Here is a 57,671-nt window from a genome sequence, read left to right as displayed (position 1 = left end):
TTGGTCGTAGATACACCAAAGATTGAGAAAACAGTATCAACCACAGCCATTGGCATTGATCTAGGGCTCAAAGACCTTGCAACATGCTCAGATGGTGTAAAACTCAAAGCCCCTAAAATATATCGTCAGTATGAGCAGAAGCTAGGCATTGCTCAAAGAGCCAAAAATAAAAAACGTGTTAAGGCAATCCACGCTAAGATTAAGAATATTAGACAAAATATGTTGCATCAATTCACATATAAACTTGTGAATAGTCATGCAATGATCATTGTTGGCAATGTAAATGCCAAAGCATTGGCACAGACAAAATTAGCTAAGTCTGTACTCGATGCAAGTTGGACAACCTTTCGAGCCATGCTCAAGTACAAATGCGAGAACGCAGGGGTATGGTTTGAGGAAGTCAATGAAATGTATACCACCCAAACGTGTTCATGCTGTAGCTCACGGCTCAGTAGTCCGAAAGGTAGAAGATGTCTTGGAATAAGAGAATGGCAGTGCATGGAGTGCGGTACGCTCCATGATCGAGACATAAACTCAGCACTGAATATTCTTGCGCTCGGACATGAGCGTCTCGTAGGAGGAATCTCCGTCTTGCGAAGCTAATCGCTTCTCAGGTCGGGGAGGATGTCAATTCCAAATCCTAATGTGGCTATTGGCTTACGTGCAGGATTATTACTCCAACGTATACAATGAGAAAATAAGGATGAAAACAATTGGGTTACTTGGGGGAATGAGCTGGGAATCTACAGCACTGTATTATCAGCAATTAAACAAAATCATACAGCAACGTCTTGGCGGGCTACACAGTGCTAAAATTATTTTAAATAGTGTGAACTTTGCCGAGATTGAATATTTACAACAACAAGGCGATTGGGCACAGGCAGCACAAATATTACAACACGAAGCACGAAAACTCCAAGATGCCAAAGTGGACGGTATTTTACTGTGTACGAATACCATGCATTTGGTTGCACCAGAGATACAACAGGCCATTTCGGTGCCTTTATTGCATATTGCAGATGCTACTGCAAAATATATTTTAAAGCAAAATATATATAAAGTTGCACTACTCGGTACAGCATTTACCATGGAACAAGATTTTTACAAAGATCGTTTAATGGCGCATGGTTTAGAGATACTTATACCTTCTGCACAAGCCCGAGCATATATACATCACACGATTTATAACGAATTATGTGTAGGAAAAATCAAAGAGTCCTCTAAGCAGGCATTTTTAAACATAATTGAAGACTTAAAACAACAAGGTGCTCAAGGCATTATTTTAGGTTGCACAGAAATTGTGATGTTACTTCCCGAGCAAAATGCCTGTAATCTTCCACTGTTTGATACAACCTTGATACATGTGAAAGAAGCAGCTGAATTTATGTTGAGTGAAGCTTCGTTTTGATATTGCACTTATATGAAATTTTGGTTTAAAAATAATTTGAAAAAATATCGTATGTTTTATGATTTAATCTCTGTGTACAGAGATTTTCTATGATTTGATTGCTAGGTGCTGTATAAGGCTTACATGGTTATAAAAAGATAAAAATAAGATTTTGATTTTATTTAATTTTTAAAATATAACTAGGTGTTTTAAATTTAAAAAATATAGAGAATTTATTTCAAATGCCATGATATTGCTCATAATTTTAAGCAAAAAACCAAAAACATGAAATTTGATCATGTTTTTGTGAAATAAAATCATTTTTATTCATGCAGTGATTCAGGTATAAATCATACTACGCTCTTAGCCATCGAAAATCTGATGGGTTATGTAGCAAGAGCAAAAGAATTTCAGGTTTTATCTTAAGAATTAGGGTGCCAAATCACATGAACACAGCGTTTACATTTACAGTTAAAAGCATTCGTTTCGATGAAAATTATTTGCCTTCAAGCAATACTCGCACAACAACAAATTTTGCGAATTTGGCACGAGGTGAAAGTCGTCAAGAAAACTTACGTAATACGCTTAAGATGATGAATAATCGCTTTAATGACTTGGCACATTGGGACAACCCACATGGAGATCGTTATGAGCTCGAACTTGAAATTGTTTCGGTAGATATTGATGTTGAAGGCAATGGAAAAACTTTCCCTACTATAGAAATACTCAAAACACATATTGTGGATCGCCAGAAAAACCAACGTATAGAAGGAATTGTAGGCAATAACTTTTCTTCTTACGTGAGAGACTATGATTTTAGCGTACTGCTACCTGAGCATAATAAAAACCAAACACAATTTAGTGTGCCAAAAAACTATGGTGTTTTACACGGAAAAATATTTCAATCGTTTGTAAATTCAAATGTGTATACAGAGAATTTTAATAAACAACCTGTTATTTGTTTGAGTGTTTCAACCACAAAAACATACCAACGTACAACCAATGAACATCCTATTTTGGGTGTTGAATATAAACAAGATGCATATTCGTTAACAGATGAATATTTTGCAAAAATGGGCTTAGAAGTACGTTATTTTATGCCAAAAAATAGTGTTGCACCTTTGGCATTTTATTTCCGCGGAGATTTGCTGAGTGATTACAGTAACCTTGAGTTAATCAGTACGATTAGTACCATGGAAACCTTCCAAAGAATCTACCGTCCTGAAATTTATAATGCAAATGCAGCTGCAGGGCAATATTACCAACCAAGTTTGAACTATCAAGATTATTCATTGACTCAAATTGTATATGACAGAGAAGAGCGTAGCCAATTGGCAGTGAAGCAAGGTAAGTTTACAGAAGCGCAATTTATTAAACCATACCAAGATATTCTTGAAACATGGGCAACAGGCTACGCTGTTGAATCGACAAATTAAAAATAGGTGTGATGAGTTTATGATGAAAAAATTATTACCAACCTCAACTGCAGGCAGTTTACCAAAACCATCTTGGCTTGCACAACCTGAAAAGCTCTGGTCACCATGGAAGTTAGATGGGCAAGAGCTGATTGAGGGTAAGCAAGATGCTTTGCGTGTATCACTGCAAGAACAACAACTTGCTGGTATTGATATTGTGAGTGATGGTGAGCAGTCACGCCAGCATTTTGTCACCACATTTATTGAGCATTTAAGTGGTGTAGATTTCGAAAAACGTGAAACAGTTAAAATTCGAGATCGGTATGATGCCAGTGTTCCAACAGTGGTGGGTGCAGTCGCACGCCAAAAACCAGTATTTGTTGAAGATGCAAAATTTCTGCGCCAGCAAACAGACCAACCGATTAAATGGGCACTTCCTGGCCCAATGACAATGATTGACACGTTATATGACAATCATTATAAAAGCCGTGAAAAATTGGCTTGGGAATTTGCTAAAATTTTGAACCAAGAAGCCAGAGAGTTAGAGGCTGCAGGCGTTGATATTATTCAATTTGATGAACCTGCCTTTAACGTGTTTTTTGATGAAGTTAATGACTGGGGTATTGCCACATTAGAACGAGCCATTGAAGGTTTAAAGTGTGAAACAGCAGTACATATTTGTTATGGTTATGGTATTCAAGCCAATACAGATTGGAAAAAAACATTAGGTTCAGAATGGCGTCAATATGAAGAGGCTTTTCCAAAATTGCAAACATCTAGTATTGATATTATTTCGCTAGAATGTCACAACTCGCATGTACCTATGGATTTACTTGAACTGATTCGTGGTAAAAAAGTCATGGTTGGTGCAATTGATGTCGCTAATCATCAAATTGAAACGCCAGAGGAAGTCGCAAATACACTACGTAAAGCACTACAGTTTGTAGATGCAGACAAACTTTATCCATGTACCAACTGTGGTATGGCTCCTTTACCTCGTTCTGTTGCTCGAGGTAAGTTAAATGCATTAACTGCAGGTGCTGATATTGTGCGTAAAGAGCTTCTTGGTCTTTAATGATTTAACTTAAATGGATTAAATTACTGTTTTAACGTCAATAAAGCAGTAATTTTTTCAGCTAAAAATAAATATGTAGTCTGCTTTTTTTATTGATTTTTATATTTTAAATCATCTTATCGTATGATTGAAATACAGTGTGAAGCAAGGAAGAACCTTATGGTTGAAGCTATCGACTTTAGAAATGCAATGTCTTTATTAACAAGTGCAGTCAACGTGATTACAACCACAGGGATCTCTGGCCATCATGGTTTTACAGCATCTGCTGTGTGTAGTGTGACAGATACACCGGGTACACTATTGGTCTGTATGAATACATCGTCGCGCTCATACGAACACTTTGTAGACAGTAAAATTTTGACGGTTAATGTATTGGCTGCACATCAACAACAGATTTCTCAAGTATTTGCTTCAAAACTCAGCTCAAAAGAACGGTTTGAGCACGGTGATTGGTCTACATTAGTGACAGGTGCTCCAGTTTTAGCGGAAACACTAGTGAGCTTTGATTGTAAAATTGATCAGATTCAAGAAATTGGTACACACGCTGTATTTATGTGTACGGTTGTTGCTATTCAACAAAATAGTGCGAAAGCTGGCTTGGTATATTTTAATCGGGCATATCATCAAGTTGGACATCAAGATACGGTTTAAGAAAATGTTGCCCGATGTATGGCATTGTCAAAGACGAGGTGAAATTTTGCAGTTGCACTAGCGTGTAGACGTTTTTGCATTGCGATACTTGTCGGTGCAAGTGCAATGTCGAAAGGTGCAAACATTGGTTTGTACAGGTCGCAAAGATTCCCCCACTATACCGTTAGGTTAGTAGTGGGAGTATGTCAAGATGAACCTACACGATAATATGCATACGTTGCTTCAGGGTCATGATATACGTCATATGAAGGTTGTTTATAGTCAGAGACCCATTGAGTACCTGTGTAGCCTGCTATGTGACCATAGGTATGACGCCGTGTGCGTTGAATAATGTAAATGTCACCCTCAACAGGTTGGTCAAAAGCAGGATCAATTTTTTTATAACCAATTTTTTCTAAGGTTTGCCCCCAATCAGATGCAGCTACAGGGTGTTCACCAATTTGTGCCCCTGCATTTTCAAGAGCAGTACGAATACTACGAGCACAGCGTGCTGAGCTGACTCGTGCCGAAATATGTTTTAATCGGTCAGTAAATTTTGTTAAATCAAAAAGCTGATTCATCTGATCTGTTTGTTTAATAATGACATCATTTAAATGCTTGTAAATATTGCTATATGTATCTGATAAGCTATTTTTTGCTTTCTTTTTCGCCAGTTGTTTTTGTATATAGTCATCTATAGAAAAAGCATTTTTTGTCATGGGAGTTGTGGCATTGGAATAATGTGCAACGCGTGTTGTTGTATAGTCTAAATCTTGTATGCTGTAGTCACTGTAAATCATAGTTACTCTCTAAGTACGTTTGTTACATTTTGCCAACAGGAATTGATCTTAGAGTACAAAACTTAAAATAGCTTAAAAATAAAAGCGAATTGAATACAAGTATGCTACAAACCATTGCTTATATAGGGACATTATTTTGCCATTTACTATTTCTCATGCTGTACTTGCACCGCCATTGGCTCGATTAAGTAAACATAAGCTACCTATTGCTGCATTAGCTGTAGGTTGTATGGCACCCGATTTAATCCGATTTTTTGTCCAAAATAACAATAATGCCAGTCATCAATGGTCGGCTATTATTCAGCCAAATTTATGGGTAGGGTTATTTTTTACAGTATTATGGTATGTGTTTTATCGACCTATGCTTTATCGTGTTTTTGCATTGAATGATCCGATTAGATTACCGACATGGCGTAAAAAAGTATTTTTTATGTTGATGATGGTGCTTGCAATTATGTTGGGTACGGTAACGCATTTATTGTGGGATGGTTTTACCCATGCAGATGCACGAACACTGCTTTTTTATGATGAGCTTTCAAAAAAAATAAATATATTGGGACACTTTATTTCTGTACATATGCTTTTACAGTTATTAAGTTCAGCGATTCCATTACCAATTCTTGCTTATATGGTATGGAGTTATGCAAAACAACACCGCGTACATAGAATGTCGATTCATATAGTGGCAATCGCTCTTATTGTTGTGTTGATGTGTGCATTGGGTTTCATAGAAGTGTGGTTGCAAGGTGCAAATACATTAAATTGGCCACGTTTGAAAATTGACCCTTACCATACTATTGGTGATGCCTTGGTGAGTTTTTTTAAAGGTGCATTGCTCGGTTTGACGATGAGCAGTGTGTTATATATGTTACATAAAAAAACAAAGCAACTGATGGGTAGAAAATAGTCGCAAAATTAAATCTATTTGAATATCAAAGTTTTATACTAAATGATATATTGTAATTTTTTAGTCTGTTTTATACTTATGTTGGTATTTAAACCCTCGATTTTTATAAAAAATAAAGAAATTACATCTGAGTGCTTGGAATATGGGAAAATTAGATTATTATAAGTCAAATAACATATATTACAGTGTCTAGACTCAAGTGATAAAAGTGAATTACTCTAAAATACTTCTGGTTGGTTTTTTAAGCATAAATGTCACGAGCTGTGCATTGGTGTCTGGGTTACAAACATACAATTTACCTGCGCAAGGCGAATATAAAACTGATTTAGGTTCAACGGTTAACGTTGTACCATTAAATCAAAGTACTATTGCAAATATGCCCGCAATAAAAAGTGAAAATGTAACTAACTACGCCGCTTTATTTAATACACAACAACAAATTTATAAATTAGCCTCTGGCGATGTTCTTTCTATACAGCTTTGGAATTACCCAGAAATTTCGCCACCTATAGTATCGACCACTAATGAGCAAAGTGTACAGGCATATGGTTACCCTATAGACCAAGAGGGTTATATTCAGCTTCCTCTTGTGGGGCGTTACTTGGCCCAAGGTAAAACACTCCCGCAAATTAATAAAGAAGTACGCCAACTTTTTGCACGTTACTTAAAAAGTCCAGACGTGGTGGTGCGTGTTATTGCATATCAAGGAAAACGCTATTCTGTACAAGGCAATGTGCAAAAAGGTGGGCAATTTTATTTAACAGATCAACCTGTTAATGTGTATGCGGCCTTAGGGCTTGCAGGTGGTGTAACTACAACGGGCGACACCACATCAGTTGTATTGGTTCGCCAAGGCCAAAGCTATAACTTAAATACTGTAGCATTAGAAAAATTGGGTTATTCACTCAATAAATTACTTATACAGCCAAATGACACCATTTATGTTAACTCTAAAACAGACAACAAAATTTACCTGATGGGTGAGGCAGGTAAAAACCAAGCTTTGGCTATGCGTGACCAAGGAATGACCTTATCTGATGTACTTGGTGAAGGTCTTGGTGTAGACGCTACATCTGCAAGTGCAAGAAAAATTTATGTGGTTCGTAGTGATGTGAAAGATAAACAAACTACGATTTATCAAATGAATTTATCTAATATTGGGGACTTCGGGCTCGCGAATCAGTTTGTTATGCAACGCAATGACGTGGTTTATGTTGATGCAACTGGTCTAACACGTTGGCAACGTATCGTGAACCAAATTATTCCATTCTCTAGCACACTTTACACGATTGATCAGTTAGGGAAGTAACATGCAAATCAAAAACGTATTGGTGGTGTGTATTGGTAATATTTGCCGTAGCCCAATAGGGGAATATTTACTGAAAAAACAATGTCCTCATTTAAATGTGTCGTCTGCAGGGATTTCAGCGTTAGTCGACTACCCTGCAGATGAAAAAGCACAACACACCGCAAAACGATTAGAACTTGATTTATCTGCGCATCGTGCAAGACAACTCAATACACAGCTTGTTTTGGGTGCAGACTTAATTTTAGTCATGAGCCAACGTCAGCAAAAACATGTTGAACAAACGTGGCCCATGGCAAAAGGAAAAACTTTCCGTTTAGGGCATTGGCAAGATAAAAATATTGCTGACCCATTTAAAAAAGAGCAATATGTTTTTGATGAGGCATGTGACCTTATTACAGCATGTGTTGCAGATTGGAATAAAAATTTAACAAATTGATGCGGACGCTATGAGCTATACATATACACCACAAAAGCCAGAAGAAACCATAGATTTAAAAGAGCTATTTTTCTCTTTAATTGCACAGTGGAAAGCAATTATTGTTTGTATTTTCATTGCATTAGTATGTGCAGTGTTGTACTTACGTGTGACACCAAAAGTTTATTCTGTAGATGCAATGGTACAGGTTGAAGATAAAAGCGGTGCATCTTCTGCATTACTTGGTAAAGAGCTGTCTGGAATTATGAGTGCAGGTGGCCTTGGTGGTTCACAAATAGCTGATGGCGAAGTAGAAATTTTAAAGTCACGTTTAGTACTAGGCAGTACCATACAACAACTCAATTTAGATATTGTGGTAGTGCCTAAAAATAATTCTCTTTTAACTAAAATTTTTAATCCACTTAAATTTAATACTCAATATTCTGCCCAAGGGGTAGGGGTTTACCAAGACCAAGCTCGTTTTGACATTAAAAAGTTGAATGTACCACAGGCTTTTTTAGACCAACCGTTACTGTTAAGCTTTAGTACAGATACATACACTTTAACAGATCAAAAAACAGAACAAGTGGTATTTAAAGGACAACTGAATAAAGCGGTACAGCAAAAAAGTGATGGTGATGATGCTTGGTCTATTGAAATTGATGCACCAAGCCGTGTGAATGACGAATATATTATTACTAAAAATGCAGTCACCACTGCAACCAATAACTTTTTAGCCAACTACTCTGCGCAAGAAAAAGGCAAACAAACCAATATTATTGGTTTGACGTATCAAGGCACAGATAAACAACTGATTACTCATGCTTTGAATCGAGTATTAATTAATTATAAACAACAAAATATTGAAAGTAGTTCTGCACAAAAAGCACAAACATTGGCATTTTTAAATAAACAACTGCCTGTGTTAAAAGAAGACCTAGATACAGCAGAGAAAGTATTTAACCGTTTTCGTGAAAAAAATAATACAGTTGATGTAAACCAAGAAGCACAACTGTATTTAAAGCAAAGTGTAGATTTAGAAACCCAAAAAATAGTATTAAAGGAAAAGCAAGCAGAACTTCAGGCCAAATACACATCTGAACACCCAATGCTTTTGCAAATTAATGCACAAATTACAGCCATAGATCAAAAAATTGCTGAATTGAATGGAAGTTTGAAAAAACTACCAGAAACACAACGCCAATACTTACAGCTCTACCGTGAAGTGGAAGTAAAAAATGAATTGTATACCAGCTTACTAAACACGTATCAAACCATGAGTGTTGCTAAAGCAGGTGAAATTGGTAATGTACGTATTATCGACACTGCGATTGAACCTATTAAATCGATTAAACCACGCAGTATGATTATTTTGGCTTTATCTGTGATTGTTGGTTTGTTTTTTGGAGTGATGATTGCACTAGTACGTAATTTACTACGCACAGGTATTAAAGACAGTACAGAAATAGAAACTGAATTTGATTTGCCAGTATATGCCACAGTACCCCGTTCACCACAGCAAATTATTAAAGATAAACTATTAAAAAAGAAAAAGAATATTCCTTTACTAGCTATTAAAGATAGCGATGATATTGCCATAGAAAGCTTAAGAAGTTTACGTACAGCAATTCACTTTGCCTTGGCCAAAACAGAAAATAAAGTCATTATGATCTCTGGTGCATCGCCAGCGGTTGGGAAGTCTTTTATTTCTGCCAATTTGGCTGCAATTTTGGCACAAAGTGGGAGCCGTATTTTACTCATAGACGCCGACATGCGCCGTGGTTACCTTCATAAATATTTTAGTGATGAAAATGAAAGTGGACTTGCAGAGGTGCTGCTAGAAAAATCACACATGAATACGGCGATTCAATCTACAGATTTAGAAAAGCTTGACTTCTTAGGGCGTGGTAAAAATCCATCACATCCTTCAGAGTTGCTCAATACAGGGCTGTTTGAAAAAATGTTAGAACAGCTCAAAGAACAGTATGACCATATTATTATAGATACACCCCCTGTGCTTGCGGTAACAGATGCAACCATTGTTTCGCAGTTTAGTGATGTGAATTTATTGGTGGTACGTTTTGCCAAAACCAGTAAAAAAGAACTCGAGCTAACCATTAACCGCTTTACGAACTCAAATAGCCCAATACACGGTGTGGTGCTTAACGACATTCAAAGCGGTGGCAGCTATGGCTACAGTTATGGTTATAATTATAACTATGACTATAAAGCTAAAAAATAACCCAAAATAAAATAAAGTCGAGGAAAGTATGTTGTTTAAAAAAATATTGTTGCTGTCTGCATTGGGGCTAAGTACTACATTTGCATCTGCACAAGCGTTATTGTTAAATGACAGTAATTTACGCTCAGACTTAAATTGGTTAAACCAACAAGGTGTAATACAGTTAAGTACCTCGACTTGGCCGATTAGTGCAGATGCAGTCACGAGTGCCTTAACACAAGCAACAGTGAAAAATAATGCACAGCAAAAAGTATTAGATGCTGTTGCACAAAAATTAAAACCAGCCTCACTTGCAACTGCGCAGATTAAAGTGGCGAGCGACCAAAACCGCTTACCTTCTGCATTTGCAGACACTGCAAATACGCAAGCTCAGTACGAAGCAGGACTAACATTGCAGCACAGTACAGCAGATTGGGACATACATTTACAAACGAATATTGAAGATAAACAACGTATTAAGACTAATAGCAAACTTAACCTAAATGGCTCATATGCAGCAGCAAAACTATGGAACCAATGGCTAAGTTTTGGTGATGTACCAGTGTGGTGGGGCCCTGGGCAAGATGGCAGTTTAATTCGTGGTGATGCAACACGGCCAGTGGTGGGTTTTTCAGCCCAACGTGCAGAGCAACAAGCATTTGAAACCAAATGGCTGTCTTGGCTAGGCCCGTGGCAATATCAACTGTTTGCAGGTCAATTACAGCACTATACAGCAGTGCCACAGGCCAAACTTTTAGGTATGCGCTTAACCATACAGCCGTTTAGTTTTTTAGAACTTGGAGCATCTCGTACTATACAAATTGGTGGTAAAGGGCAACCTAGTGATTCGAGTGCATATTGGAATGCCATTATTGGTAACGACAATGACTGTAACAGTGCAGGCTGTGTAAATAATGAAAATGCTTCGAACCAACTTGCAGGATTTGATGCTCGTTTAAATTTACAGCCTTTATTAAATATGCCTTTGGCTGTATATGGGCAAATGATTGGGGAAGATGAGTCTGGCAAATTGCCATCGCGTAATTTGTATTTGGCGGGTATAGACTTTTCTTCAAGTTACAATGGCCTACCTTACCAGCTATATGCAGAATGGGCCGATACCCGTACGAGTGGTAAAGTTGAGGGTTATACATATAGTCATCATCAATATACAGATGGTTATTACCAATATGGTTACCCTATTGGGCATGCCATGGGGGGGGACGGTCAAATGTATAGTATGGGTGGCAACATACAGCTTGATCCAATGAATCGTCTTAAAGCCAGAGTACTATATGCAAAGGTCAATCAATCTGACCTTGCGATTAACTATGCATTTAATCAAAAAGATACTTTGAAAGCACTAGAGTTAGGTTGGACTAACACATTTAAACCAGGCTATGAAATACAGCTTAATGGTTGGGCAGGACGCTCAGAGTACCGCAGTTTTGATAATGGTGTTTCTTTGGGTGTGAAGTTTCCACTCGTTTTTTAATAAAGTTAAATCAATATAATGGTGTGTTATACATGAATATTTTAGTTACAGGTGGTGCAGGGTTTATTGGGTCAGCAGTTGTGCGCCATATTATTCAAAACACAGCACACCATGTTTTAAATGTAGATAAACTCACTTATGCAGGTAATTTAGAGTCACTTGAGAGCGTAGCGACCAATGAGCGTTACCAATTTTCACACACAGATATTTGTGACCGTGCAGGATTAGACCAACTGTTTAAAACATTTCAGCCAGATTTAGTGATGCACTTGGCCGCAGAGTCACATGTAGACCGCTCAATTACAGGTTCACAAGATTTTATTGAAACCAATATTATCGGTACTTATCAACTCTTAGAAGCCACACGTTTTTATTGGAACAATTTAGAGCCAAGTCAAAAAAAAGCTTTTCGTTTTCATCATATTTCTACAGATGAAGTTTATGGTGACTTAGAAGGTACAGATGACCTATTTACCGAAACAACACCGTATGCACCAAGTTCGCCATATTCTGCAAGTAAGGCCAGTTCAGATCATTTAGTGCGTGCGTGGCATAGAACATATGGGTTACCTGTTGTTTTAACCAATTGTTCAAACAACTATGGTCCGTATCACTTTCCTGAAAAATTAATTCCTTTAATTATTTTAAATGCTTTAGCTGGTAAACCATTGCCTGTATATGGCAATGGTGAGCAAATACGAGACTGGTTATATGTAGAAGACCATGCACGTGCATTGTACAACGTCGTAACAGAAGCCAAAATCGGGGAAACCTACAATATTGGTGGTCATAATGAACAAAAAAATATAGATGTTGTACAATCTATTTGTACGTTATTAGAAGAGTTAGCACCAAATAAACCAGCAGGAATCAAACAATACCAAGACTTAATTACGTATGTTAAAGATCGTCCGGGTCATGACTTACGTTATGCAATCGATGCCAGTAAAATTGAAAAAGATCTTGGTTGGACACCTGTAGAAAGCTTTGAAACAGGTTTAAGAAAAACAGTGCAGTGGTATTTAGAGAATACACAGTGGATTGAAAATGTACAAAGTGGTGACTACAAAAATTGGTTAACACAACAGTACACCACCTAACGTTGAGATAATTGGCAATGAAAATACTACTGTTAGGTAAAAATGGACAAGTTGGCTGGGAGCTACAACGTGCTTTACAGCCTTTAGGCGATGTATTGGCTTTAGATCGTCAAATACATCCTACACTGGGGCTGAGTGGAGATATTGCGAATTTTAACGATATAGCAGATGTTTTTACACAGTATCAGCCAAATATTGTCGTCAATGCTTCTGCTTATACAGCAGTAGATCGCGCTGAAACAGAGCAACAGCAAGCAGACCTCATTAACCATTTGGCCGTAAAGCATTTGGCAGTACAAGCAAAAAAATACAATGCACTTTTGATACATTATTCGACAGATTATGTGTTTTCTGGCCAAGGCACAACAGCATGGTCTGAAACAGATGCAACTGCTCCAAATAATGTGTATGGACATAGCAAACGTGCCGGTGAAATTGCGCTTGAACAAACAGATGTGGCATTTTTAAATTTTCGCACCAGTTGGGTTTATGGTACACATGGGCATAATTTTATTAAAACGATGCTTAAATTGGCGGCAATGAAAGAAGAGCTTGGTATTATTGCAGATCAAATTGGAGCACCCACCAGCGCAGCACTGATTGCAGATGTTACTGCTCAAGCTATACGCTATTATGTATTAAACCCAAGTCTACAAACATCTTTACTTGGGCATTATCACTTAGCACCACAGGGTGAAACCTCTTGGTTTGATTATGCTCAATTTATTTTTGCAACCGCAGAAAGATTGGGTGAACAACACATGTTAAAAAAAGTGAATGCTATAAACACTGAAAGTTACCCAACACCTGCAATACGTCCGTTAAACTCTCGCTTAAATACAGAAAAATTAACGCACAATTTTAAAATACACTTGCCAACATGGCAGCAAGGCGTAGCACATACGCTCGGAGAAATATTATCATGAGTCAAACAACAAAACAGCGTAAAGGCATTATTTTAGCAGGTGGATCTGGTACACGTTTGTATCCAATTACGATGGGCACATCAAAACAGCTTTTACCGATTTATGATAAACCAATGATTTATTATCCATTATCGGTATTGATGCTTGCAGGTATTCGTGAAATTTTAATTATTTCTACGCCAGAAGACCTTCCAAACTTTGAAAAACTGCTAGGTACAGGCGAAGAGCTTGGTATTAAGCTGTCGTATAAAGTACAGCCATCTCCAGATGGTCTTGCTCAAGCCTTTATTTTAGGTGAAGAGTTTATTGCTCAAGATAACGTATGTCTGATATTAGGCGATAACATCTTTTATGGCCAACACTTTAGTGATCAACTAAAACGGGCTGCGCAACAAGAGCAAGGTGCAACAGTATTTGGCTATTATGTGAATGATCCTGAACGTTTTGGTGTGGTAGATTTTGACCAACACGGTCAAGCTTTAAGTATTGAAGAAAAGCCAGCCCAACCAAAATCTAATTATGCCGTGACGGGTCTTTATTTTTATGACAATAGCGTGGTTGAAATTGCTAAAAATATTAAACCATCACACCGTGGTGAATTAGAAATTACAGATGTAAATAACGTATATTTAGAGCAAGAAAAACTTAATGTTGAAGTGTTAGGTCGTGGTTTTGCATGGTTAGACACAGGTACACACGATTCTTTGCTTGAAGCTAGTCAGTTTGTGCAAACAATTGAGCATCGCCAAGGTTTAAAAGTGGCAACTTTAGAGGAAATTTCATTTAACAATGGTTGGATTAGTCCTGAACAACTTTTAGCACGTGGTGAATTTTTCAAAAAAACAGGTTATGGCCAGTATTTGATTAAGCTTTACCAAGAACACCAAGCGAAAGCATAATGGAATATATACAATGAACATTATTGAAACAAAAATTGAAGGCTTACTTATTTTAGAGCCTAGAGTATTTGGTGATGACCGTGGTTGGTTTATGGAAAGTTTTAACCAACAAAATTTTGAACAGGCACTTCGTGAGCGTCATTTAGATGTTCCTCATTTTGTACAAGACAACCACTCATACTCACAAAAAGGTGTGTTACGTGGGTTACATTACCAATTAAATCCACATGCCCAAGGTAAATTAGTGCGTGTAGTGCAAGGACGAGCTTGGGATGTAGCCGTAGACATACGTAAAGACTCAGAAACTTTTGGGCAATGGGTCGGGTTAGAATTAAGTGGTGAAAACCATAAGCAGTTTTGGATACCTGCTGGCTTTGCACACGGTTTTGTTGCATTAGAAGATAATACTCAGTTTTTATACAAGACAACCAATTACTATTCTAAAGCATGTGAACGATCTATTGTGTGGAATGATGCAAACATTGCTATAGATTGGCCTATTGATGACTCTTTCGATTTAAAGCTTACTGAAAAGGATAAGCAAGCTAATAGTTTCAAAAATAATGAATAGTCATTTAAAAAATTTATCTTATATGTTGGTAGTTCAAATTGCTAACTATCTTTTACCATTAATAAATATTCCAATTCTTGCTCGGGCATTTGGTCCTGAGAACCTTGGATTAATAACTTATATAACAGCTATTACAGCGTATTTTGTATTATTAGTAGATTATTCTTTTAATTTTACAGGAGTAAGACGGATATCTAAGGAAAAACTGAATCCTATAAAAGTTTTTAATGTAATATTAACTGCAAGAATATTTTTATTGTTAATTAGTATTGTTCTTTTTAGTTTTAGCTTGTATTTTATACAGAATCTAAGACAGAATTTTTTATTGCTAATTATATTTTTTATTTCATGTTTAGTACCTGTATTTACAAATATGTGGTTCTTACAAGCTCATAATAATTTTAAAGAAATAGCGATTTTTAATTTTATTACTAAACTAGTAGTAACTGTAGGTATAGTATTTTTAATAAAGTCTAAAGATGATATTTTAGAGTATGCATTATTACTAAATTTTTCAAATTTAGTAATTGCTATTTTTAGTTTTATATATATATGTATAAAATATGATATAAAATTCAGAATAGAAAAGCCTATAGATGTATTTATTTATTTAAAAGAAGATAAGTTTCTATTCTTATCTAGCATAGTAACAAATCTTTATACTACAACTGGTATAGTGATCCTTGGAGCATTAACAACAAAAGCTGAAGTCGGCTATTATGGCTCAGCACAAAAAATTATAGAACTTGCAAAAAATATTATTGCTATGCCAATTTATCAAGTAATTTTTCCTGTTTTAGCAAAAAAATTCGGAGAAAATGAGTTGAAGGGCTTAGAAGCAGTAAAAAAAATTATTCCAATATTTAATTTAATAGTATTAATTATGGCTACAGGTTTAATAACTCTAGGGTACTTTATAATATATATACTTTTTGGTATAGAGTTTTTACAGTCATATTTGATTTTAATTATTTTATCTTTTGGACTTGTAGCTGTTTTTTATGGGATTTTAATTGGTGGCCAAATTATGTTGAATTTGGGTATGGACAGATATTTTGTTAAAATACAAGTAATAGTTTCTATATTTAGTATTTTCTTAAGCTATATAGTATTGCCATATGGAGGTGCAATTACTATAGCTATAATTTGGACTATTAGTGAAATAGCTATAACACTATATCAAATACATTTTTTACGTAGAAGAGGAATTCACGTATTATCCTGGACACAACTTAGTTTTTCTTCAATTTTACACTCTGTTAAGTATGTGTTAGGACGTTAGGATGATTAATAAATTATTTAATTTTATTTTAGCAATTTATAAAGTATTTTTTCTTTTAAAAAAAGAAGAAATTCTTATAAAGTATATTGAAATCAATAATGAGCATAAATATCAAAATAATAAAAAAACAATTCCAAGAGTAATTTGGATGTTTTGGGATGGGGAGGATATTCCAGAAATAGTTAGATTATGTTTTGCTAGTGTTCAAAAATACTGTGATAACTATGAAATTAATATCTTAAACTTTAATACAGTAACTCAATATATAGATTTACCTACATTTAATAATGATATATTAATGGCACAAAGAGCCGATCTCGTTAGGTTAGAGCTATTGGCTAAATACGGAGGGATTTGGATTGATGCTTCAATATTTCTAACAAGAGATTTAGAGTGGATTTTTGAGAAGTTTAATGATCAAGATGCATTTGTATTTTTCTCTGATGAATGTACAACAAACTTTAATAAGCCTATAACAGAGAATTGGTTTATTGCAGCTCCAGTAAAAAGTGAATTTATTGTTGCTTGGAGAGATGAGTTTAAAGCTTGTATTTTGAGTCAAGAACCAAAGAAGTATTATGAAGAAGTTATAAAGGATAAATCGATTATTCAAAATTTAACTCATACAGAATACCTTTTATGTTATATTTCAGCGATTCTGTGTTTAGAAAGAAAAAAGTATAATATTTTATATGCATCTTCGGCTCAAGTAGGGCATTATTATAACTACAAATTTAATTGGAATGGATATGCTTTAGCATTGTGTCTTTTAGTGAGAAATCAAAATAAAATTTCTAAACCATTTTTATTGAAAATAACTTCCGAAATGAGAAGGCCTATAGGAGTTTTTTTAAAATATAATTTTAAAAATCGAAAAAGCTTAATTTTGAGTGTAGACTAAACCCAAAATTTACTATTTAGTTATTAAATTTAATATATAGGTTGAATCAGTTAGAATGATCAGTTTTTCTAGAATATCGGCATATAAGTATATATTGTATTCTATATTGTATTTTATTGTATTATTATTTTGTGTTTATTTTAGATTGGAGCTAGATTCTGATAATCTTAACTATTTTAACATTTATGATAATATTAAAAGTGATACATTACCGTTTGGTGCAGAAATAGGTGTTTCCTCGTTAATGTATTTTTTTAATATATTAGGGGCAGATTTTTATTTATATACTTTCTTTAAACTTCTATTATTTTTGCCTGTTTTTATTAAGATTGATTATGTGTTTTTTAAAAATAGATTATACTTATCTTCTACTTTTTTAATATCTACATTATATCCCCCTTTTTTAGATATGATGATATTTCTATCAAGACAATCTTTAAGTATTACTTTTATACTTTTATGTCTTTTAACAGAATCTAGAAAAAAATCTATATTTTGGTTTGTAATAGCTGTATGTTCTCATTTGTCTGCTTTTATATTTCTTCCAGTTGTTATTTTTTATAAAGAAATATATAGATTTTTAATAAATAAGTATTTTCAGTCTCTTATTCTAATATATATGTTATGTGGTTTAAAGTATCAAACATTATCATCATTTATTTTAGAAAATATAAATAATAATATTAATGTTTTCCCTGAAATTATTAAAAGAAATATTTTGATGAAAACGGGTTTTTATGATTGGAATTCAAACTCTGATTTTGATGGTTTTTCATATCTAAGGTTGACTGTAATGATAATAATATCCTTGATGGTAATTTTATTATTCAACCATAGAGCTATTTATACTGAAATTGAAAAAAAATTATTATGTATTTATTTATATTCAGCACTTCTCTTTACACTGACTGTCGATAATTATATGATGGCAACTAGATCTGGTTTTTTCTCATATTTCTTTTGCTTACCCTGGTTTTTTATAGTTTTATGTTTTATAAAAAAACTACGCTAAATTTATAGGTATTTTATGTATGTTTTATCTTTGAAATCTGATCACAAAAGAAGAGATAAAATTTCTTCACAGTTAAAATTAATTAATAAAGAATTTGAGTTTTTTGATGCTTATACACCTAAAAATATACCAGAAAATATTTTAAATAAAGCTAATATGTCTTTAACTAATGGTGAAAAAGCTTGTGCTTATAGTCATTTAATGATTTATAAAGATGTAATTGAAAAAAATAAAAGTTATGGTATTATTTTAGAGGATGATGCAGTTCTAAACAATGATTTTATGAGCTACTTTAAAGTTGTTCAAAATCTTCATGAAAAATATGATGTTGTTATTTTTGGATACTCTAAAGTTGATATCAAATTATCAAAGATAATGAAATTTGTGCGTCCATCTATAAAAATTAAAATATATGATGGCTATGTGCGTTTGCCGTACAAACAATGGAACTGCGGAACAGTCGGTTACTCTATATCAAAATCAGGAGCAAAGAAAATTTTAGGGATTAATTCTCAACTAAAGGTTCCTGCTGATTATTGGAGTTATTTTGAAAAAAATGGTGTATCTATTGTACATTTTTCAGATATCCTTGTAACTGAGGATTTTATTAATTTTGAAAGCCATTTAGAGGCTGACAGAGGTACTTTTGTATCTCCAAATATTCTCTTGAGATTAATTGCTGGCTTCATAAGGCATTTCAGTCTACCTTTTAGATATATATCTTGGAAAAAGAATTTTCCAAATACACAATAAAATTATGACTAAAATATATCTATTATTCAACTTTGTAAGATAATATTTGGCGGATTCAAGCAACAAGTGCAACGGTATAAAAACCAGCCATGACTTCACTAGGGGTTAACTAGCCCAAACTCTTTCGAGGACGACTGTTTAAAGCATCCTCAATGACTTGAATCCCTGCCTGTGTCACGTGCTCGAATGACGATGATTTTGGCAGATACTGACGAATTAAACCATTGGTATTTTCATTTCTTGCTCGCTGATTTGATCGATATGGATCTGCAAAATAAGTATCAATACCTTGTTCTCGAATACGTTGATGTTCAGAAAACTCTTTCCCATTATCGAAGGTCACGCTACATGCATGGCTCATTTTCAATCGATCAATACAGTGATTGATCGTACACATTGTTGCTCTTGTTCCACCAAGATGAACAATGTGTACGTATAAACTCTTGTGCTCTACAAGTGTTAAAACAGCCCCTTTATGATGTTGCCCAATCACTGTATCACCCTCAAAATCACCGAGTCGTTGACGTTGATCAATGATCATTTCAAGCTCATGGATACTGCATCTATTTGATATTTGACCACGTCGATCATGGTTCTTAAAACCAAGTTTTCTATAGGTTTTTTGGTGTCTTAATGATTGATGTAAATCCCCACCATTTTCTTTATCTTTATAGACATATTGATAAATCCATTCATGCGAAGGCACATCTTTCCAACCAAGTTCTGTTAAAGCACCATGAATCTGTTCAGGTGACCAGTTCTATAAAATGAGATAAGAAATGTACGCATAAGCAAAGTCACAAAGTGTTGATAATTTACGGTAGCAACGTTGTTGTGAAAATGCTTGAGCTTGTTTTGCACGATAACCTCGGTTTCCCTGATTACGTTTAATCTCTCGTGAAATGGTCGATGTATAGTCAAACAATCAAAAATATAAGACAATATAAAAATGAGTTATTCAGAACATTTTAGACGAAAAGTGATAGCGAAGCTTGAGGAAGGATATTCCATACGAGCAGTCTCTGCACAATTTGAAATTGATAAAAATACAATTTTAAGTTGGAAAAAACGAATTGAGGTTAAAAGAACTCGCCCACGGAAACCTTTTAAAATTGAGGATGATGCACTACGTGCGGATGTTGAGAAATATCCAGACGATTATCAATATGAGCGTGCTGTACGCTTTTCCTGCTCAGCTGCATCTATTGGTTATGCATTAAAACGTTTAGGAATCACAGTGAAAAAAAGACCTTACGCCACCCTCAAGCCAAAGAATCCCTCAGATCAGAATTTATCGAAGCTTTAGATCAACTTCAACAAAAGCACCCCATTGTTTATCTTGATGAAAGCGGGTTTAAATCGCACGATTATAGACCTTACGGTTATTCTCCGAAAGGAACACCATGTTATGGCTCATTTAACTGGCAATTAAAGAACCAAACCAATGCGATTGGTGCATTGTATGAGAATCAGTTATTTAGCGTTGGCTTATTTGACTGCAAAATTAATTCAGATGTATTTCATTTTTGGGTAGAGCATTTTCTTATTCCCGAACTACCCCAAAATAGTGTCATCGTGATGGATAATGCGGCCTTTCATAAGTGATCGGATATACAGGAGTTATTGGAACACTATGGGCATCAGATTCAGATAAGGAAGTTTTGCTTTTCAAAGCTGCATAAATTTCGTATCTTTCTTCTTGGGAAAGTTGGGTGTATTGATTCATTGTGTACGTTCCAATTGCAAGTTGAAAACTTCAGAATGAGGTTAATACACTCTAACTTTTTCAACTACGATTAAAAACGTTGCACTTCGCTATTGAATCCACGTTTTAAAAAAAATTATGATTAAATTTTTACTATTAGTTATATATCTTTTTAATATTATTTAAACCTTATTGAAAAGACATGAGCAAGGGTTAAGAAAAAGAGAAAATAGTAGTAACAAGGTTGTATTGATCGATTATTCCAGATGTTCTTTCATGTGTGTATGAGTAATTAGGTGGTTTCACTATACTTGTAGATGGAATAAAGTGATTTTTATTTATAATTATTTCTATTGTTCAGCATCACTTATAGGCGATGCTGAACAATAGAAAAGTACAGCAAGTTCATATTGATAATTGTCAGGCTATTTTGTAGACTACTTAAAGTAGAAAGTCATTATTACTTTTAAAAGATCTTTATGATCATAGTCTTTGAGTCTCTATTGATTTTTTCTAACTTGAAATGAAATTTTCATAAATATCAAATCATCTTGATATAGCTCGTTTAAATATGCTGTTTCAATTTTAAATATAAATTTCCATCTAAAATATTATGAATAACTCCGTTTTTATATTTCCTAAGTTTCTAGCTATTGAAATGTAAATAACAATGTTTTTTTATACATTTTAGCTTGAAAATTATACTTAAGGGTTAGGGGTGTTTTTGAAAATCATATTAATAAGATGATTTATATCATAATTATTAACTTCACGATTTTCTTTCATATTTGAATTCAAGAATTCAAGAATTTTACTGGAGTCTTTATAAATATTTTCGAGCTTTATAAAGTTTTCAATAGCAAATGAAATATTTATACTTTCTCTATTTGAAAGGAGTTTCTTATTGAAGAATAATGCCTCTAACTCACGAAGAGTTGCACCATATTGTCCATTTTGTACTATATCTAAGATACATTTAGTATTATTTATAAGAGATAATACATCTTTATAATTAATACTACTTGTACTCATTAATTTTAAATCATTTGTTGTGTAAGTTTTATTTTTATCTGGGATAATAAAAAAAAAGTATTTTAAATTGTATGATTCTAAAATATTCATTATTTTTTTTAATTCATCTAATCTTCCTTTATCTTGCCCAACGAAAATTAAATCATATAGGTTAGGTTTAGCTTCCTCTCGGTATTCTGTTACAAGTTTATTTGAGTATATTTGTTCATGAAAATTAAAGTTATATGTTTCTGAATCACTTTTATCAAATGTCCAAATTAGTAGGCCTGTTTGTTTAAGTAGTGTTATATACAACAGCATTTCATATTTATTTCTTAAGATTTTGTTGCAAGGGTTCCATAACCATAAATGGATATTTTTTGCTTTTCTATATTTCCAAAGTAGTTTTGGTAACAATTCAATTTCATCAATACTAAATAAAAGAACCTCTTCTTCTTTCTTCTTGTTATTAAATAAATAACTAAATTTTTTATAAAAAATGATTATTATGAGATTTATAAATCCGAAAATATGTTTGTAAATCTTGCTTTTATATTCGTATTTATTATCTACTTCAAAAACTAGATATTCCTTTTTATCTAGTGAGTCTAGTAATATCTTAGCTAAAAAATATCCATTATGAATTATCATCTTCATTTTATATTTCTCGCTTTTAAATTGGACATTAAATTTTTTCTAGATATTTTCCAATCAAACTTACCAATGTTTTGTTTTGGCCTATAAGTATCAGGAGATTTAAAAAACATTTCTAGTTTCTGAGAAATTTCTTCAGTATTATTAGGATCAATTAATATAATATTAAGACCTTTAGAAATTTCCTTTAAAGATGTAGAGTTTGATGTAATTACTGGGGTTCCGCATGCAACAGCTTCAATGACGGGTAAACCAAATCCTTCATATAAAGAAGGAAATAGTAAACAAAGCGCACCTTTATAAGCTGAAGCTAAATCTTCTTCATTTAATTTTCCGAGAAATTTTACTTTACTTTCAATATCAAGCTCTTGTGCAGTAGCTATAAGCTGATCAGATGCTGAACCTGAAAAAAGTATATGGATATTTTGATTTATATTTGCTGTTGCAAAAGCTCTTAGAGCTTTATCTTCATTTTTGTGTAATTTTCTATTACCAACTACAAAGATATACGGAAAATCATACTTGTAAGGCTTTACATTTTTATTAAAAGCCTTCGATACACCGTTATAAACAACTTTTACTTTACTTGGATTGACACCAGACCATTCGACAATTCTTTGTTTTGAAAACTCAGAAACGGTAAATATTAGAGCTGCTTTTTTACATGCACGTTTAAGTACAATATTGTAATAAATTTTCTTTAAGAAAGATGTATTTGCATCAACATCTATATGATTTAAATCGTGAATTGTAATTGCGCTACGATGAAGAAAAAAAAATGGAGCATTAAAGCCAGGAGAATAATAAAAACCTTTATGCCACATCAAGTACCATGTTAGTTTTAATACGTCAAAAACACTAGCAGGATTACCTTTCAAGTCAATAGATGTGAAAAATTCTTCTGTATACATTTCTTGTGCAAAGCGGCCTATACCAGTTTGTCCAAACCAACGAGTATCAAAGATTATTTTAGTGCATGTGTTGATATTTTTCATATTTAAAAGATAGTGCAATGTTTGGTATAGTATAGAAAAAATATACCTACATATAAAGTTATAGTTGTTAGTATATAACAATAATTTTATTGTTTTTCAGAGTGTAACTATGAAACAAGATTTTAATATAGCAGTTGTTTGTGACTGGCTAGTAACTTATGCAGGGGCAGAGCGGGTCATTAGTGACATGCTTAAAGTGTTTCCAAAGTCTGAACTATTTTCGGTCATTGACTTTCTAAGTGATGAATCTAGAGTTCATTTTTTGAATAAGAAAGCACATACGACATTTATTCAAAATTTGCCTCAAGCCGAAAAAAGATATCGAAATTATTTGCCACTGATGCCTCTTGCAGTGGAACAATTAGATGTGTCTGCTTATGACGTGATCTTATCGAGTAGCCATGCTGTTGCTAAAGGTGTGCTAACAGGCCCAGATCAATTACATATTAGTTATATTCATTCCCCAATTCGATATGCATGGGATTTACAACACCAATATTTAAAAGAATCTGGTTTAGACAAGGGAGTAAAAGCATTTATCATTCGTTGGTTATTACATAAAATACGTTTATGGGATTATAGAACAGCGCATGGCGTTGATCATTTTGTTGCAAACTCTAAATTTATTGCTCGTAGAATACATAAAGTATATGGTAGAGAAGCAGATGTGATTTATCCACCTGTAGAAACGGAGCGTTTCCAACTCAATGAAAATAAAGAAGACTTTTATTTTACAGCGTCTAGATTGGTACCTTATAAAAAAATAGATTTGATTGTAGAAGCATTTAGCCAAATGCCAGATAAAAAATTGGTTGTGATTGGCGATGGGCCAGATATGGCAAAAATAAAATCTAAAGCCAAAGGGAATATTGAAATATTAGGTTATCAATCTAATGAAGTTATGCTGGATTGTATGCAAAAAGCAAAATGTTTTGTATTTGCAGCAGAAGAAGATTTTGGTATTACACCTGTAGAAGCGCAAGCATGTGGAACACCAGTTATTGCTTTTGGTAAGGGGGGCACATTGGAAACGGTACGACCTTTACATAAAGAAAACCCAACAGGTCTTTTCTTTAAACAGCAAACTGTTGCTGAAATTATAGAAGCAGTGACAGCATTTGAAAATCAGAGTGAGTTATTTTTACCCGCATCTTGTAGAGCTAATGCAATGACATTTTCGACAGAACGATTTAAGTCAGAAATCGAAAGTTATGTTAGTGATAAGTGGGCGATTAAAGCAAGATCTTTAGAGATTTAAGTATAATAGGAGCATCTGATTATTTTTGATGCTCCTATTTTTATTATTTATGTTGTACTAACAACGCCCATAAATATCTTCAAAGCGCACAATATCATCTTCACCTAAATATGAACCAGATTGTACTTCAATGAGTTCAAGTGGTAACTTGCCTGGATTTTCTAAAGCGTGTATTTCTCCAAGAGGAATATACGTAGATTGGTTTTCGGTGAGTAAGAAGCTCTCTTTGCCTTTATGAATTTTAGCGGTGCCTGTCACAACGATCCAGTGTTCTGAGCGATGGTGATGCATTTGAATAGATAGTTTTTCGCCAGGCTTAACGGTAATGCGTTTGACTTGGTAACGTGAAGCATGATCAATGCTGTCATATTTACCCCAAGGTCTATAGACCTCTCTATGGTTGTAATGTTCTGTGCGATTGCTTTGTTTGAGTTTTTCTACGACTTTTTTAATGTCTTGTACTTTATTTTTATGTGCAACTAAAACTGCATCTTTTGTTTCTACGACCACTAAATCTTCTACACCTAAAAGTGTAACCAATTTGTTGCTACTGTGGCTGTAACAGTTTTGGCTATCTATATTAATGATATCGCCAAAATTTACATTGCCATGCTCATCTTTAGTTTGAATATCCCATAAAGCAGACCATGAGCCAATATCGCTCCAAGCAGCATCTAATGGTACGACCACCGCATGTTGCGTTTTTTCCATTACTGCATAATCGATGGATTCTGATCGACATGTTGTAAAAATATCTTTATCTATGCGTATAAAGTCTAAGTCGAGAGTTGTTTCCTTAATACTGTTTTGGCAACATTCAAAAATATCTGTCGCATGTTTTTGAAGTTGTGTGAGAAATGTGCTTGTTTTAAATAAAAACATACCACTATTCCACAAAAACAGGCCACTATCTAAATAGTTTTGAGCGGTATCTAAGCTTGGTTTTTCTACAAATTGCTTCACTTTAAAACCAGTTAATTGAGTTTCACCTTTTTCAATATAACCATAGCCTGTTTCTGCATGTGTAGGCACAATACCAAATGTAACTAACTGATCAGTTTCTGCCAAAGTAATGGCATCCGTAACGGTTTTTTCAAAAGCATGTTGGTTTTGAATAACATGGTCGGCAGCCAAAACTAAAAGCAGGCTATCTTGTTTAGTCGATTGTTGGTAAAACGCAGCTAAAGCAATTGCTGGTGCGGTATTTTTGCCCTCTGGTTCTAAAATAATTTTAGCAGATACACCGATTTCACGCATTTGTTCGGCAGCTAAAAAACGATGCTCTTCATTGCAAATAATAATTGCTTCATTGCAAGGTAAGTTTTTTAGTCTAAGTAAAGTGGATTGTAATAATGTATGGCCATCTGGCGAAAGTTTTAAAAATTGTTTAGGGTATTGTGTTCTAGACAGTGGCCAAAGTCGAGTACCGCTACCGCCAGCCATAATTACAGGAGTGACCATCTTTGACATAAAAATATTCCTAATAGGGTTTTGATTGATGTTGTATATTATCTTTTACTTAATAAGCCGTTTTTTGAGTAAAACCACGTAAAATGGTTAAAAAAATCAATTTAATATCGAGCCATAAACTCCAGTGTGCAATGTATTCTAAATCGCATTTGACTCGGTTTTCCATTTTATCTAGGGTATCTGTTTCGCCTCGCCATCCACTCACTTGAGCAAGTCCTGTAATGCCAGGCTTTACCATATGTCTGAGCATATAGTCATTGATGTGTTGGGCATAATATTCATTGTGGCTTAAAGCATGTGGTCTTGGACCAACAATAGACATACTACCAAACAGCACATTAAAAAATTGTGGCAGTTCATCAAGCGAAGTTTTTCTTAAAAATGCACCAACTTTGGTGACTCTATGATCATTTTTAGTTGCCTGTTTAACACTCTGGCCTTCTTCCATGACAGACATACTACGAAATTTCCAAACTTTAATTACTGTACCATTTAACCCATGTCGACTTTGCTTAAACAAAATCGGCCCATGAGATGTGGTCTTGACTAAAATAGAAATAATGAGTAGGAGCGGAGAAATAAGCAACAAAATAATAAAAGAAACAATGATATCTTCTAATCGTTTTATCAATTTGTTAAAGCCTACAAATGGTGTAGATAAGGTTGTATTTTGACTTTGCATGGAATTAACATATGGTGCTGAGTGTTTAGGTTCTATCATAATGATTCTAAAATTGTGCTATAGTTTACATAAATGTAAGTTTGAGTAAACTGTTTCTGTGTTTTTTATCATATAAAATACTGTATTTTTAATCACGATACGTATTACGTCTGAAATTGATCTTATATGATATCTTACTCATGTTGCAATACGTATTTTACATGCTTTTTAGTGTTGCAAAATGGCAAGGATGTCTAAATTTTAGATGTATGCGCATGATTACATTTTTATATTTTGATAATGAATAAAATCTGACGATAAGAGTGAGTGATGTATAGATGACACATCACTCACCTGAAAATTAGCGGGTGTGATTAAGTGGTGTAATCTTCCAAATAAGTCCCACACCAACAGCACTATAAAGCAACATAATCAATGTCATGTTATGTATCAGATCTAATGGTAAAATGGCTAAAATTGCACCAGAAATTAAACCAAAGAAAAATTGTAAAGCACCTAAAAGTGCACTGGCTTGCCCTGCTTGTTGTCCTTGACTGGCTAAAGCCAACACAGTGGCATTAGGTGCAACTAAACCGACACATGCCACGATGAAAAATAAACCAACCATGAGTGTTGTAATGGACACTTGATTTGAAAATGCAATGAACAATAAAAAAAGTGTTGCTAAAAACTGTAGACCACCGCCACATTTAAGTAGTAATAAAGGAGGATATGTTTTACTGAGTATCCGATTAATATTGGCAACAATAACTAAGCCAAAAGCATTAATTGAAAAAAGTACAGAGAAAAAACCTGTCGAGGCGTGTAGCTTATCTATAAATAATTCAGATGCACTGTTAATGTAAGTAAACATGAGTCCCATTAATAGCCCACTGGCCACAGAGGGAATAATAAAGCCAGCATCTCGAATAAGCGCAACGTAACCATGTAGTGCCGAATACACAGTATGCTTTTTACGCCGTGCTTTGGGCAGTGTTTCAGGAAAATGAAACCAAGAAAAAATGAGTGCGATTGTACCTAAGCTAAAAAGGCAAATAAAAATAGCCCGCCATTCAAAATAGGCCAACACTACGCTACCAAAAAGCGGTGCAAGTACAGGCGCAAGACCTTGTACCGCCATGAGTGATGAAAAAGCTTGTGCAGCTTCAGCCCCCTCTAAACGATCACGAATGGCAGAGCGAGCAACAACAACACCTACACATCCACCTAAGGCTTGAGCAATTCGTGCCAAAATGAGTGTTTCAAGCTGTGTGGCAAAAACGCAAACGAGGCTAGATAAAACATAGAGCATTAAACCAAAAAACAATGGTTTTCTACGGCCAAAATGGTCTGTTAATGGCCCATAAATGAGTTGACCAAAGGCCAAACCCATAAAGTATGCAGGGAGTGTACTTGCAATGTTGGAGGTTGTGACATGTAAGTCTTTGGCCATGCTCGGTAAAGCCGACAAATACATGTCTATGGAAAAAGGGCCAAGCGCTGTTAGGGTGGCTAACACGCAAAGCCATGTGGCCGTGTAAGGTTTTTGTGGCATATGATGCACTCAAGTCAATTAAATCGAAGAATTTTTTTGCCAATAGCCTGCAGCTTTGATACGAGAAGAATCAATTTGATATTGTTCGGTGAGGGTGTGTTTAATTTGGCGAGATAGCTGTGCTTCACATGCAATCCAAAAAAAACTGTCCGATTGATGCCAATTTATTTTTGACCACAGATGAGATGTTAAATCATCTTGATGCTGAGGGTCTAACCAAACAATTTGAGCCTGTGCTAAATGTGTGAGTTCAATTCGAGCGGTAGTATTATGAATAAAAATAAATGCCGAAACGTTGCTGTGCTTGGGGAGTTCTTCCAAACGGCGAGCAATGGCAGGTAAAGCCGTTTCATCGCCAATTAAAACATGTTGAGCGTAATTTTGTGGAATAACCATAGAGCCACGAGGGCCACCAATCACTAGACGATCTCCCAATTGTGATTGCTTTGCCCATTGTGTTGCAGGACCTGCATCGTGTAACACAAAATCTATGCTGAGTGTTTTTTGCTGTGGTTGAAAAAGACGAGGGGTATAGTCTCGAGCAATTTTTTTTATCTCTGGTGCTAAAGGAGCCCCTGTTTTGTCTGATTCGGTTTGAGAAAAGTTGGGCACATGAATCTGACCTGTGATGGGGTCGGGAAAAAAAAGTTTAACGTGGTCGTCAAATCCTGCACTATTAAAATCAGCGAGATTTTCTCCATAAAATACGATACGTAATAAATGCGGAGATAAAACGATTTTTTGCTGTACTTCAACCCAACGAACTTTGAGTTGATGTTTAATTCGATAAGGTTGTTTTTCAGGGCGATTGATTGGGGGTGTTGGCATAGATTTACTCTGAAGAATATGTTGGATGGTTTTTATGGTGTGCTCTAAACTATTGGCTAATAGTTCAGCATCTGCATGATTGAGTTCGTGTTGGCTCAATAATTGACGCATGTCTTGTTTGACTTGATCTAGTTTTTCAAGCAGTACAGCAGGTTGTTGTGAACGCCGTTGTATTTTTTTTAATAACTCATCTACTTCAGGTTGATAGGCATCTGCAATTTGTTGTCCTAAAGGCGTAATACTGTAGCTGCGTTTGCGTCCATCTTGTGCATGGGGCGCACTATAGATGAGTTTTTTTTCAACCAAATCATTGAGTAATGGATATAAGACACCTGCACTAGGGGCATAAGTGCCTTGAGTCATTTGTTGAATGGTTTTTATGAGGTCATAACCATGTTGTGGTTGCTTTTGAATGAGTGAAAGAACAATCCAGCGTAAGCCACCACGCCCAAATCCATGATGTGAAGTTTTATTTTTCATAAGCATTGTTTTAAAAAAGATATATCTATTATATTTTTTAAAATGATTTTTATGTAAGTTATTTTTTGTAATTTATTATAAATAAAGAAATTTAAAGGTGTTTATGAATTTTATTAAAAATAAAAGATATATTTTTTAATAAGATTAATTGTTTCTTTTAGTGTGAAATCGTCTGATATTTTTAAGAATACTATGCTCATGGACATGATGTTGGTTGTGTGTGTGATCAATTACCTTTGATACACGACATCTTTATAGTGTGTGTTGAAAACAGATATCGTTTGATTGAATAGAATAATCATGAAAATACTGAGGGTGAAAAATATATTGTTTTTTATGCTTGCGAAGCACTGCCGTTGTATGTTTGTGCCGATATTTAAGCGATAGCATGTATCGATGAAAAAATATTAAAAACCATTATTCGTTTGACCGATGTGGTCTAATTTTTGCTTTTGTTTGAAGTGAATATAAGCAATGGTCAGGATTATTTATATCTATTTAACTCATTATTTTTGATGGGGTAATGATATTGAACGCCACGTTTGTATTTAGGGGTTGAATGTGTATTTTTTAGAAGAAATAAGGGGAGATGATATGGTCTTACCATTAAAACAAGAAGCTACAATTTTTGCTGTGGCATCTCAATTATATGTACATTTAAGAAGAGCAACAGGTCGAGTGATTGATGTCATTTATTTAGAACAAGATCAACACTATGCCAATGAAATTATTAAATTTGCCAATCAATCATCAGATGAAAAAGTACAGCAATTTGCAAAAATGTTGCAACAGCACATTATGGGCTGTCAAAGCCAGCTGAAAATTGAAGATGTAACTTTAATGTCTACGCCATCTGCAACGATAAATGATGAATGTTTTCAAGCGGAAGTTTCACATCACTACATTGGTGCATTGCGTTAATGTTACGATTTCATTGAATGGTTTAACGAAAATCAGATGAGGTATTTTGACCATAAAAAATTAAATAGATATCATTTTTTTCATGAGAGGGCATTCGGTGTATTGTATAACTCCATGTTTACCATTGGATGGGTCATTTGAATTATAAAGGTCTTGAAACACTCTATTGGGTTGTACGGTTAAGTAGTTTTAATAAAGCAGCCATACAACTCAATACGACACAATCTTCTGTATCTCAGCGCATTGCGACATTGGAGCATGAGTTTGGTGTTAAATTGTTGGAACGCACATCACGCAGTATTCATTTAACAGATCAAGGCAAGGTTGCGTTTAAGTATGCAGAAAAAAGCATCGTTCTTCATGAGCAACTGCTCACGGATATTTCTCATCATAGCTTAAAAGAAAGTACAATTCGTTTAGGTGTAGCAGAAACCATTGTTCATTCGTGGCTGGTCGATTTTATAGAGATGGTCTACCGTGATTATCCTTATATTACGATAGATATTATTGTCAATATTACGCCTGTACTCAAAGACGCACTTAAAAATGGTGAGTTGGATATGGTGTTTATGTTAGATCACACCTGTGATTTTGACTGTATTCAACGTCCACTTTGTTATTTTGAACAAAGTTTTTTAATTTCTGCCAAACTCGGACAAAAATTTTTACATCGGAGTGCTTTATGTTTTAAAGACATTATCCGCTCCACAATCATTAGCTATCCTAAAAATACGTATCCATATATCGATCTTAAACAACAGTTGAATCAATTGCGATTGCCTGAACCAAAAACCATTACCAGTTATTCACTGGCTACACTCATAAAAATGACTGAAGAAGGCATGGGCATTGGCGTATTGCCACACCTTTCTGTGCTCAAAGAATTAAGAGAAAAGCGACTTTATATTTTGCCCACAAACATCGTGTTGAATCCGTATCATTTTTCATGTGTGTATACGCTTGGGCGAGATGATCTTGTAAAAAATAATTTAGCAGATCTTGCAGTGAATGTTGCTAATCAGGCAACCAAAAAACTCAATCAACAGTTTAGCCATGAGAATTTTTCTTTGTATTAATTGCGATGTGATATAGCAGAGCGCACTAGATTAAAACCAAAACAGCACCAAAACAAAACATGCATAAAAATTAAACATTAGTTTGCTTAATGGGTTTCAATTAGGTGTGCTAATCATTTTTTTAATACTATGTTTATCAGTAACTTATAAATAATTTAAATATGCAATAATGCTTGAGCCATGAATATTTTGTGTGATTTATTACATGAAGTATTTTTATTTTATATAGGATCAGGCATGGGGAATAACACTAAAAAGTTTTTTAATGAAAGACAGTGGGCAATTATTGCTTCTATTTTCTTAATGGCAACGTCAGCCATGGGGCCGGGATTTTTAACTCAAACTGCTGTGTTTACCGCCAAAATGGGTGCCGCATTTGGTTTTGGGATTTTACTGTCGATTATTATTGATTATGTGGTACAGCAAAATATTTGGCGTGTGGTCACATTAACGCAAATGCGTGCTCCCGATGTGGCAAATGCAGCTTTACCGGGAAGTGGTTATGTATTGGCGGCATTGGTTATTTTTGGTGGCTTCTTTTTTAATGTGGGCAATATTGCAGGTGCAGCGTTGGGGTTAAATGCGCTATTTGGTTTAGATACCAAATGGGGCGGTGTGATTAGTGGTGCAATTGCTATTTTGATTTTTGCATCAAAAAAAGCAACGCTTGTTGTTGATAAAAGCATGATTGTGTTGGGTGTGGTCAAAATTCTGATTGTTGTTGTGGTTGCTATTATTGTTGCACCACCACTAGGAGATGCATTTCATCAGACGATTTTACCAAGCCATATTGACTTTGCCAGTATTACGACCATTGTTGGTGGTACGGTGGGTGGATATATCTGTTATTCAGGTGCACACCGTTTATTAGATAAAGGGGCTGTCGGGCCAGAACATATTGATGAAGTCTCTAAAGCGGCCACCAAAGGTATTGTGGTGGTGGGTATTGTACGTTATGTACTTTTCTTGGCGGTACTTGGCGTGGTGGCAAGTGGTGCTGTCATTGATTTATCTGCCAAAAATGCCAACCCAGCAGCTCAAGCATTTCAGTATGCTGCAGGTATGTTTGGTTTTAAACTTTTTGGTCTTGTGTTTTTTGCAGCAGGGATTAGCAGTGCCATTGGTGCAGCCTATACGTCGGTGTCTTTTTTCACAGCCTTTAAAAAAGATATTACTTTAAAACAGCGTAACGTGTGTACAGTCATTTTTATTTCATCTGCACTTTTACTTTTTGTGATTTTAGGCGCAACCCCTGCAAATTTATTAATTTTTGTGGGTGGTTTAAATGGTCTTGTGTTACCGATTGGCTTAACGCTATTTGTATATGTTGCCGCATGCCGAAAAGATTTGTTGGGTGGGTATAACTATCCGATGTGGCTCACTGTACTGGGTGTGCTGACGTGTTTATTGACATGGTATATGGGTTACATTTCATTTAATACCATTTTTAATTATCTAAAATCATTGTAAGAGAGTGCCATGATGAATATTGATTTAAACAGTGATCTTGGTGAAAGTTATGGCTCATGGCGTATGGGTAATGACCTAGAGATTTTAAAACTGGTCAGTAGTGCCAACATTGCCTGTGGTTTTCACGCAGGTGACCCGCGAGGAATTTTATCTACAGTGCGTCAGGCACATGCTTCTGGTGTTGCAATTGGTGCACATGTGGCTTATCCAGATTTAGTGGGTTTTGGGCGCCGTAACATGGACTTGTCTTATGATGAATTATATGCCGATGTACTGTATCAATTGTCAGCCTTAGATGGGTTGGCACGAAGCGTTGGTGCCAAAGTGAGTTATGTAAAACCTCACGGGGCATTATATAACACGATTGCACACAATTTAACGCAAGCACAGGCGGTCATTGATGCCATAAAGTCATTTAACGCAAGCTTAACGTTAGTGGCTTTGGCAGGTTCTCGTTTGGTCGATTTTGCACAAACACATGGTCTACATGTGGTTGCAGAGGCATTTGCAGATCGTGCGTATCATGAAGATGGTTCTTTGGTCTCTAGACGTTTAGATGGTGCTGTATTACACGATGCAGATCAAATTGCTGAACGTGTGGTTAGTATGGTGAAACATGGCGGAGTCATGTCGGTTGAGGGGACTTTTACTCGTATTCAAGCAAAGAGCGTTTGTGTGCATGGCGATACGCAAGGAGCGCTTGAGATTACCCAAAAAATTATTGATGCGTTGCAAGATCATCACATCAGTATTACCCCATTTTGTGCACAAAAGCAGGTGTAAACATGTCTAATATTCCATTTTTGGCAACAGCAGAGCAATTAAAACAAGCACAGCAGGCACGATTACGCATTCGGCAAGGGTACGATCAGCCTACCGCAGGGTTAGCCTCAGGTATGACTCAGGTGAACATGATTTGTGTGCCTGAGGACTGGGCATGGGACTTTTTACTGTATGCACAGCGTAATCCACAAAGCTGTCCGATATTAGATGTCATTGAAGCTGGACAATATCGTACACAGCTTGGGGCAGATATAGATATTCGAACTGATTTTCCAAAATATCATATTTGGGAGCATGGTCGTCAAGTGAGTGAAGTCACAGATATTTCAAACATTTGGCAAGAAAATCCTAAAATGGTGACGTTTTTAATCGGCTGTAGTTTTTCATTTGAAGCCGATTTAATGGCTGCAGGTATAGACGTGCGTCATATTACCGATCAAACCAATGTGCCTATGTATTTAACCAATGTTGCATGTCGTTCAGCAGGAAAAATGTCGGGTCAATTGGTGGTGTCTATGCGACCAATGAAAGCACATCAAGTCCCTCAAGCGGTACAAATTACAGCAAAAGTACCTCAAATTCATGGTGCCCCTGTTCATATCGGTTCACCACATCTATTGGGAATTAAAGATATTTATTGCCCTGATTTTGGTGATGCACCTCGTATTTTAGACGATGAAATTACTGTATTTTGGGCATGTGGTGTAACACCACAAGCCGCCGTTATGCAATCTAAAGTCCCTTTTGCCATTAGTCATGCACCCGGCCACATGCTAATTACAGACATTCCTGACCGTACATGGTCTGTTTAGTCTAGGGGGCATTATGCGATTTTTATCGGTGAGTTTAGACAGTTTCTTAATTGAATGTCATGATTTATTAGAAACCACACGTTTTTTTCAGCACTTACAACGTGCACAACATCCTGCAATTTTAGATATGATCCCTGCTGAAAAAACCATTTTAATTCAGTTTTCAGTATTTAAAACCTCTCAACAACAGCTCATTGCATGGTTATCTAAACAGCATGTTCAAGATGATGTTGCCGTGCGTGGGCATACGGTAGTTATTTCGGTTGAATACGGTGGTGGAGATTTAAATGAAGTGGCCGAACGACTAGGGATAACCACTCAAGCGCTGATCCAACGCCATACACAACATGAGTGGAAAGTGGCTTTTATTGGTTTTGCCCCAGGTTTTGGTTATTTAAATTGTGAAAGTCGTCCATTTGGCAGTGTTCCTCGTTTAGATGTACCTCGTAAACGCATAGAGGCAGGTTCGGTTGCATTGGCTGGAGAGTATTCTGGGGTGTATCCCAAAGACAGTCCGGGGGGATGGCAATTGATTGGTCGCACACATACAAAGATGTGGGATATTGAGCGAGATCCTCCTGCGCTTTTTGTACCGGGCCATACCGTCATTTTTAAAGAGGCAAAACAAGGCACATTGGTGAGTGTGCCCGATGTTGTAAAGCCATCTCATGAGCAGAGCATTGCGTTAGATAAAACGACAAATGCCACATTAAAAATTTTAAATGTAGGTATGCAAACGCTGATACAAGATGGGGGGCGGATGGGACAATTTTCCTTGGGCGTTGGTGTGGGAGGAGCATTAGATCAAGGTGCAATGCGTTTGGCGAATGAGTGTGTCGGAAATATAGCCAATACGGCTGTGCTTGAGATTTTGAACGGTGGTTTTAAAGCGCAAGTGCTTGCACCTACCGTTGTGGCAGTGACCGGTGCGATTGGTGAATGCATGATTGAATATGCAGACACGAAGGTTGCTGTTGTGGCTTCTGGTCAGGCAATTGCATTAGATGAAGGCGATAAAATTCAGATTAAAACCCCGAAAATGGGGCTGAGAAATTATTTGGCTATACGTGGAGGGGTGTTGGTTCCTTCGGTTTTGGCCAGTCGTAGTTTTGATACGTTGGCACAACTTGGACCGAAACCGCTGTGTATGGGTGATGAAATTGTAGTGGGTCAAATGCCGAAACAAGCAGTATCTATTTCGACAGAAGTGACAAAGTGGTTGCCTAAAAGTGAAGAGACCGTGGTGTTAGATCTTATTCTTGGGCCAAGAACAGATTGGTTTGAAGCAAAAAGTGTAACAGTATTATTTGATCAGTTGTGGCAAGTGACCAATGAAATGAATCGAGTGGGGTTGAGGTTACATGGTGCAGTTGCTTTGGAAAGATCAAAGCATATGGAACTGCCCAGTGAAGGTACTGTTACAGGTGCACTACAAATTCCGCCCAATGGCCAACCTGTATTGTTTATGAATGATCATCCACTCACGGGGGGATACCCTGTAATTGCGACAGTTGCAAGTTATCACTTAGATTTGGTGGCTCAAATTCCAGCAGGTTGTTGGATTAAATTTAATCAAATTTCAGAATTTATGGATATGAATGTATGAACACACATAAATTACTTATTGCCAACCGTGGTGAAATCGCTGTACGTATTATTCAGGCGTGTAAAGATTTAACAATCTCATCGATTGCAGTGTATGCCAATGAAGATGTCGACAGTTTACACACGCAATATGCAGATGAAGCATGGGCATTAAAAGGTGTGACTGCTCAAGAAACCTATTTAAACATTGATGCGATTTTAATAGTAGCTCGTCAGTCGGGTGCGACAATGGTACATCCGGGGTATGGTTTCTTGTCGGAACGTGCAGAGTTTGCACAAGCCGTTTTAGATGCTGGGTTAATTTGGGTGGGGCCTTCACCTAAAAGTATTACGTTGTTAGGCGACAAAATAGAAGCCCGAAAAATTGCACAAGCTGTAGGTGCACCTTTGGTGAAAGGTACTTCTGAGCCATTAAAAAATGCCCAACAAGCCTATGATTTTGCGGTGCAATATGGGTTGCCGATTGCAATTAAAGCAGCATTTGGTGGCGGTGGTCGTGGTCTAAAAGTGGTACATCATTTAGAGGAAGTACAGCCACTTTATGAATCTGCGGTTCGAGAAGCCGTGAGTGCATTTGGCCGAGGTGAGTGTTTTGTTGAGCAGTATTTAGACCGCCCACGACATATCGAAGCTCAAGTAGTTGCAGACCAACAGGGTCAAGTGGTGGTGGTCGGTACACGAGATTGCTCATTGCAACGCCGTAATCAAAAACTGGTTGAGGAGTCTCCTGCACCATTTATTTCTGAGCATATCTTACAGCAGATTATTGATTCGGCGACTGCCATTTGTAAAAAAGCAGGTTATGTAGGTGCAGGAACAGTAGAGTATTTACTGAGTCAAAATGGCACATTATCATTTTTAGAAGTCAACACGCGTTTACAAGTGGAACATCCGATTACGGAACAGACATCAGGCGTAGACTTGGTTGCCGAACAAATTTCTATTGCATTGGGGCATGGGTTATCTATTGAACGTATGCCTATACCACAGGGTCATGCCATTGAGTTTCGAATCAATGCTGAAGACCCTGCAAGAGGTTTTATTCCTGCCTTTGGTGGGCTGACGAAATTTATACCACCAAGTGGGTTAGGAGTTCGTTTAGATACGGGAGTAATGCAGGGCAGTGTAGTTTCTCGGCATTTTGACTCTTTACTCGCAAAATTAATTATTACCGCGCCTACGCGAGCATTGGCGATACAACGTGCAAAGCGAGCACTCAGTCAATTTCAGATTACAGGGGTGGCAACGGTATTATCTTTTCATCAGGCTGTTTTAAATGAACCTGATTTTATTGATGAATTTAAAGTACATACTCGTTGGATTGAACAAGATTTTAATGCCAATGACGATGTATTTCAGCGTAGCCAACATACAAATACAGCATCAATGCAGTATCTTAAGCTTGAAATTGATGGAAAACTACATGATGTTGGTTTACCTATTGCACTGTTAAGTCTACTTGGCCAAGCAAATCAGTCACCACTTTTAGTGGAAGAAACAGCACATGATGCCAATGCTGTACTGGCTCCGATGAGTGGGGTGATTACACAGTGGAAAGTGGATTCTGAAAGTATGGTCGAAAAAGATCAAATCATTGGGGTTATGGAAGCCATGAAAATGGAAGTTCCGATTATTGCTCATCAGGCAGGTCGATTAATTATCACTATTGCATGTCAAACCAATTTGCAAGCAGATGATGTTATTGCGTGTATTGAGCAATAAATGAACCTCCTGCCTGTGCATGAATTGCACTTGCAGGAGGTAAAAAATAAATTAATTCACAGCTTTAATGCCGTATTTATCAAGTAGTTTTTGATACTCTTGATTGCCTTTAATGGTATCTAAGGCTTTGGTGAGACTTGCTAATGTTGCTGGGTCATCTTTACGTACAGCAATACCTAAAATTTGTGGGTATAAAGGTTCTGTAGAGGAGATCACCACCTTGCCATTGACTTTAGCCACAAAGCTTTTTGCAACATCTGTATCATCAAACTGAACATCAGATGACTTGGCAAGTAATGATTGTAATGCTTCAGGAGATGTTTCGAACTCTCGAACAGTAATCCCTTTTTTGTGGTTTTCAACACAATAGCCTTTGGATAACTCATCTAATTTAGGAACAGCTGCTGAACCTTTAATAATAGATAATGTTTTACCACATAGCTCTTTTACATCTTTGGGTGCAAACGATTCTCCAGTACGAACAATGAGTGCGTTGCCGACTTTGGCATAAGGAATAAAATTGACTTGTTTTTCACGCTCAGGCGTAATAAACATTGAAGATGCAACGGCATCAAATTTTTTACTATTTAAACTTGGAATTAAGTTTGCAAAGCGAGTGTCAATAAATTCAACTTTTTGTTGATTGGCATTGGCCAATAACTGAAGTAATTCAACGTCAAAGCCTTGTGGTGTATTGTCTTTGAAAAAGCCATATGGAGGGTAGGTTAAATCTGCGCCAATATTTAATGTGGCTGCTGCTGGTGTTGCATCAGCAACAGCAGTTTCTTTTTTTTCTTCAGGCTTACTGCATGCTGAAAGGGCAAGAACTAAAGTTGTGAAACAGGTGGTAATACTGATTTTTTTAAGCATGTGTAATCTCCGAAAATGGGGTAATTAATTAATCTTTTAAAGTAAGGCCATGTTGGCCTGCATATGGTGAGCATTCAGGTGATGTCCAACCTTTGAGCAACTGTGGGTCTAGGTCAAAAACCTCTACCCCAAGCGGTTTACAAACAGATAGAGGGTCTTGTGCCTCTGGCCCCCACATGGGCAAAGACAGATCGCCACCAGGGCATGTAGATAGAGCACATAACACATCAATCTCTGCAAAAAATTCTAAATAGTCCCCTTGTTGAGCAGGACAGGCTTTCATGAAATATTTGCTGTCATGATTTAAGCCAGTAACCTGAAAAATATTTAAAACATCATGCACGTCAAATTCAGTCAGGCCGTGCGGTAAAACAGCTCTAGTTAAGTTGGAATGACAATGATGGTTGAAATCTTGTCCTGTTAAAATGCGGTTAATATATGGGTCACAACGTGTACCTAATAGGTCATGTATACGACCACCGTGTTCATCGATGCCATAATCTTTGAGGCTATCGTCAGTAATAGTGACCAATGGTCGCATGAAGGGGAGTGTTGACCATAAACGATCATAGATACTCACGTGCGAACCTTGTAGCTGTCTAGTGCGTGAAGCCCATAAGCGTTCTCTTGGGTCATGAGCATTCCAAATATTAAAATCACCCACTTGAGGCCCATGAGGTGCAGTAACTCTAAACACTTGTCCTGCATTTACTTTCCATGCATAACCTGAGCGAATAGGTACTTCGACTTGGCTTACACGTGTACGAGCATTGGTTGTTGTACGAATGAGATCATAAAAATCTTTATTCACATCAAACAATGAACCTTCAGATGGTTGGTAGGCTGAAGGATAATCTTTGTACATAGAGATTCCTCTTGCTACATCATGTAGCTGTCGTTGAAATGAAGTCTTGGCGCAAATCAGTGATTTGCAACATTGGCTTGCGCTGTGTGTTTCTTGCCCATGAAGTATTTTCTATGATGCGTTTGACTCTATGCCCATAAATTGCTGCAAGCGTTGATTGTCCGATGCTTTAATTTGCGCTGGAGATGCATCTACAACAATATGTCCACCTTCCATAAAAATAACTCGATCAGATACTTGCAGTGCAAAGTCCATTTCATGGGTCACAATCATCATGGTCATGCCTTCTTTGGCAAGATCTTCAATGACTTTCAATACTTCACCAACGAGCTCTGGATCTAACGCAGAAGTTGGTTCATCGAATAAAATGACCGATGGTTGCATCGCTAAAGCACGTGCGATAGCAACCCGTTGTTGTTGACCGCCTGAAAGTTGGTGTGGGTATTTATTGGCATGTTGCTTCATGCCCACTTTTTCAAGAACTTTTAACGCCGTTAATTTATGGATTAACGCATTTGATTTATTGTGATAAGACGGCGCTAAGGTGACATTTTCCAAAATTGTTTTATGAGGGAATAAGTTAAAGTTTTGAAATACCATACCCACATGAATAATATTGTTTTGATAGTTTTTACTGTCAGCTGGTGATGTGTCCGATGATAAAAAAGGTTGACCTAAAAGAGATACATGCCCTTTTGTTAAGGTTTCTAATCCATTGAGTGTACGTATAAATGTTGTTTTTCCTGATCCAGATGGGCCAATAATCGAAACCACTTGCCCCCATTTTACTTGTAAATCGATACCTTTAAGCACGTGGTGCTCACCGTATGATTTAACCACCTGATGTGCTTCTAAAGCGTATTCTCCTACATAGTCGACCGATGGTTTTTTTTGGGCTGTTGGCACTTGTGATGTGTATTGCACATGATTTAAAGGGTCATCTGCAGTAAGAAGCCCTGGTTGACGTCGTGAAAAGTCGAGCTTTTTTTCAAACCAACTTACAGCCCAACCAAATACAGTAACGATTAATACATAATAAAATGCAACAGCAACCATGGTTTCAATAACAAGGAAATTTTGCGTATATAAGCGTTGTCCGACCAGTAAAATTTCTGTTAAAGAAATAATGGAAACCAATGAGGTTAATTTTACGATCGTGACAAATTCATTGCCTAAGTTTGGCATGGCAACACGTAATGCTTGAGGAATAACAATATATTTTTGTATTCCTACATATCGTATGCCTAAAGCTTTTCCTGCTTCGATTTGACCTTTTGGAATAGAAGATAAGCCTGATCGATGTATTTCTGAAATATAGGCAGATTCACTAATGAGCATTGCAATCATGCCAGCAATAAAAGGGGAAGACAGCAGTGAACTGGTTGATGGAAACATTTGTGGTAAGTTAAATACAAATACCAATAAAACAAGCAGTGGTAAGCTTCTAAAAAACCAAATATATAAAGAAATTCCTTTGGCGATAATTGGGTTTTTTGCTTGTCTTGCAAGTGCCAAAATAAAACCAAGAATAGTGCCGAGTATCCAAACAATTAAACTTAATTCAATAACGACTAGACTGGCTTTCCAAAAAGACATATTCCACAGTTGGCTAAAGGTATAGACCCAATCGAACTGCATATTCTTCTCCTTTACTTTTTGGGTTTGGCGACCAATGTGATAAAAAAATCAGACCATTTAATGGCATTTATTTTTATTGAAGCATTTTTAATGCCAATTATGATTTTTTATAAAAAATACCGTTTTTTAGCTTTTTTGAATGGAGTGACTCAAATATATTTTCTATAAAAAAATAGTTTGCTTGTAAAAACACAATGAAGCTGTCTAAAACACCAATTTTTATCATCTATCTAAAATAAAAAAGAAATTTTTGATGACCTAAATGAGCATAGAAAAGGAATTTTGTTATGAACAAATAAACTTGTCTAATAATGGTATAATTCATTGATATGAATCATTTTTTTGATGTGATTTAGATGTATTTGAGAGGGAGTTGTCATAAATACAGGTTGAAAGATGAACCATCCCTTTAAAGGTGTATTTAATATACAATGTCTATTTACAGTTTGACCTTGGTGTTATTTTGACTTTTTCATCTTTTAGTGTTGCAGATTTGAGTACAATGCCATCGAATTCAGAGGTGGTTTTAAGATATATTCGAGAAGCGATTGTATCTGGTGTTATTGCTGAAGAAGAACCGATTCGACAAGATGAGATTGCCAAGCGATTTAACGTCAGTAAAATTCCTGTTAGAGAAGCCCTTAAACGTTTAGAGGCAGAAGGCCTTGTTGAATTTATTAAGAACAAAGGTGCAATTGTCACAAAAATTTCTGATACAGATTTGGCACAAATATTTGAAGTCAGAGTGATGCTAGAGACAAAACTAATCGCTTTAGCCATTCCGAATATGACGTTGGATACCATTGAAAAAGCAAAAGAAATTTGTCGTGCTTTTGGTCAGACCCAAGATTTGGGTCAGTGGGCTCGCTTAAACTGGCAACTTCATTCATGTTTGTATGAGCCTGCACAACGGCCGTATATGTTAGGATTAATTCGATCTATATACGATAAAATAGAACGATATTTACGTATTCAAATGAGTAATGACCAAGGTAAACGTCATGCAGATCTTGAGCATTGGAAAATTGTCGATGCGTGTAGCGAAAAAGATATTAAGCTTGCAGAGTATTTAATAGAAAAACATATAAATCATGTCTGTCACGATTTATATGTTTTATTGGGTTCTACACAGAATTCATCAACATCGCATTGAATGGGAATGGATTTATACAATTTATTTTACTGAATATAGACAAATTTAAGGCTATAAAATCCACGCATGCTTGCATGTTCGACTTGGTTTTTTAGAGTTGAGTAGACCAGTTTTTATACCATGTTTTAAATAAATTATATTGAATTTCAACATAGTTACGTTGAGAATCACTTAATATATCTGTTTCATTAAAGTGTAAACTGTATTCTAAATCACCATTTAACACCATTAAATATTTGTAGTATAAAACTAAATCTGTACCCTCATCAAAAGAAGATAATACGCGAAGGGCAGCATCTAACTCTTGTGCTAAACGGCGTGCTTGATGGTCTCCTGTGGCGGCCATTTGACTCAGTTTAACCAACTGTAAAACTTCTTTAGGCAGTGCATTGCCAATACCTGTAATGGCACCTGTAGCATTGCAATGAACAAACCCATGAAATACTTGCGTGTCTACCCCTGCCATAAGGGTAATAGATTCATCTTTGGATGTAATAAATTCAGCGGCATAACGCATATCGGCAGCACCCCCAAACTCTTTAAAACCAATGAGATTTGGAAAGGATTGACGTAATTCAAAAAACAAATCGGCACGGGTACTAAAACCATAATATGGGCTATTATAAATGACTGCAGGGAGGTGAGGTGCAGCTGCTAAAATTGCAGAAAAATGCGCTTTTTGTGCAGTTGCTGAAAGTCCTCTCGATAATACACGAGGAATAACCATTAAACCTTGTGCACCCACTCGCTGTGCATGTGTGGCATGTGAAATCGCCTCTTTGCTATTGATTGCCCCTGTACCCACAATGGTGGGAACACCAGCATCAACAAGACGTTGAACGCCTTCTTGGCGCTGTGCTTCGGTCAGTAAAGGCCAATCTCCCATTGAGCCACAGTAAACAACAGCACGCATTCCTGCATGAATAAGTTGCTGTCCTTTTTTTACCAAAGCATCAAAATCTGGCTGACGATCTTGCGTACATGGTGTCATGAGTGCAGGTATGCATCCTGTAAAAATATTTGTCATGTTTTACCTATGATATTAAATGGTGATTTCACCTCTAAAATGAAGTAAAAATTTGAGAGGGTGATTGAACGTTGTTTTATAATATCGTATACGATATACATTAATCAATGAATTATTTTTATTTTCATGGGCTTTAAATGAGCACAAAAGAAGTGCAAAAAAAATAGATTGCACCTTTTAGTGACAGTAAATTCATTGGAAAATAATTTAAAACCTAATGGATTATTTTGCTTATTTGTATTTTTCTAGTGGTTAGTTTTGAAAAAAATGAGAAATTAAAGTATTCGTGGTATTCAAAATATGGGGAGATATTTTTTACACCTATTTATTTAATAGATATTATTGTATACGATATACTAATTATTGGAATATTATGACGCTATATTGGTCAGTCGTCATGAGCATATTTCGAGTTGTTCATTAAAGAGGGTATTAAAATGCGTATAGGACATCAAAGTATTGCAGGGAAGATGAGTTGCCAAGGTGAAGCATCCTTAACGAGTAAAAATGCGATGACTCAAGAAGCATTGCCTTATACTTTTTATCAAGCAACTGAATTAGAAGTAAACCAAGCTTGTGATGCTGCCTATACAGCATTTGTAGAATATAAACAGATCTCACCTGAAAAAAGAGCAGTTTTTCTGGAAAATATAGCGGATGAGCTTGATTTACTCGGTACAGATTTTATTGATATTGTATCGCAAGAAACGGCATTGCCTGTGGCGAGAATACACGGTGAGCGGGCAAGAACTTCAGGGCAAATGCGTATTTTTGCAAAGGTATTACGTCAGGGCGATTTTTTAGGTGCTCGAATTGATACAGCAATTCCAGACAGAACGCCACTTCCTCGGCCGGATCTACGTCAAATGCGTATGGGGATAGGTCCTGTTGGTGTGTTTGGCGCAAGTAATTTTCCTTTGGCCTTTTCGACGGCAGGTGGGGATACAGCATCTGCATTGGCATCAGGTTGTAGTGTGGTTGTCAAAGCACACAGCGGTCATATGTTAACTGCACATTTTGTGGCAGAGGCCATAAATAAAGCAGTTGAAAAAAGTCATATGCCTAAAGGTGTGTTTAACATGGTGTATGGCAATGGTGTGGGTGAATTTATCGTTAAACATCCTAAAATAAAAGCCATTGGTTTTACAGGGTCTTTAAAAGGAGGGCGAGCCATATATGATATGGCTGCAGCTCGACCACAACCCATACCTGTATTTGCAGAAATGAGCAGTATTAATCCGATGATTTTGCTTCCTGAGGCACTAAATAATCGAGCAAAACAGATCGCACAGCAGTTGGCTGATTCAGTGGCGATGGGCTGTGGGCAATTTTGTACAAGTCCGGGTCTTGTGTTGGGTATTCGTTCACCACAATTTAGTACATTTATTGATACGCTCAAAATCATGATGCAAGAACAACCCACCCAATATATGTTAAATAAAAGTACACTCAACAACTATCGATCAGGTGTAGAGCATTTATGTTCACATCATGGGGTAGAACATTTGGCGGGGAAAAAACAAGACAATGAACAAGCTTCATCACAACTTTTTAAAGCCGATGTTGAGTTATTGTTTAAAGGCGATCCATTGCTCCAAGAAGAAATATTTGGTCCAACAACAATTGTGATTGAAGTAGATCATCAAGAACAATTGTATAAAGCACTGCATTGTATGCAAGGACAATTAACGGCAACATTGATTGCCGATGAGCAAGATCTGCTTGAATTTGCCAGTATTGTTCCAATACTTGAAGAAAAAGCAGGTCGTTTATTAATGAATGGCTATCCAACAGGGGTTGAAGTGTGTGATGCCATGGTTCATGGTGGCCCTTATCCTGCAACTTCAGATGCACGCGGTACATCTGTAGGGACGCTTGCGATTGATCGTTATTTAAGACCTGTTTGTTATCAAAACTACCCTCAGGCTTTGTTACCTGATGCATTAAAAGACAGTAATCCTTTAAAGATTAATCGCTTAATTAATGGTCGGCAAGAACCGTCTGTATAAAACAGTGGTGAAAAATAAAAGGACAGATACAGCGCCTTTTATTTTTCAATCTTTTGTGTTGAAATTATTTGATGAGCTGTCTGTACTGTGTTGGTGACATGCCGGTATGTATTTTAAAGTGTCTGCAAAAAGCACTGTGGTCGGTATAGCCACACTTTAAACTTATTTCAATGATGGGAATATTTTCTTTTAATAGTTCTAATGCCTGTTGTAAGCGATATTTACTAATCATTTGTCTTGGGGTGAGTTGGTAGATTCTTTTGCAATAACGTTCGAGCTGTGCAATTGACGTTTGGGTGATTTTTGTTAAATCAGACATTAAAATGGGCTGTGAGATATTTTGTTTAATATAGTTTTCGACATCAAGCACTTTATGAAAAGCACGATGTGTGTGCTCTGTTGAATGAAGATCTTTAGATATACCCGCAATACCTACCATATTTCCTAAAGGGTCAAACAAGGGTTCTTTATGGGTCAAGCACCAACCCGATTCATAATGATGATACAAATGTAGTTCTAAATGGTTGGTCAGTTTTGATTTTTTTCTTAAAATTTCATGGTCTTGTTGTGTGTATGCATCACCTGATATGCCCTCAAAAATTTGTGCAGATGTTTTATTGAGTAGGTCATGTTTGTTGGACAAGCCACATCTTTTGACCAAGGTTTGATTCACAAATACATATTCAGCTTTGGTGTTTTTAATAAAAAAAACCACATCAGATAAAACATCTAAAAGTGGTTCAATAGCATGTAAATCTTGAATAAAATTTTCTAAATTTGAACTGAGTTTGGGTAAGAGGGATAATGACATGGTATGGATCTCATTCTGATTTACTTGCTTTGCTGAGTGAGCATTTCAATCAGTGATTTGGTGCGTATAGGTGATAATGGGACTTTAGTTTTGACAGTATCCCAACCAAATAAACACGTTGCACTCGCAGCACATATTCTTCCTTGGCAAGCACCCATGCCACAACGGGTTTGTAACTTAGTGTCATACCAATCTTTATGTTGTATGACTTGCGCGAGTGTAACATCTTCACACCGACAAAAAATGGTCTCAGATGTTGCCAAGCGTTTTACTTCAGCACGTAATGTAAATGTTGTTTTGAGAAGGTGGGAAAATTTTTGATCATGTGCTCTTTGGGCAAACAGTTGTTGTGCACGTTGGGTATCGCCTATTGCAGCATAGCCTGCAATTTGACCTTCAACGATTGATAACTCACTTCCACCAAAACCTGTACATTCACCTGCAGCAAAAATATCTTCTAAAGATGTTTGTTGCATTTCATCGACATGTACAACGGTTTCTTTAATGTTCGCTCCCAACAGTGAAGCGACTTGAGTGTTGGCAATGATGCCATAGCCACATGCGAGATAGTCACAATCGATAGTTTTTATGCCTTTTGGTGTGTGTATGGTCACAGATTGTATGGCGTGATTTCCTTGTGCTTCTATCACAAAGCTATCGGTATGATAGGAGATAATAGGCATAAAAATGGCCTGTAATATTTTTTTTGGCCAGCGCCATAATTGAAAAGCAAAATTTTTAATCTGTTTATATGGAGTTTGCTCAGCAATAAAAATAACGTGAGCACCTGCTTTTTTAGCTGTTTGAGCACTTGCTAGTAGTAATGGCCCTGTACCAGAAATGACAATTTTTTTATTTTTTACATCGAGCCCAGCTTTAATCAATGCTTGTAATGCACCTGCACCAGTTACACCGGGTAAAGTCCAACCGGGAAAGGGTAAAAAGAGTTCTCTGCCACCTGTGCATATAATAATTTTGTCATAGTGTATTTGTAGGCTTTGTCCTGCGTGTTCCACGAGTAAAATTTTGGGCTGTATTACTGCAATCACTTTTACAGATTGAATCAAATCTACATGAGGTAAGTCAGCGACAATGGCTTGCGTTTTTTGTGCGATGAGAGGTAATTTGGCACGAGGGCCGTTACGCCATATTTGACCGCCAGCGAAAATATTGTCATCAAATATTGCAATAGATTGTGCAGATTGAGCAGCTGAAATGGCTGCGTTTAATCCTGCAGGTCCTGCACCAATAATTATAATATGGTAATGTGTTTTCATGATTCAACCGTGATGTGCATGTTGGCTTCGCATAACGTTTGGCAGGCAAGTTGTCTCACACCATTAATGACTACTCGACATTCATGGCACACCCCCATACCACAAAAGGGTGAACGTGGTTCAGCAGAAACAGAGTGCCGACATATGCCATGTGTGGTATTTAATAAAGCTGCGGCAACGCTTGTACCGTACTCCACAACAGTTAAATGATCATTGATATACAATCTAACATGAGCCATGATGATCACCTATAAAGCGTTCTGCAGAAAAAGAATCGATAGCGATGTTTAAAGGTAAATCACATAGCATAGAGGCAATAATTTGGGCTGTTCCTGTGGCTGTGGTTACACCTAACCCTTCGTGACCAATTGCTAAATAAATGGACTGATAGTGTGGATGTTTACCAATAATAGGCAGTCCATCAGGGGTTGCTGCACGTAAACCCGTCCATGTTCTTAATATATTTAAGTCAGCCAATAATGGAAGATAATCCACCGCAGTGTTTAAAACTTTGAGCATGACTTCAGGTTCGATGTTGGAATCTGTATTATCGAATTGACGAGATGATCCAATAAATAATTGCCCTGTCGGTCTAGGTTGAATATTGCAAGCCACAGAAACACCACTTGAAGCATGGGTATTTGCTGCATATGCCAAAGCGACTAAAGTGTGATTAATGTGAATGTCGGGGTAGCGATCTGTAATCGCCAAGTGGCCTTTTTTAGCCACAATAGGAAATTCGGTAAAAAAATCTGTGGCATGAATACCATTGGCAACAATGATATGTTGCGTATGTAAAATACAACCATCATCAAGAATGATAGAATGTTCTTTAATTTCAGCCACTTTAGCATGAGTCACTTGGATAAGGTGAGGGTATTGCTGAATAAACCACTGTGCAGCAGCAGGCGCATATACTAGTCCATCATCTAATACTTTAAGCCCACCTAATAAGCCCTTTTTTAAATGTGGTTCTAATTGATAGAGCGCTTTTTGATTGACTAATTGACAACGAACCCCTGCTTTAATGAGGCGCTCGTATTTTTCACTGGCAATCTTTAATTCATCTTCTGAACTTGCAAGCCATAAAGTAGGCGTATGTTTAAAAGCACATGATGTGGTGAGGTCTTGAGCGAGTGAATGCCATAATCGTACAGACCACGCAGTTAATTCTAGCTCAGGCTGTAAATCATCAATAATCACTAAGTGCCCCATACCTGCAGAGGTTGCACCTCCTATTTTGGCATCAATAATGTGTACACTACGGCCATTTTTTGCCAATTCATATGCACAAGCCGCCCCAATAATCCCTGCACCGACAATAATTACATCAGGATTCATGGTTGAATCCCCCATGCAAAAGGGTCCCGTTCATCAATAATGAGGGTTGTTTCTGCACTGATATGTGCAGTACCTGTAATGGTCGGAATCAGATGGTCATCGATTGTTTCAAAACTTGCTTTAAATTGACTGCCAATAATACTGGCTTGTGTCCATATTTGATGGGGGAGTAATTTTTTATCTGCAGCCAAACAAGCAATTTTTGCGCTTGTTCCTGTACCACAGGGTGATCTGTCATAGGCTTGGCCGGGGCATAAAACAAAGTTTTTGCTGTCTGCATGTGGGTCATCTGAAAATAATTCAATATGATCAATCTCTTGCCCATCTGCACCTGTAATATTGGCCTTTTTTAAGGCACTTTTGATCGTAGATGTATACTTTGTCAGTTGTGAAATATTTTTAATACTGAGATCTTGGCCGTGTTCGGAGATTAAAAAAAACCAATTACCTCCCCACGCAATATCACCTTTGATCACACCAAGATCAGGTACAGTGAAAACAACATCTTTTTTATAGCGATATGAAATCACATTGCGAATACTAATACTCATATCTGCATGTAAGGTGGCTTGTATATCACCTACAACTGTTTCAATAATATGTGTACCCACAGAAATTTTGTTTAAATATGCAAGAGATGCAATTAATCCAATCGTGCCGTGGCCACACATATTTAAATAACCGCAATTATTGAAAAAAATAACGCCCGCACTGGCATGTGGGTTAACAGGTTCACATAAAAGTGCACCCACCAGTACATCATTCCCCCTCGGCTCTAACATGACTGACGTTCTAAAATGGTCATATTTTTCTGCCAAAATGGCTTTTCGACTGGCCATATTGCCATGGCCTAAAAAAGGAAAGCCGTTTAAAACTAATCGAGTTGGTTCACCACCTGTATGCGAATCAATAATATTTATTTTTTGCATGAACTAAACTGTCTGAGTGAATACTGTTTTAAGAATGCACTGAAGGTGTCGATTATTCTTGATTAAAATCCTACGTCTTTATGACGAAATGAGCATAGATAGATCGTATCTTTAATTCTTAAATCTCATGTAGTTTCAATGACTATGAAAGGACATAACATGCACAGAAAAATGGAAGATATTGTTTTAAGTATTGATGATAAAAATCAGCATATTTTAAATATTTGTTGAATAGTGGAGGCATGCGTGGTTTTGAAAAAATATACGGTTCGAGATTTTTTTAACAACAATAATATTGGTAAAAGTATTTTGAATATTATGTTTTAGATCGATCAATCAGAATATTCCATGAATTTTACTCATGAAGCATAGATACAAAGTATAGGCATGTTTTACAGAAATACACATAAATTGTTTCATTTTTTTAAACCCAACTGTTTTAGTAGGGATTGAAAAATATAAAAACTCTTATATAATGGCGCTAACTTCATTGGGGAGTAGCCGCTATTTACATCTCGTAAATAGATGATGGTCAACATACTTGTTCTATATATTCTGAACATGGCCATTGTAGCAAAGAACCAGTTTTTCTTTTGTTGGCAAGACCTTTGATTTACTTTCTCTGCACCTTGGCTAGCAGGAGAGGTAAGTCATAGGTATTTGTGCTGGCCAAGGAAAACATGTCATGTATGCTTTTCTCATCTCTGTCTCTATCGTTGCCCTTGCCGAAATGGGAGACAAAACACAGCTTCTTGCCCTTTTACTTGCCGCACGTTTTCGTAAACCCGTGCCAATTTTATTGGCAATTGTACTTTCGACCACCATTAACCACGGTATTTCAGCTGTTTTAGGCCAATGGCTAACCACAGTGGTGAGTCCAACCACCATGGTTTGGATTTTAGCCTTAGGTTTTGTTGGAATGGCTGTTTGGATGCTGATCCCAGATAAATTAGACGGCGATGAAGCCGAAAGTATTTATAAATGGCAACGCTTTGGTGTATTTGGTGCAACCTTTATTTTATTCTTTCTTGCAGAAATTGGCGATAAAACACAAATTGCAACAGTTGCATTGTCGGCACGTTTCGATAGTATTTTAACCGTGTTGGTCGGTACTACGGTCGGCATGATGATTGCAAATGCCCCTGCAGTATTTTTAGGCAATAAATTAGCAGGTAAGCTACCGATTGCATTAATTCATAAAATAGGTGCATGTATCTTTTTAATTGTGGGTATTAGTGCAGTTGTACAACATTATATGTCTTAATTTGACACAGAGACTTTGGCTTTTTTATACAAAATAAGCTTTAAAAAATAATCATTCATGACGTTTTTTATCCAAAATAATCGTGCAGAGGCTTATATTCGTGTTGAACAATATAAGCCTCTATTTTGATTTTACATGCCTAAAAATAAGGATCTGTCATCGTAAAACATCAGATTTTTGAAAAAAAATACAGAATAAATGAAATTTGAAAAAAAATTTGTTTATAATAGCTCACGGAATTAACCAGTGAGACTGTTATGCTGACAATCATTCAAGAAGCCCTGACCTTCGATGATGTCTTATTAGTGCCTGCCTATTCTACTGTCCTACCTAAAGATGTTTCTCTTAAATCGCGTTTAACACGTGATATCCATCTCAATGTGCCTTTAGTGTCTGCTGCTATGGATACGGTGACTGAAGCACGTATGGCAATTGCGATGGCGCAAAATGGCGGTATTGGTATTATTCATAAAAATATGGATATTGCAGCGCAAGCTGCCGAAGTACGCCGCGTCAAAAAATTTGAAGCGGGTATGGTCAAAGATCCAATTACAGTGACTCCAGAAACAACAGTGCGTGAGCTCAATGCCATTACACATGCCAATAATATTAGTGGTGTGCCTGTTGTAAAAGATGGCCAAGTCGTAGGAATTGTGACAGGGCGTGACACACGTTTTGAAACGAATCTTGAACAACCTGTAAGCCATATTATGACGACACAAGAACGCCTTGTTACAGTGCGTGAAGGTGAGTCTAAAGAAAATATTCAAGCGTTATTACAAAAACATCGTATTGAAAAAGTACTTGTTGTCGATGAGAAAAATACACTCAAAGGCTTAATTACAGTTACAGATTTTCGCAAAGCTGAATTATATCCAAACAGTTCAAAAGATCATTTAGGCCGTTTACGTGTCGGTGCTGCTGTAGGCACAGGTGCAGAAACACCATCACGCGTTGAAGCATTGGTTGAAGCTGGTGTAGATGTGATTGTGGTAGATACTGCACATGGACACTCAGCAGGTGTAATCGACCGTGTAAACTGGGTGAAAAAGAACTTTCCACAGGTGCAAGTGATTGGCGGTAATATTGCAACAGGTGATGCAGCCTTAGCATTATTAGATGCAGGTGCAGATGCTGTAAAAGTAGGGATTGGCCCAGGTTCAATCTGTACAACGCGTATTGTTGCAGGGATTGGCGTACCACAAATGTCTGCCATTGATAGCGTGGCAAATGCATTAAAAGAACAAATTCCTTTAATTGCAGATGGCGGTATTCGCTTTTCAGGCGATATGTCCAAAGCAATTGGTGCTGGTGCAAGCACCATCATGGTGGGTTCTTTGCTTGCAGGGACTGAAGAAGCGCCGGGCGAAGTTGAGTTCTTCCAAGGTCGTTACTACAAAGCATACCGTGGTATGGGGTCTTTAGGTGCAATGGCAGGATCAACAGGTTCTGCTGACCGCTACTTCCAAGATGCAAAGGCAGGTGCTGAAAAGCTTGTGCCTGAAGGCATTGAAGGGCGTGTACCTTACAAAGGGCCTATGGGGGTTATTCTCCATCAAATGATGGGTGGTTTACGTTCATCTATGGGCTACACAGGTTCAAACAGCATAGATGCTTTACGCCATAATGCAAAATTTGTAAAAATTACTGCAGCAGGAATGAAAGAATCACATGTACATGATGTGACCATTACCAAAGAAGCACCCAACTATCACATTGGTTAACGGGATGTTGAAAAATAAAAAGACCGTCAAAACATGACGGTCTTTTTACTTTTGGTGTAAAGTATAAAAATGGAAAAACAAATAAAACAGGCGAATAACTGATGGCCTGTTCAATGAGTGAATGAGAGACGCATGAGTTATTTTGGTACAGACGGTATTCGTGGAAAATTTGGTCAGCTACCCATTACGCCTGAGTTTGCGTTAAAACTTGGCTTTGCTGCGGGCAAGGTGTTAAAAAAACAAAATGTTGACCGTAAACCGGTGGTTGTATTAGGGAAAGATACTCGGCTCTCTGGTTATATTTTAGAGGCTGCTTTGCAAGCAGGACTCAATGCCGCTGGCGTATATGTACATTTATTGGGGCCATTACCTACACCTGCGATTGCTCATTTAACACGAGCTTTACATGCAGATGCAGGAATTGTTATTTCTGCATCGCATAATCCGTATTTTGACAATGGTATTAAGTTTTTTTCATCTGAAGGAAAAAAACTCCCTGAATCATTGCAAAATGAAATTAATGAAGAATTACAACATGATATTGTCATTGAAGATGCAGCTGGACTGGGTAAAAGTGTTCGTGTAAAAGATGCCAATGGGCGTTATATTGAATTTTGTAAATCAAGTTTTCCATATCACTACAATTTGCGTAATGTCACGATTGTGGTGGATTGTGCTCATGGCGCAGCGTACAACGTAGGGCCTGCGGTATTTCGTGAATTGGGTGCTAAAGTTATTGCGATACATAATGAGCCCAATGGACAAAATATTAATGAAAATTGTGGGTCAACACACCCAAGTCTCTTACAACAAGCAGTTGTTGAACATGGGGCAGATCTTGGTATTGCCTTTGATGGTGACGCAGACCGTGTTGTGTTGGTTGACCAATTTGGTCGATTACTCGATGGCGACCACATTTTATATATTTTGGCGACCAAAGCGAAGAAAAAGCCTGTAGGTATTGTGGGTACAGTCATGAGTAACATGGCTTTAGAGCTTGCATTAAAAGAGGTTGAAGTTCCATTTTTAAGAGCCCAAGTGGGTGATCGTCATGTATTACAAAAATTGGTAGATCAACAATGGGCGATAGGTGGTGAGCCATCAGGACACATTTTAACCTTAGATAAAAGTACAACAGGTGATGCAATTATTGCTGCATTACAAGTACTTACCGTGATGGTTTATCAAAATAAAGCCTTACACGAATTGGTTGAAGGGTTTGAACTGTTTCCTCAAATATTGATTAATTTACGTTTAGAAAAAATGATTGACCCGTTTGCAATACCTGCATTAGTGACATTGTTTGAAGATGCTGAAACACAGTTGAAAGGGCGTGGGCGACTGCTTATTCGTAAATCGGGAACAGAACCTATGATTCGTGTGATGGTAGAGGGTGACCAAGCCGATGAAGTTCAAGCATTGGCACATCGTTTAGCAGATGCAATTAAAAAACACGCCAATCAAGCTTAAAACCATAAGGATGGATCGTCATGAGTGATCGTATTAAAGACTTAAGTGAATTAAGACTCAGTTATGAAAAAGGTGAATTGCTTGAGTCACAGGTATCGAAAAATCCACACGAGCAGTTTTTACAGTGGTTTAATCATGCGTTAACCATCAATATGGATGAACCATATGCGATGTATTTGGCCACGGTGGATCTAACTGGACAGCCTCATGTTCGTACCGTTTTACTCAGAGGTGCAACAGAGCAAGGGTATGATTTTTATACCAATTATGAAAGTCAAAAAGGTCAAGATCTTGCGCATAATGCACGTGCAGAAATCTTATTTTATTGGCCTCATCTTGAGCGTCAAATTCGTATTTCTGGTCAAGTGTTGAAAATGACTGAACAAGAATCGACAGCGTATTATCATAAACGTCCTAGAGATAGCCAAATTGCAGCACACGTAAGTACACCACAAAGTGGAATGATTGAAAGTCGATCAGCACTACAACAGCATTTTGATGATTTTTCAGCATCTATAGATACACAGCCTGTATTAGATAAGCCTAAATTTTGGGGAGGGTATCGTTTACAAGCAACTGCGTATGAATTTTGGCAAGGTCGACCGAATCGCTTACATGATCGTTTGCAATATACTCAACAAGACCATACGACGTGGCAATTACAGCGTTTGATGCCTTAACTTAAACATGTCATTGATTCATATAAAAACTCGACCATTTTATACACACCCTGAAAACTTTCAGGGTGTTACTCCATTGATGGCGAATATTTTAGCTCGTCGTCAGATAAATACAGCTCATGAGCTCGAACTCAAACTTAAACATTTACTGGCACCATCACTCAAAAATTTACATCAAGCTGTGCAATATATTGATCAGGCTATCGATCAAAAACAAAGCATAGTCATTGTGGGTGATTATGATGCCGATGGTGCAACCAGTACGGCTTTAATGGTTTTAGTTTTAAGATCTTTAGGTGCAAATGTTCATTATTTAGTACCAGATCGATTTAAGTATGGTTATGGTTTAACTGAAAAAATTGTCGATTTAGCACAGCAAACATACAGTCCTGATGTATTGATTACTGTAGATAATGGGATTTCTAGCCATGCAGGTGTGAATCAAGCCAAACAGTATGGTATGACGGTCATTATTACAGACCATCATTTAACCACCAAGCCTGCACCATTGGCCGATGCTGTGGTTAATCCGAATCAATTGGGTTGTACATTTGCCAGTAAAGCATTGGCAGGCGTGGGCGTTGCATTTTACGTATTGGCCGCATTGGTTACAGAGCGTAAAAAATATAATAAAAGCACCACAAATATGGTGCAGTATTTAGACTTAGTTGCACTAGGTACATATGCCGATGTGGCCGTACTTGACCACAATAATCGTATTTTGATTGATGTCGGTTTAAGGAAAATTCAACAAAGCCATTGTCGGGCAGGTATTTTAGCTTTACTTCATGTGGCAGGGCGTGATGCGGCGTGTATTGATGCTAGCGATTTAGGTTTTGCGCTTGGCCCTCGTTTAAATGCAGCAGGACGTATGCAAAGTATGCATATTGGCGTGGAATGTTTATTAGCAGAAAGCTTTGAACAGGCATATCCGTTGGCACAACAGCTACAGCAACTCAATCAAGAACGTAGAACGGTTGAATCTGAAATTAAACAAGATGCATTGCAGACCTTACAAGACATTCAATTCGATCAAACAGATTTACCTTTAGCATTGGTTTTATTTGAACCTCATTGGCATCAGGGTGTCATAGGAATTGTTGCAGGTCGTCTTAAAGAACAATTTTATCGTCCGAGCATTGTTTTTGCATTAGATGAAGATGGTGTACATATTAAAGGTTCAGCGCGCTCTGTAGAAGGCATACATATTCGTGATGTGATTGAACGAGTGGCTGAAAAATACCCTGATTTAGTTCGTTTTTTTGGTGGTCATGCAGCAGCTGCAGGATTAACCATTGAACGTGCCAATTTTGAGCGATTTAAAAAGGCATTCAATGCTGAAATTTCTACCCTTGACTCACAACTCTTCCAAGCTGTTTTGTGGACAGATGGTGAGCTTGATGCTACAGACTTTACATTAGATGCTGTTAAACACATTGAATACTATGGCCCATGGGGGCAAAAATTCCCTTTGCCTGTATTTGAGGGGGTATTTCACGTTCAGCATGCTCGTTGGTTAAAAGAAAAACATCTAAAACTCAATTTAATGCTTGAATCAGGGCAATACATTGATGCAATTGCGTTTAATGCCAAAGATCATTTTGAATTTAATGCACAAAAAACACAAGTGAAACTGGTCTACACGTTAAGTAAGAATGAATTTCAAGGAAAGTTAAGCGTACAACTTAAAGTGATATATTTAACGTCTGATTTTTGATACAGCCTAAACAACGTCAAAACAATAAGTTTAAGACCATTGAAGCATAGTGATTTTGAATTCAGTGGGTAAAAGATGATGTGGTGTTTTGCTATTGATTAAATAAGCGTGTTGACCGTGTTTTAAAAGAGGGTAGTCTGCTTCTAAGTCATCGCTATACGATGCATACCACGGTTGTTGAACCCCCATGAGGTGGAGTCGTTGTACTTTTTCAATGTGTCGACAATGTGCATAACCGACCCATCCACCCCATATTTTTTTAATGGGTGTACCAATAACACATATATTAAGTCCGATAGAGCGAATTAATGTTTGAGCTAAGATTTCGGGAGCAGCAGTTGCAATAATGACCGTTTTACCATCTTGAATATGCTGTTTTAATACCACCAAAGCATCATCAAACCAGTGTATGTCTTCAAGCTGCTTATGCTTTATGGCTTGTGAAAAGTGTTCAATTTTATGCTGTAACTGAGTTTTACTTAAACCATAAGTTGCAATCCATACAAATAAAGAAGAACCAATAACTTTATATGTTTTTGTTTTCATCAGTAACATGGCAAAAGGAAAAATTAGTATTGCAACACTCCATCGAAATATATAGTCAAACAATCTAATTACTCATACAGAAATGAAAAAACATCTGAAAGAGTCGATCAATACAATCCTCTTGCCATTCTTTTCTCTTTTTCTTAATCCATGCCCAAGTCTTTTCAATAAAATTCAAATCAGGGCTATAAGGCGGTAACCATAAAATCTGATGCCCATAGTGTTCCAATAACTCCTGTATATCCG

At 36.7% G+C, this 57,671-nt stretch carries 54 protein-coding genes, 1 pseudogene and 1 riboswitch (1 of these 56 running past the window's edge); of the genes and pseudogenes, 35 read left to right on the top strand and 20 right to left on the bottom strand.

The genetic code is table 11. The features are described 5' to 3' along the window. The 5 genes from I2F17_RS07415 to I2F17_RS07395 all read left to right on the top strand — a co-directional run. Positions 1 to 603: the 3' portion of an RNA-guided endonuclease InsQ/TnpB family protein gene (locus I2F17_RS07415; RefSeq protein WP_211139475.1), read on the top strand. 462 nt of this gene lie to the left of the window's left edge; the window shows 603 of its 1,065 coding nt (coding positions 463–1,065); its start codon lies off the left edge, out of view; it ends in the stop codon at positions 601 to 603. A 100-nt stretch (positions 604 to 703) separates the two neighbouring features. Then, positions 704 to 1,408 (top strand): aspartate/glutamate racemase family protein, encoded by a 705-nt coding sequence (locus I2F17_RS07410; RefSeq protein WP_211139474.1) that lies wholly within the window; start codon positions 704 to 706, stop codon positions 1,406 to 1,408. A gap of 425 nt (positions 1,409 to 1,833) precedes the next feature. Beyond that, entirely contained in the window at positions 1,834 to 2,823 is a 990-nt protein-coding gene (locus I2F17_RS07405; RefSeq protein WP_196422592.1) for a DUF1852 domain-containing protein, read from the top strand. A 22-nt stretch (positions 2,824 to 2,845) separates the two neighbouring features. Further along, complete coding sequence (locus I2F17_RS07400; RefSeq protein WP_196422591.1) at positions 2,846 to 3,877, top strand: methionine synthase; 1,032 nt, start codon at positions 2,846 to 2,848, stop codon at positions 3,875 to 3,877. A 159-nt stretch (positions 3,878 to 4,036) separates the two neighbouring features. Further along, positions 4,037 to 4,528, top strand: a complete 492-nt coding sequence (locus tag I2F17_RS07395) for a flavin reductase family protein (RefSeq protein WP_196422590.1) — start codon at positions 4,037 to 4,039, stop codon at positions 4,526 to 4,528. On the opposite strand, the gene I2F17_RS12670 is transcribed toward I2F17_RS07395, so the two are convergent. Next, the gene (locus I2F17_RS12670; protein ID WP_268920047.1) at positions 4,525 to 4,653 is read right to left on the bottom strand and encodes a hypothetical protein; all 129 of its coding nucleotides are present in this window, start codon (positions 4,651 to 4,653) and stop codon (positions 4,525 to 4,527) included. The genes I2F17_RS07395 and I2F17_RS12670 overlap by 4 nt on opposite strands. 60 nt (positions 4,654 to 4,713) lie before the next feature. Continuing rightward, positions 4,714 to 5,307, bottom strand: coding sequence for a hypothetical protein (locus I2F17_RS07390; protein WP_196422589.1), 594 nt, complete (start codon positions 5,305 to 5,307; stop codon positions 4,714 to 4,716). Between the two features lie 136 nt (positions 5,308 to 5,443). On the opposite strand from I2F17_RS07390, the gene I2F17_RS07385 reads away from it, so the two are divergent. From I2F17_RS07385 to I2F17_RS07325, 13 genes are all read left to right on the top strand, one after another. Next, entirely contained in the window at positions 5,444 to 6,214 is a 771-nt protein-coding gene (locus I2F17_RS07385; RefSeq protein WP_211139473.1) for a DUF4184 family protein, read from the top strand. Between the two features lie 208 nt (positions 6,215 to 6,422). Beyond that, a complete protein-coding gene (locus tag I2F17_RS07380; RefSeq protein WP_211139472.1) occupies positions 6,423 to 7,523 on the top strand; it encodes a polysaccharide biosynthesis/export family protein in 1,101 nt (366 codons plus the stop codon). Position 7,524: 1 nt separating this feature from the next. Beyond that, positions 7,525 to 7,959 (top strand): low molecular weight protein-tyrosine-phosphatase, encoded by a 435-nt coding sequence (locus I2F17_RS07375; protein ID WP_196422584.1) that lies wholly within the window; start codon positions 7,525 to 7,527, stop codon positions 7,957 to 7,959. 10 nt (positions 7,960 to 7,969) lie between these two features. Beyond that, entirely contained in the window at positions 7,970 to 10,180 is a 2,211-nt protein-coding gene (locus I2F17_RS07370; RefSeq protein ID WP_211139471.1) for a polysaccharide biosynthesis tyrosine autokinase, read from the top strand. A 28-nt stretch (positions 10,181 to 10,208) separates the two neighbouring features. Beyond that, positions 10,209 to 11,654: a capsule assembly Wzi family protein gene (locus I2F17_RS07365; protein WP_211139470.1), complete on the top strand. Its 1,446-nt coding sequence runs from the start codon at positions 10,209 to 10,211 to the stop codon at positions 11,652 to 11,654. Between the two features lie 32 nt (positions 11,655 to 11,686). Continuing rightward, positions 11,687 to 12,754 carry a dTDP-glucose 4,6-dehydratase gene (gene rfbB, locus I2F17_RS07360; protein WP_211139469.1) on the top strand — a complete coding sequence of 356 codons (1,068 nt, stop codon included), beginning with the start codon at positions 11,687 to 11,689 and terminating at the stop codon, positions 12,752 to 12,754. Between the two features lie 17 nt (positions 12,755 to 12,771). Further along, complete coding sequence (gene rfbD / locus I2F17_RS07355; protein WP_211139468.1) at positions 12,772 to 13,680, top strand: dTDP-4-dehydrorhamnose reductase; 909 nt, start codon at positions 12,772 to 12,774, stop codon at positions 13,678 to 13,680. Beyond that, positions 13,677 to 14,579: a glucose-1-phosphate thymidylyltransferase RfbA gene (gene rfbA / locus I2F17_RS07350; RefSeq protein WP_211139467.1), complete on the top strand. Its 903-nt coding sequence runs from the start codon at positions 13,677 to 13,679 to the stop codon at positions 14,577 to 14,579. Before rfbD ends, rfbA begins: the two co-directional genes overlap by 4 nt. Before the next feature lie 13 nt (positions 14,580 to 14,592). Then, positions 14,593 to 15,150 (top strand): dTDP-4-dehydrorhamnose 3,5-epimerase, encoded by a 558-nt coding sequence (gene rfbC / locus I2F17_RS07345; RefSeq protein ID WP_211139466.1) that lies wholly within the window; start codon positions 14,593 to 14,595, stop codon positions 15,148 to 15,150. Continuing rightward, on the top strand, positions 15,143 to 16,432 hold the full coding sequence (locus tag I2F17_RS07340) for an oligosaccharide flippase family protein (protein WP_211139465.1): 1,290 nt from the start codon (positions 15,143 to 15,145) through the stop codon (positions 16,430 to 16,432). Before rfbC ends, I2F17_RS07340 begins: the two co-directional genes overlap by 8 nt. 1 nt (position 16,433) lies before the next feature. Further along, the gene (locus tag I2F17_RS07335) at positions 16,434 to 17,333 is read left to right on the top strand and encodes a capsular polysaccharide synthesis protein (RefSeq protein WP_211139464.1); all 900 of its coding nucleotides are present in this window, start codon (positions 16,434 to 16,436) and stop codon (positions 17,331 to 17,333) included. 55 nt (positions 17,334 to 17,388) lie between these two features. Continuing rightward, on the top strand, positions 17,389 to 18,345 hold the full coding sequence (locus tag I2F17_RS07330; protein WP_268920046.1) for an EpsG family protein: 957 nt from the start codon (positions 17,389 to 17,391) through the stop codon (positions 18,343 to 18,345). A gap of 15 nt (positions 18,346 to 18,360) precedes the next feature. Beyond that, entirely contained in the window at positions 18,361 to 19,098 is a 738-nt protein-coding gene (locus I2F17_RS07325) for a glycosyltransferase family 25 protein (RefSeq protein ID WP_211139462.1), read from the top strand. Positions 19,099 to 19,207: 109 nt separating this feature from the next. Here I2F17_RS07325 and I2F17_RS07320 read toward each other — a convergent pair. Then, a pseudogene (locus tag I2F17_RS07320) lies at positions 19,208 to 20,008 on the bottom strand (IS30 family transposase); the annotation flags it as partial. A gap of 39 nt (positions 20,009 to 20,047) precedes the next feature. Between I2F17_RS07320 and I2F17_RS07315 the strand changes: the two are divergent. Next, positions 20,048 to 20,404, top strand: coding sequence for an IS630 transposase-related protein (locus I2F17_RS07315; protein WP_211139461.1), 357 nt, complete (start codon positions 20,048 to 20,050; stop codon positions 20,402 to 20,404). Continuing rightward, complete coding sequence (locus I2F17_RS12745) at positions 20,287 to 20,703, top strand: transposase (protein WP_211139489.1); 417 nt, start codon at positions 20,287 to 20,289, stop codon at positions 20,701 to 20,703. The genes I2F17_RS07315 and I2F17_RS12745 overlap by 118 nt, the downstream gene beginning before the upstream one ends. Before the next feature lie 805 nt (positions 20,704 to 21,508). Here the strand turns inward: I2F17_RS12745 and I2F17_RS07305 are convergent. Then, positions 21,509 to 22,471, bottom strand: coding sequence for a hypothetical protein (locus tag I2F17_RS07305; RefSeq protein ID WP_211139460.1), 963 nt, complete (start codon positions 22,469 to 22,471; stop codon positions 21,509 to 21,511). Continuing rightward, entirely contained in the window at positions 22,468 to 23,463 is a 996-nt protein-coding gene (locus I2F17_RS07300; RefSeq protein ID WP_211139459.1) for a glycosyltransferase family 4 protein, read from the bottom strand. The genes I2F17_RS07305 and I2F17_RS07300 overlap by 4 nt, the downstream gene beginning before the upstream one ends. Before the next feature lie 109 nt (positions 23,464 to 23,572). Here I2F17_RS07300 and I2F17_RS07295 point away from each other — a divergent pair, with 109 nt between their 5' ends. Further along, positions 23,573 to 24,721: a glycosyltransferase family 4 protein gene (locus I2F17_RS07295; RefSeq protein ID WP_211139458.1), complete on the top strand. Its 1,149-nt coding sequence runs from the start codon at positions 23,573 to 23,575 to the stop codon at positions 24,719 to 24,721. 57 nt (positions 24,722 to 24,778) lie between these two features. Here the strand turns inward: I2F17_RS07295 and I2F17_RS07290 are convergent, their stop codons facing one another. From I2F17_RS07290 to I2F17_RS07275, 4 genes are all read right to left on the bottom strand, one after another. After that, positions 24,779 to 26,191 carry a mannose-1-phosphate guanylyltransferase/mannose-6-phosphate isomerase gene (locus I2F17_RS07290; protein WP_196422575.1) on the bottom strand — a complete coding sequence of 471 codons (1,413 nt, stop codon included), beginning with the start codon at positions 26,189 to 26,191 and terminating at the stop codon, positions 24,779 to 24,781. Positions 26,192 to 26,240: 49 nt separating this feature from the next. After that, the gene (locus I2F17_RS07285) at positions 26,241 to 26,873 is read right to left on the bottom strand and encodes an exopolysaccharide biosynthesis polyprenyl glycosylphosphotransferase (RefSeq protein WP_328705926.1); all 633 of its coding nucleotides are present in this window, start codon (positions 26,871 to 26,873) and stop codon (positions 26,241 to 26,243) included. Positions 26,874 to 27,213: 340 nt separating this feature from the next. Beyond that, the gene (locus tag I2F17_RS07280) at positions 27,214 to 28,407 is read right to left on the bottom strand and encodes a multidrug effflux MFS transporter (RefSeq protein ID WP_211139457.1); all 1,194 of its coding nucleotides are present in this window, start codon (positions 28,405 to 28,407) and stop codon (positions 27,214 to 27,216) included. An 18-nt stretch (positions 28,408 to 28,425) separates the two neighbouring features. Next, positions 28,426 to 29,715 carry a siderophore-interacting protein gene (locus I2F17_RS07275; RefSeq protein ID WP_211139456.1) on the bottom strand — a complete coding sequence of 430 codons (1,290 nt, stop codon included), beginning with the start codon at positions 29,713 to 29,715 and terminating at the stop codon, positions 28,426 to 28,428. 594 nt (positions 29,716 to 30,309) lie between these two features. Here I2F17_RS07275 and I2F17_RS07270 point away from each other — a divergent pair. The 7 genes from I2F17_RS07270 (at position 30,310) to I2F17_RS07240 (ending at position 38,104) form a co-directional block, all read left to right on the top strand. Beyond that, entirely contained in the window at positions 30,310 to 30,636 is a 327-nt protein-coding gene (locus tag I2F17_RS07270) for a hypothetical protein (protein WP_211139455.1), read from the top strand. A 137-nt stretch (positions 30,637 to 30,773) separates the two neighbouring features. Further along, positions 30,774 to 31,712, top strand: a complete 939-nt coding sequence (locus I2F17_RS07265) for a LysR family transcriptional regulator (RefSeq protein WP_196422570.1) — start codon at positions 30,774 to 30,776, stop codon at positions 31,710 to 31,712. Between the two features lie 237 nt (positions 31,713 to 31,949). Continuing rightward, complete coding sequence (locus tag I2F17_RS07260) at positions 31,950 to 33,182, top strand: NRAMP family divalent metal transporter (RefSeq protein ID WP_196422624.1); 1,233 nt, start codon at positions 31,950 to 31,952, stop codon at positions 33,180 to 33,182. A gap of 12 nt (positions 33,183 to 33,194) precedes the next feature. Further along, complete coding sequence (locus tag I2F17_RS07255; RefSeq protein ID WP_211139488.1) at positions 33,195 to 33,965, top strand: LamB/YcsF family protein; 771 nt, start codon at positions 33,195 to 33,197, stop codon at positions 33,963 to 33,965. 2 nt (positions 33,966 to 33,967) lie between these two features. Continuing rightward, positions 33,968 to 34,777, top strand: coding sequence for a putative hydro-lyase (locus tag I2F17_RS07250; RefSeq protein WP_211139454.1), 810 nt, complete (start codon positions 33,968 to 33,970; stop codon positions 34,775 to 34,777). Between the two features lie 13 nt (positions 34,778 to 34,790). Continuing rightward, positions 34,791 to 36,383: a 5-oxoprolinase subunit B/C family protein gene (locus tag I2F17_RS07245; protein WP_211139453.1), complete on the top strand. Its 1,593-nt coding sequence runs from the start codon at positions 34,791 to 34,793 to the stop codon at positions 36,381 to 36,383. Then, positions 36,380 to 38,104 carry an acetyl/propionyl/methylcrotonyl-CoA carboxylase subunit alpha gene (locus I2F17_RS07240; RefSeq protein WP_211139452.1) on the top strand — a complete coding sequence of 575 codons (1,725 nt, stop codon included), beginning with the start codon at positions 36,380 to 36,382 and terminating at the stop codon, positions 38,102 to 38,104. The genes I2F17_RS07245 and I2F17_RS07240 overlap by 4 nt, the downstream gene beginning before the upstream one ends. A gap of 51 nt (positions 38,105 to 38,155) precedes the next feature. On the opposite strand, the gene I2F17_RS07235 is transcribed toward I2F17_RS07240, so the two are convergent. The 3 genes from I2F17_RS07235 to I2F17_RS12795 all read right to left on the bottom strand — a co-directional run bounded on the left by I2F17_RS07235 (position 38,156) and on the right by I2F17_RS12795 (position 41,477). Then, positions 38,156 to 38,974, bottom strand: coding sequence for an ABC transporter substrate-binding protein (locus I2F17_RS07235; RefSeq protein ID WP_211139451.1), 819 nt, complete (start codon positions 38,972 to 38,974; stop codon positions 38,156 to 38,158). 28 nt (positions 38,975 to 39,002) lie between these two features. Further along, positions 39,003 to 39,839 carry an urea carboxylase-associated family protein gene (locus I2F17_RS07230; protein WP_196422565.1) on the bottom strand — a complete coding sequence of 279 codons (837 nt, stop codon included), beginning with the start codon at positions 39,837 to 39,839 and terminating at the stop codon, positions 39,003 to 39,005. 111 nt (positions 39,840 to 39,950) lie between these two features. Then, the gene (locus tag I2F17_RS12795; protein ID WP_196422564.1) at positions 39,951 to 41,477 is read right to left on the bottom strand and encodes an amino acid ABC transporter permease/ATP-binding protein; all 1,527 of its coding nucleotides are present in this window, start codon (positions 41,475 to 41,477) and stop codon (positions 39,951 to 39,953) included. Positions 41,478 to 41,940: 463 nt separating this feature from the next. Here I2F17_RS12795 and I2F17_RS07220 point away from each other — a divergent pair, with 463 nt between their 5' ends. Then, on the top strand, positions 41,941 to 42,630 hold the full coding sequence (locus I2F17_RS07220) for a GntR family transcriptional regulator (RefSeq protein WP_196422563.1): 690 nt from the start codon (positions 41,941 to 41,943) through the stop codon (positions 42,628 to 42,630). 91 nt (positions 42,631 to 42,721) lie between these two features. Here the strand turns inward: I2F17_RS07220 and I2F17_RS07215 are convergent, their stop codons facing one another. Further along, positions 42,722 to 43,657, bottom strand: coding sequence for a dihydrodipicolinate synthase family protein (locus I2F17_RS07215; protein WP_196422562.1), 936 nt, complete (start codon positions 43,655 to 43,657; stop codon positions 42,722 to 42,724). 437 nt (positions 43,658 to 44,094) lie between these two features. Between I2F17_RS07215 and I2F17_RS07210 the strand changes: the two genes are divergently transcribed. Next, positions 44,095 to 45,666, top strand: a complete 1,572-nt coding sequence (locus I2F17_RS07210) for an aldehyde dehydrogenase (NADP(+)) (RefSeq protein WP_211139450.1) — start codon at positions 44,095 to 44,097, stop codon at positions 45,664 to 45,666. A gap of 64 nt (positions 45,667 to 45,730) precedes the next feature. Here the strand turns inward: I2F17_RS07210 and I2F17_RS07205 are convergent, their stop codons facing one another. From I2F17_RS07205 to I2F17_RS07185, 5 genes are read right to left on the bottom strand one after another with little or no spacing between them, the layout of a single operon-like run. Continuing rightward, positions 45,731 to 46,477, bottom strand: coding sequence for a helix-turn-helix domain-containing protein (locus I2F17_RS07205; protein ID WP_196422560.1), 747 nt, complete (start codon positions 46,475 to 46,477; stop codon positions 45,731 to 45,733). Positions 46,478 to 46,497: 20 nt separating this feature from the next. Continuing rightward, the gene (locus tag I2F17_RS07200) at positions 46,498 to 47,754 is read right to left on the bottom strand and encodes an NAD(P)/FAD-dependent oxidoreductase (RefSeq protein ID WP_211139449.1); all 1,257 of its coding nucleotides are present in this window, start codon (positions 47,752 to 47,754) and stop codon (positions 46,498 to 46,500) included. Continuing rightward, on the bottom strand, positions 47,751 to 47,993 hold the full coding sequence (locus tag I2F17_RS07195) for a 2Fe-2S iron-sulfur cluster-binding protein (RefSeq protein WP_196422558.1): 243 nt from the start codon (positions 47,991 to 47,993) through the stop codon (positions 47,751 to 47,753). The genes I2F17_RS07200 and I2F17_RS07195 overlap by 4 nt, the downstream gene beginning before the upstream one ends. After that, the gene (locus tag I2F17_RS07190; protein WP_211139487.1) at positions 47,980 to 49,095 is read right to left on the bottom strand and encodes an NAD(P)/FAD-dependent oxidoreductase; all 1,116 of its coding nucleotides are present in this window, start codon (positions 49,093 to 49,095) and stop codon (positions 47,980 to 47,982) included. Before I2F17_RS07190 ends, I2F17_RS07195 begins: the two co-directional genes overlap by 14 nt. Continuing rightward, entirely contained in the window at positions 49,092 to 50,024 is a 933-nt protein-coding gene (locus I2F17_RS07185) for a 4-hydroxyproline epimerase (protein WP_211139448.1), read from the bottom strand. The genes I2F17_RS07190 and I2F17_RS07185 overlap by 4 nt, the downstream gene beginning before the upstream one ends. Before the next feature lie 480 nt (positions 50,025 to 50,504). Next, positions 50,505 to 50,638: riboswitch (yybP-ykoY riboswitch) on the top strand. 71 nt (positions 50,639 to 50,709) lie between these two features. On the opposite strand from I2F17_RS07185, the gene I2F17_RS07180 reads away from it, so the two are divergent. The 5 genes from I2F17_RS07180 (at position 50,710) to recJ (ending at position 56,879) form a co-directional block, all read left to right on the top strand. Next, on the top strand, positions 50,710 to 51,288 hold the full coding sequence (locus tag I2F17_RS07180) for a TMEM165/GDT1 family protein (protein WP_196422556.1): 579 nt from the start codon (positions 50,710 to 50,712) through the stop codon (positions 51,286 to 51,288). 257 nt (positions 51,289 to 51,545) lie between these two features. After that, complete coding sequence (guaB, locus tag I2F17_RS07175) at positions 51,546 to 53,012, top strand: IMP dehydrogenase (protein WP_196422555.1); 1,467 nt, start codon at positions 51,546 to 51,548, stop codon at positions 53,010 to 53,012. Between the two features lie 132 nt (positions 53,013 to 53,144). Continuing rightward, the gene (glmM, locus tag I2F17_RS07170) at positions 53,145 to 54,482 is read left to right on the top strand and encodes a phosphoglucosamine mutase (protein WP_211139447.1); all 1,338 of its coding nucleotides are present in this window, start codon (positions 53,145 to 53,147) and stop codon (positions 54,480 to 54,482) included. Positions 54,483 to 54,502: 20 nt separating this feature from the next. Further along, positions 54,503 to 55,162, top strand: a complete 660-nt coding sequence (gene pdxH, locus I2F17_RS07165; RefSeq protein WP_211139446.1) for a pyridoxamine 5'-phosphate oxidase — start codon at positions 54,503 to 54,505, stop codon at positions 55,160 to 55,162. Positions 55,163 to 55,169: 7 nt separating this feature from the next. Then, positions 55,170 to 56,879 (top strand): single-stranded-DNA-specific exonuclease RecJ, encoded by a 1,710-nt coding sequence (gene recJ, locus I2F17_RS07160; protein ID WP_211139445.1) that lies wholly within the window; start codon positions 55,170 to 55,172, stop codon positions 56,877 to 56,879. A gap of 30 nt (positions 56,880 to 56,909) precedes the next feature. Here recJ and I2F17_RS07155 read toward each other — a convergent pair whose 3' ends face one another. Both I2F17_RS07155 and I2F17_RS12690 read right to left on the bottom strand, forming a co-directional pair. After that, positions 56,910 to 57,425, bottom strand: a complete 516-nt coding sequence (locus I2F17_RS07155; protein WP_211139444.1) for an HAD family hydrolase — start codon at positions 57,423 to 57,425, stop codon at positions 56,910 to 56,912. Positions 57,426 to 57,489: 64 nt separating this feature from the next. Next, on the bottom strand, positions 57,490 to 57,671 hold a 182-nt coding region (locus tag I2F17_RS12690), incomplete at its 5' end, for a transposase (RefSeq protein WP_211139443.1).

This window comes from Acinetobacter baretiae (genome assembly GCF_015627105.1).
GTDB lineage: Bacteria > Pseudomonadota > Gammaproteobacteria > Pseudomonadales > Moraxellaceae > Acinetobacter > Acinetobacter baretiae.
This window is presented reverse-complemented; position numbering and strand designations above follow the sequence as displayed.

Bases quoted from the DNA above. Each gene is read 5' to 3' on its own strand.
- I2F17_RS07410 (WP_211139474.1), top strand. From the start codon at position 704: ATGAAAACAATTGGGTTACTTGGGGGAATGAGCTGGGAATCTACAGCA.
- I2F17_RS07245 (WP_211139453.1), top strand. From the start codon at position 34,791: ATGCGATTTTTATCGGTGAGTTTAGACAGTTTCTTAATTGAATGTCAT.
- I2F17_RS07210 (WP_211139450.1), top strand. From the start codon at position 44,095: ATGCGTATAGGACATCAAAGTATTGCAGGGAAGATGAGTTGCCAAGGT.
- rfbC (WP_211139466.1), top strand. From the start codon at position 14,593: ATGAACATTATTGAAACAAAAATTGAAGGCTTACTTATTTTAGAGCCT.
- I2F17_RS07200 (WP_211139449.1), bottom strand. From the start codon at position 47,754: ATGAAAACACATTACCATATTATAATTATTGGTGCAGGACCTGCAGGA.
- I2F17_RS07280 (WP_211139457.1), bottom strand. From the start codon at position 28,407: ATGCCACAAAAACCTTACACGGCCACATGGCTTTGCGTGTTAGCCACC.
- I2F17_RS07365 (WP_211139470.1), top strand. From the start codon at position 10,209: ATGTTGTTTAAAAAAATATTGTTGCTGTCTGCATTGGGGCTAAGTACT.
- I2F17_RS07260 (WP_196422624.1), top strand. From the start codon at position 31,950: ATGGGGAATAACACTAAAAAGTTTTTTAATGAAAGACAGTGGGCAATT.
- I2F17_RS07250 (WP_211139454.1), top strand. From the start codon at position 33,968: ATGTCTAATATTCCATTTTTGGCAACAGCAGAGCAATTAAAACAAGCA.
- I2F17_RS07185 (WP_211139448.1), bottom strand. From the start codon at position 50,024: ATGCAAAAAATAAATATTATTGATTCGCATACAGGTGGTGAACCAACT.
- I2F17_RS07195 (WP_196422558.1), bottom strand. From the start codon at position 47,993: ATGGCTCATGTTAGATTGTATATCAATGATCATTTAACTGTTGTGGAG.
- I2F17_RS07370 (WP_211139471.1), top strand. From the start codon at position 7,970: ATGAGCTATACATATACACCACAAAAGCCAGAAGAAACCATAGATTTA.
- I2F17_RS07340 (WP_211139465.1), top strand. From the start codon at position 15,143: ATGAATAGTCATTTAAAAAATTTATCTTATATGTTGGTAGTTCAAATT.
- rfbA (WP_211139467.1), top strand. From the start codon at position 13,677: ATGAGTCAAACAACAAAACAGCGTAAAGGCATTATTTTAGCAGGTGGA.
- I2F17_RS07395 (WP_196422590.1), top strand. From the start codon at position 4,037: ATGGTTGAAGCTATCGACTTTAGAAATGCAATGTCTTTATTAACAAGT.
- I2F17_RS07190 (WP_211139487.1), bottom strand. From the start codon at position 49,095: ATGAATCCTGATGTAATTATTGTCGGTGCAGGGATTATTGGGGCGGCT.
- I2F17_RS07205 (WP_196422560.1), bottom strand. From the start codon at position 46,477: ATGTCATTATCCCTCTTACCCAAACTCAGTTCAAATTTAGAAAATTTT.
- I2F17_RS07285 (WP_328705926.1), bottom strand. From the start codon at position 26,873: ATGCAAAGTCAAAATACAACCTTATCTACACCATTTGTAGGCTTTAAC.
- I2F17_RS07330 (WP_268920046.1), top strand. From the start codon at position 17,389: ATGATCAGTTTTTCTAGAATATCGGCATATAAGTATATATTGTATTCT.
- I2F17_RS12670 (WP_268920047.1), bottom strand. From the start codon at position 4,653: ATGTTTGCACCTTTCGACATTGCACTTGCACCGACAAGTATCGCAATG.
- I2F17_RS07290 (WP_196422575.1), bottom strand. From the start codon at position 26,191: ATGTCAAAGATGGTCACTCCTGTAATTATGGCTGGCGGTAGCGGTACT.
- I2F17_RS07315 (WP_211139461.1), top strand. From the start codon at position 20,048: ATGAGTTATTCAGAACATTTTAGACGAAAAGTGATAGCGAAGCTTGAG.
- I2F17_RS07390 (WP_196422589.1), bottom strand. From the start codon at position 5,307: ATGATTTACAGTGACTACAGCATACAAGATTTAGACTATACAACAACA.
- recJ (WP_211139445.1), top strand. From the start codon at position 55,170: ATGTCATTGATTCATATAAAAACTCGACCATTTTATACACACCCTGAA.
- I2F17_RS07305 (WP_211139460.1), bottom strand. From the start codon at position 22,471: ATGAAGATGATAATTCATAATGGATATTTTTTAGCTAAGATATTACTA.
- pdxH (WP_211139446.1), top strand. From the start codon at position 54,503: ATGAGTGATCGTATTAAAGACTTAAGTGAATTAAGACTCAGTTATGAA.
- I2F17_RS07295 (WP_211139458.1), top strand. From the start codon at position 23,573: ATGAAACAAGATTTTAATATAGCAGTTGTTTGTGACTGGCTAGTAACT.
- I2F17_RS12795 (WP_196422564.1), bottom strand. From the start codon at position 41,477: ATGCAGTTCGATTGGGTCTATACCTTTAGCCAACTGTGGAATATGTCT.
- I2F17_RS07300 (WP_211139459.1), bottom strand. From the start codon at position 23,463: ATGAAAAATATCAACACATGCACTAAAATAATCTTTGATACTCGTTGG.
- guaB (WP_196422555.1), top strand. From the start codon at position 51,546: ATGCTGACAATCATTCAAGAAGCCCTGACCTTCGATGATGTCTTATTA.
- rfbD (WP_211139468.1), top strand. From the start codon at position 12,772: ATGAAAATACTACTGTTAGGTAAAAATGGACAAGTTGGCTGGGAGCTA.
- I2F17_RS07375 (WP_196422584.1), top strand. From the start codon at position 7,525: ATGCAAATCAAAAACGTATTGGTGGTGTGTATTGGTAATATTTGCCGT.
- I2F17_RS07335 (WP_211139464.1), top strand. From the start codon at position 16,434: ATGATTAATAAATTATTTAATTTTATTTTAGCAATTTATAAAGTATTT.
- I2F17_RS07230 (WP_196422565.1), bottom strand. From the start codon at position 39,839: ATGTACAAAGATTATCCTTCAGCCTACCAACCATCTGAAGGTTCATTG.
- I2F17_RS07270 (WP_211139455.1), top strand. From the start codon at position 30,310: ATGGTCTTACCATTAAAACAAGAAGCTACAATTTTTGCTGTGGCATCT.
- I2F17_RS07240 (WP_211139452.1), top strand. From the start codon at position 36,380: ATGAACACACATAAATTACTTATTGCCAACCGTGGTGAAATCGCTGTA.
- I2F17_RS07325 (WP_211139462.1), top strand. From the start codon at position 18,361: ATGTATGTTTTATCTTTGAAATCTGATCACAAAAGAAGAGATAAAATT.
- I2F17_RS07180 (WP_196422556.1), top strand. From the start codon at position 50,710: ATGTATGCTTTTCTCATCTCTGTCTCTATCGTTGCCCTTGCCGAAATG.
- I2F17_RS07155 (WP_211139444.1), bottom strand. From the start codon at position 57,425: ATGAAAACAAAAACATATAAAGTTATTGGTTCTTCTTTATTTGTATGG.
- I2F17_RS07215 (WP_196422562.1), bottom strand. From the start codon at position 43,657: ATGACAAATATTTTTACAGGATGCATACCTGCACTCATGACACCATGT.
- I2F17_RS07405 (WP_196422592.1), top strand. From the start codon at position 1,834: ATGAACACAGCGTTTACATTTACAGTTAAAAGCATTCGTTTCGATGAA.
- I2F17_RS07400 (WP_196422591.1), top strand. From the start codon at position 2,846: ATGAAAAAATTATTACCAACCTCAACTGCAGGCAGTTTACCAAAACCA.
- glmM (WP_211139447.1), top strand. From the start codon at position 53,145: ATGAGTTATTTTGGTACAGACGGTATTCGTGGAAAATTTGGTCAGCTA.
- I2F17_RS07275 (WP_211139456.1), bottom strand. From the start codon at position 29,715: ATGAAAAATAAAACTTCACATCATGGATTTGGGCGTGGTGGCTTACGC.
- I2F17_RS07235 (WP_211139451.1), bottom strand. From the start codon at position 38,974: ATGCTTAAAAAAATCAGTATTACCACCTGTTTCACAACTTTAGTTCTT.
- I2F17_RS07255 (WP_211139488.1), top strand. From the start codon at position 33,195: ATGAATATTGATTTAAACAGTGATCTTGGTGAAAGTTATGGCTCATGG.
- rfbB (WP_211139469.1), top strand. From the start codon at position 11,687: ATGAATATTTTAGTTACAGGTGGTGCAGGGTTTATTGGGTCAGCAGTT.